Source organism: Pseudorhodoplanes sp. (genome assembly GCF_035565855.1).
Classification (GTDB): Bacteria; Pseudomonadota; Alphaproteobacteria; order Rhizobiales; family Xanthobacteraceae; genus Pseudorhodoplanes.
Genome location: NZ_DATMRX010000113.1, coordinates 1 through 54,963 on the forward strand (window position 1 = coordinate 1; position 54,963 = coordinate 54,963).

The following is a 54,963-nucleotide window of genomic DNA, read 5'->3' on the forward strand; positions in this document are numbered from 1 at the left end:
TGCGGAAGTCGGGGTTGCCATAGAGCGTCGTGGTCATGAACCGCGCAACGCTCGGCGTTAGGATCATCGCTCGCATCCACGGGCCTTCGAAGTGAGGCTCGGCGCCGGTGAGCCTGTGGCTTCCCGGCGAGGCGGATACCACGAGCGTCGGGGCGCTGGATCCGCCTTTGGCGGCGATGGTGGTGTTCGGAGCGATCGCCGCCGGCCGGGCGGCCTGCGTGGCCGGCTTGGCGCGTTGCGGGGCGGGTTCGGGCGCGATGTCCTTTGCGTAGGACAGGATGGTGTGACCCGGCTTGCCTTCGCCGAAGCCAGGGGGCGCGGCGAACGGTCCGATGCTGCCGGTCGATGTGTCGGCCGGATTATCCGGGCGGCCCGACCAATAGCCGCGTGACAGGATGATGTTGTTCGGGGTCGCGGCGAGCGCCAGTGTATTCGGGATCGCGGCCGGCGGGCGCGGCGGAGAGGTTTCGGCGGACGCGGTTTGTTGCGGGGTTTCTTCCGGCTGCAGGGCCGGACGCGCCTTGGGCAGCGGGGCCGGGGATACGAGCGAGGCCACCGGCGGCTTCGGTTGAGCTGCCGCGAGGATATTGTCGCGGGCGGCCGCGGCGATCGGTGTCGGGAAGCCGGCCGAGGCGACCTTAGTGGGCGCAGGCGCAGCGGTGGGCGCCGCTTCCGCCTCATCCTCGTCCGCTGCGGGCTTCGGCTTGATGCCGAACAACCGCGCGAGCGGATTGGCGGATGCCACGCGCGCGGTGTTGAAGCTGGACGACGACTCGCGTTTTGCGAGATCGGCTTGCGCGAGGGCGAAGCCCGCCAGCGGCTTGCCGTCGAGCGGCAAGTGCACTGTGCGGCCGTCCGGGAAAACCCGCGCGAGCTGTTCGCGGGTCATGCGCGGCCAATGCCGCACGTTGCCGACGTCCATGTGCACGAAAGGCGAGCCCGAGGTCGGATAGAAACCAACGCCCCCGCGTTGGAGCCTCAGGCCAGCTTCGCGCACCCTTTCGAGCGGCACCCCAGGGATAAAGAAGTCCATCGCCTTGCCCTGCATATGCAGCGAGTGGCGGGCGACGCCGCTCGAACGCTTGCGCAGCATTTCGTTGGTGCGCGGCGAGCGGTATGAGGAGATGATGTGAATCTTCTTGTCGAGGCCGAATTCGCGCTGCACCTCCCAGACCGCATCGAAGAGCTGCGGGTCCATGGTGGTGACGTCGTCGGTGCGCCAGTCGCGCAGGAAGTGATTGAGCTTCTTGAGGCCGTCTTCGTCATAGCGGCCGTTGCGCTTGAAGGTGACGGTAATGTCGTCGCCCCGATGCGTGTGGTACATCGAGATGGTGCGGGTGTCGCCGTTGGCGATGGCGGTGTGAAGCCCTTCGGACCCGAAAATTGTGATTGCGGCGGCCAGCGCGAGACGCTGTGTGATGCGCGTCCTGATCCCGATTCCGGCGTTGCGCGCTTTAGCGACTGGCACGTAGTGGTCCGTTGATCATTGGCACAAAGGGCGAGGTGCCGCGCCGCGCGCGGCATGGCTAACGCACTGTTACGAAGGCGGGTTAATGCGAGATTATCGTCCCCCGACGAGATGTCGTAATCGTGATAAGATTTGACTGTGGCGAAAAATGGCCACCTCCCCAAAAGGAACGCCGTCCGTCAACAGATATAGTTAACGGACGGCGCGATGTGGGGGCGGGGAACGTTAGCGGAACAGACGCCCGAAAAAGCCCTGGAACGGATCGTTGCGACCTTGGCCCTGCTGGACCATGCGGTTGCCACGCCTGTCACCGCCGGCCGCCTGGCGCGATGAGAACCAGTCCGCGAACGGGCCGGCTTCACGCTGCTGGAAGCGAAGCTGATCGGCCGGGATGCCGGTCCCGGTGGGACGGGTGGCTTGCGCCACGTCCGCCACGCGCCGCTCGTCGCCGCGCAGCACGGCGATATGGCGAGCATCGCGCCCGTATACGTCGTCGCGGAGCTGCAGCGTGCCGTTATCGTCGACCCATGCGGTCTGGTAGGTCAGGTGCACGGGCAGATGGGTTGGGAAGTTGATGTTGATCTCGGCCGGTCCATACATCGAGCGCAGCTTTTCCGCAGTGTAGCGCTCGTTCGGCATCACGACCGAAAGCAGCTTCTCGCCGTACAGCAGCGGGTTCTCGACGCGCATGCAGCCATGGCTGTAGGCGCGCTTCTCATGCGCGAACAGGTGCTTGTCCGGCGTGTCGTGCTGATAGACCAGGAACTTGTTGGGGAAGTTGAAGCGGATGCGGCCAAGCGCGTTGCGGTCGCCCGGTGGCTGATAGATGCGCACCGTGCCGTCGCGGTTCTGCTCCATGCGCAGGCCCATGCGCTCGAGCACGCCCGGGTCCTGGCGCAACGCCGGCAGATATTCGTTGGCGATGATCGACGGCGGCACGTTCCAGGTCGGATTGACGGTGATGAATTTCATCGCGCCGGACATGATCGGAGTCGCCTGGGATGGCTTGCCGACAACGACCTTGGTCTCCCAGTAAAGCGCGCGGTCCTTGTAGAGGCGCAGGCGAAATTCCGGGATGTTCAACATCACGTAGTTCTTGCCGAGATCGCGCGGCATCCAGCGCCAGCGGTCCATGTTGGCGATGATGATGTCGGTCGTCCGCTCGCGCTTCTGGGCGCCGGTCCCGTTCAGGGCCCGCAATGTCGCCGGTCCGATCACGCCATCGGCGGTGAGGCCGGCGCCTTGCTGGTACTTTTTCACCGCTTCCAGCACGTCCTGATCGTAACGGGTGGAGTCCATGTCCCCCGCAATCTTCAGGCGCTTGCGCAACAGCGGTACCCGCGGATCGTCGGCATTAAGCGTGAGCTTTCCGCCGGCTTCAGGAATGCGCACCACCTCCTCGGCGGGCTTCTCGCTGCGGCCGCGCGCTTTGGCGAGCTCGGCTTTCAGCTTTTTGTATTGCGGATGCTGCGGCTGATATGAGTCCAGCACCTGCGGGATATCGGTGGCGCCGGCGACCTTCGCGAGAATCTCCGCAGGCTCCGGTGCATCCAGTTCGAAGCCGATGTCGTTGCTGATCCGCGAGAAGTGGACGCGGCCGGTTGAAGCATGGCGCGCATATTCAAGGACTTCGCCGGCAAGGCGAAGTTCAGCCTCGACGAGCGCGTCAATGTCGCCGGCTTTGAAATTCGGAGCCGGATAATCGGCGGGATCGAGGCCGTCGGCATCGACACGCTGCAGATACGAGACGACAGCGGCGCCACGCGGCGATTGCTTGCGGTCGGCCACGAAAATCGGCTCGTAGTTGCGCTCCTTGTAGAACGCCTCGGCGGCCGTTTTCTCATTGCGTCGTGAGAAATAGCGATCGGCATTGCGGCCGGTGATGGCATCGCGCAGCCGGTCCGAGAAATCCTGGTCGGCCACGGTCGCTGCGGCAGGCGCGGCGGAAGGCTCAGCGGTTGTGGTGGGCGTTGCCGCGGCCGGGGTGGTGGCAGGGGCTGGCTGTGCCGTCGCCGGTGTCGCGTCAGCCGGAGCGGGCGCTGCCGCTGCCGGCGCAGGCTCGGACGGAGCAGGCGTTGCCGCGACAGGTGCCGGTTCGGACGGAGTTGGTGCCGCTGCGGCGGCTGCAGGTTGGGACGGAGCGACCGACTGGGGCGACGCTGGCTCGATGCCGGCGGTGGCCGACGCAGAGACCGGCTTCATCACGTCCGCGGCGGTTGGCGGGGGCGGCAGGGTTGTGTCGGGAACGGGGACGCGGCCTTCAATCCGGGCCATCTCCTCCGGGCTCACGGATTGCGCCTGCAGCGGCGTCGACAACCCAAGAACCAGCGCGATTGCCGAACTTGCCAGAATGCGGTCGAAGCGGTGGCCGCGCATCTCAATCTCCTCAGGCCAATTCCCAGTTCTGATGGGGTAACGTCTATAACAGGCATCTTAGCGGCGAGGTCCGCAAAAGACGCGAAATTTCGGCGTAACGCAATCGCACTGCGGCATTTGCACCGCAGAAGGGTACTTTATTGCGGCAAATGTTACTCCGCCGCCACGTGGTCGCCGGCGCCGGTGCGTTCGCGATCCGATAGCTGGAGCGCTTCCAGCTTGCGGTAGAGGGTGGAACGGCCGATTCGCAGCCGGCGCGCGACCTCGGACATCTGGCCCCGGTAATGGGCGATGGCGAATCGGATGATTTCCGCCTCGAGCTCGTCGAGCGGGCGCAGGTGCGATGCCTCGTCCAGCAAGGGCAGGCGGTCCGGAGAGAAGGGCGGTGCCGCCTCGATCACCAACGGCGGCTCGCCGCCCGGACCGGCGTCATCCCCGGGCACCAGGGTCGCGGGACTGGCCCGCTCGACCGCCGCATCGCGTATGGCAATCTGCGGGAATTCCTCGATGCCGATTTCGTCGCCCTCCGCCAGCACGACCGCGCGAAAGATCGCGTTTTCAAGCTGCCGGACGTTGCCCGGCCAGCGCGCATGCTTGAGGAGCGTCATGGCCTCGGACGAGACCGCCTTCACCGCCTTGCCCTCTTCGGCGCAGAAACGCACCAGGAAGTGCCGGACAAGGTCCGGGATGTCCTCGGGCCTATCGCGGAGCGGTGGGACCGACAGTGGGAAGACATGCAGGCGGTAGAACAGGTCCTCGCGGAAGCGACCGGATTTCACGTCGGCGATCAGGTTGCGGTTCGTGGCGGAAATCACCCGCACGTCGACTCGCACGCTCCTGCGGGCGCCGACCGGCTCGACCTCGCCCTCCTGCAGGGCGCGCAGCAGCTTCACCTGGGCCGGCAGCGGCAATTCGCCAACTTCGTCAAGGAAAAGCGTGCCGCCATCGGCCTCGGCGAACTTGCCGACATGGCGCTCGGTCGCGCCGGTGAACGCGCCGCGTTCGTGACCGAACAGGATCGATTCGACGAGATTGTCGGGGATCGCGCCGCAATTGACGGCGACGAAAGGCTTGCTGCGACGTTCGCCGCTGCCGTGAACGGCGCGCGCGATCAATTCCTTGCCGACGCCGGATTCGCCTTCGATCAGCACGGGAATCGTTGAGGCGGCAGCCTTCTCGGCCTGGCGCAGCACCCGTCCCATGACCGAACTGCGGGTGATGACGTCGCGGAACGTGAGCGTGCCGGCGCGGCTGCGCTTCATGCGTTGCAATTCGCCGGCCAGCGCGCTCTGCGTCAGCGCGTTCTTGATCGACACCTGCAGCCGCTCGGGGCTCGCGGGCTTGACCACGAAATCGGACGCACCGGCCCGCATCGCCGATATCACGTTGTCGATGCCGCCATGTGCGGTCTGCACGATGACCGGGATCGTGATGTCCTCGGCACGCATCCGGGACAAAACACCCATGCCATCGAGATCCGGCATCACCAGATCGAGGATGACGCAGTCGATTCGTGACGCGTCCTCGCCGGTGAGAATCCGCGCGGCCTGTTCGCCGCCCTCCGCGATGACCGGCTCGTAGCCGAACTTGCGGACCATGTTCTCGATCAGCCGGCGCTGCACCGGATCATCGTCGACGACGAGAATTCGCTCGGGCATTCCCACCCCTTAGGCCTGTGCCGTTTCGGGGCAGTGTCGTGTGCTTGGCTTAACAGCATCTTAAGTGCTGAGGCATTCGGCTCATGCCGGCCGGTGCACCCAGAAGACGTACATCGCTGCAAAGGTCTGCGGCTGCTCGGTCTCGAATTGGTGCCAGGCATTAAGATCCTTGCGCGCAGCCGGATCTGGGAAGCGGCTTGCAAAGGCATTGCGCACCGCCTCGCTCGTTTCGAAGCCGAGGAACGTCAATCCGCTGCCCGACAGGAATTCGCCAATCTCCGGCAACGTCAGGCTGCGCTCTCGCGGGGCGAGGACAAGATCGCGGCATGTGCCGGTCGAATAGAAGTCCGCGGTCTGCAGCACGTCTTTCGCTTTTGCATCGGCCGGCAGTCGCAGGATGGCCTGCCGGCACAGGCGCACGCCCTCCGCATCGGGCTGATAATTTCCGGCGGCTGCGAATTCGCGGGCGGCCCCGGTGAAGCTGCGGCCGATATCGCTGTGCAGCGCAAGGCGCATCACGCCGCCGGGACGCAACATTCTGGTGAGCGCCTGCAAGCCGGCGCGCGGATCGGGCAGGTCATGCAGCATGCCGCCGCTTTCGATCACGTCGAACCGCCAGTCGGCGGTCGGGAGACTTGCGATGTCGCTCTGCACGAATTCGACCGTGCCGCAGTTCAGGCGTGCAGCCTGGCGTCTGGCATAAGCGAGTTTGGCGAGGCTCGGATCGACGGCGACGATCTTTGCGTCGCCATAGCTTTGCGCGGCGATTATCGCCTGCAGCCCGGTGCCGCATCCGGCGATCAGCACATGAGGCGAAGCCGGCTGCTCGAGATCGGGGACGTCGCCTGCCGGCAGCCTTTCGCGGAGGATTTCGCGGATCGGCCGCGGCGTCAGGGTCGAAACTGTCTCGGTCCAGCGCGGATAGGCCGTGTCCTCGAACGGCTCTCGGTCATGGCCTGATGAGCCTTCGATTGCGACCAGCGTCCGCGTCGATTCCCGCAAGGCTGCTTCCTCGATCGGTTCCGAGACTTGCTGGCGCAGAATGCCGGCAACGGGTTCGGGCCAGTCACGATCGAGGAGCCGCGCGGCATTGCTCAGCGAATGCAAGGGCCGGTACATCGCGAGCGCTGCGAGCTGAAATGGCGAGAGCGGCGCCGCATCGCGAATGGCAGTGAGCGCCGCGGCAGACAGCTGTTCGACGCGAGACGTCTCCGAGGCAAATTCATTGAAGACATAGTCGTTGATGAAGCACTGGCGCGCCAGAGCTGCGCACACATTCAACAGGCCGGCCGTCGCCTCCTGACCGTTCGTTGAGCGCTCCAGGAGATTGCCGCGCAAGGCGGTCAGAAAAAATTCGATACCGATGTCGCAATTGGGCGTCATCTCCAGATAGGCCCGGAACAGCGGCTCCTCTGTGGCGGCGAATTCGATATCCGACAGGACCGGATGCTGCTGCCGCGGCGCGGCCTGCGGCCATTGTTCGGCGACCCGCGTGATGGCCGGTCCGAGAACCGGATGCGCCCGCAGCACCGAAGCGCACAGCGCTGCGATCTCGTTGGGCGACACCCATGCTTCGACGAGCGCTCGCCGCAATCGCTCGCGCAGCTCCGCGCTGGGATTGAACCGGCTCACCGCGGCAAGGCAGCGCACATAGGTCACCCGCGTGTCGTTGTTCTCCTGCGCCGACAGCGCCTGTTCGGCGAACGGGAAACCGTCATCGGCTCGGTTCTGCGAGAGGAGCACGGCGGCAAGTTGCACCTGCGCCACCGGGTCGCGGGGGTCGATCTCCAGCACGCGCCGGAAGCATCGCTCGGCTTCCTCGAGACGGTTCTGTTCGCGATGCACGAGCCCGATATTCAGGTGCGCGACGGCAAGGCTGGGCTGGATCGTCACCGCGCGCTGCCACAGCGCGAGCGCATCGTCGATGCGCGACATGCCGCGGAGCACGCGTCCGAGATTGTTCAGGATGGTGGCGTTATTCGGCTGCAAATCGTGCGCGCGCCGCAGGGCTTTTTCTGCGCTTTCGAATTCGCCGGCGCGACCGAGCGCATTGCCGAGCTCGAAATGCGCCTCGACATATTGCGGCTTCAGTTCGATTGCCTTGGAAAGCGAAGCGATTGCCTCGGTTCTGTGACCTGCGGCATTCAGCACCGATCCGAGATTGTAGTGGTAATCCGGATTGCGCGGTTCGATCGCGATCGCCTGACGCATCAGCGAGATCGCTTCGTCGCTCTTTCCGGCCTGATGCATCAGCGCGCCGAGAAGATGCAGCGCCGCCGCGTTGCGAGGCTCGACCGCCAGGACATCGCGATACATCCGCTCCGCCTCGGACCGGTGCCCGGCCTGATGGGCGCGGAACGCCGAAGCCAGGGTCGCCGCCGTCGGGCTGGCGCGAAAGCCCGCGTTTTTCTGTGCTGCGCGTCGTTCCCTGCGATTCATAAAGCGTTTTCCTTCAAGCATTCGCACAGGCGCGGGGTATGCCCCACCTGCATGGCGCGCGGAAACTACTGAAGTGCGCCGTCTATTTGAAGCGCCCGTTGATCAATCGGGGACGATCCCGCCGGTCCATGGTTGCGCAGGACGGGGGCAGTCGCGATATGATGCCAGTCCGACAACAGGTGAAATCGTCCTTTCATGGCTGAACAACATACTGCGGCGGCTGCCAAAACCCGCAAGACGGGTGCCAGGTCCTCCGGCAAATCGGAGACGTCTCCGGAACTCGGCGCGCTCCCGGAATGGAATCTGACCGATCTGTACCGTTCCATCGATGCGCCGGAATTCAAGCGCGACCTTGAGCGGGCGGAAACCGAATGCGTTGCATTCGAGAAGGCCTACAAGGGGCGTCTTGAGGAGCTTGCCGCCGGCAAACATCCCGGCCAGTCGCTGGTCGAGCCGGTGCGCCGCTATGAGGCGATCGAGGATTTGCTCGGCCGTCTCCTGTCCTATGCCATGCTGGTTTATACCGGCAACACCGCCGACCCGCACATCGCGAAATTCTACGGTGACACGCAGGAACGCATCACCGCGATCTCGCTGCATCTTCTGTTCTTCGGGCTCGAACTCAATCGGATCGACGACGCGCTCATCGAACAGGCGATGGCCGATCCAGCGCTCGGCCATTACCGGCCGTGGATCGAGGATCTTCGCAAGGAGAAGCAGTATCAGCTCGAGGACCGCATCGAGCAATTGTTCCACGAGAAGTCGGTCAGCGGCTCCGCGGCCTGGAACCGGTTGTTCGACGAAACCATCGCCGGGCTGCGCTTCGAGGTGAACGGCGAGGAGCTTGCGATCGAGCCGACCCTCAGCCTGCTGCAGGATCCTCACGAGGAGAAACGAAAAGCGGCCGCCGAAGCGCTCGCGGCGACGTTCAAGGACAACGTGCGCACCTTCGCGCTGATCACCAATACGCTCGCGAAGGACAAGGAGATTTCCGACCGCTGGCGCGGCTTTGTCGACGTTGCCGATGCGCGCCACCTTTCGAACCGCGTCGAGCGCGAGGTCGTTGATGCGCTGGTATCGTCGGTGCAGGCGGCCTATCCAAAATTGTCGCACCGCTATTATGCGCTGAAGGCCAAGTGGTTCGGCAAGGAACGGCTGCCGCATTGGGACCGCAATGCGCCGCTGCCGGAAGTGAAAATGCGCACCATCGCCTGGCCGGAGGCGCGTGCAACCGTACTTGAAGCATACGGCGCTTTCTCGCCGGTGATGGCCAAGATCGCAGAGCGCTTCTTCGACGATCGCTGGATCGATGCCCCGGTTCGGCCGGGCAAGGCGCCGGGCGCCTTCGCACATCCGACGGTGCCGTCTGCGCATCCTTACGTGCTGCTCAACTACCAGGGCAAACCGCGCGATGTGATGACGCTGGCGCACGAACTCGGTCACGGGGTGCATCAGGTGCTCGCCGCGCCGAACGGTCCGTTGATGGCGCCGACGCCTCTGACGCTCGCGGAGACTGCGAGCGTGTTCGGCGAGATGCTGACCTTCAAGAAGCTTCTTGCGGCGACCGACGATCCGGTTCAGCGCAAGGCCATGCTCGCCTCCAAGTGCGAGGACATGATCAACACCGTGGTGCGGCAGATCGCGTTCTATACCTTCGAGCGCCACGTTCATACCGAGCGAAAGAACGGCGAATTGACCGCGGAGAGGATCGGCGAAATCTGGATGCAGGTGCAGAGCGAAAGCCTCGGACCGGCGATCGAACTCAAGCCCGGATACGAAGTGTTCTGGAGCTACATCCCGCATTTCGTCCATTCGCCGTTCTACGTCTATGCCTATGCCTTCGGCGATTGCCTCGTGAATTCGCTCTATGCGGTCTACGAGAAGGCGGATGCGGGCTTTGCCGAGCGCTATCTCGCGATGCTCGCGGCCGGCGGCACGAAGCACCATTCCGAGCTGCTCAAGCCGTTCGGCCTCGACGCCCGCGACCCGCATTTCTGGCAGGGCGGGCTTGGGGTGATCGAGCGGCTGATCGCGGAGCTGGAGGAACTGGATCGGGCCGCCTGATGTGGTTGTATTTCGCGGGAAATAATGTTATACAAAATGTATAACAGCGGAGTTTGACCGTGAACAAGCCTGTTTCAAAGCCGGAGGAGGTGGACGTCCTTCAGGTTCGGCGTATCGGTAATTCTTTGGGCCTGATCCTGCCCAAGGAACTGCTTGCACGGCTCAACCTGCAGGAAGGCGACAAGCTGCACATCGTCGAGCAGCCGGAACGCGGCTTGAAGCTGACGCCGTATGATCCAAAGCATGCAGAGGCCATGGAGATCGCGCGGCGGTCCTTCCGCAAATATGCCGATACCTATAAGGCTCTTGCCAAGTGACTGAGCCGCGTTGGCTCGAACTGTCCATCCTCATTGATGTCCATTCCGAACAACTGGCCCTCTTCGGAGGGCCAGAAGGCGTGCGCGATGTCGCGATGCTGGAATCCGCGCTTGCGCGGCCGATTAACAAGTTTGCCTATGGCGAGACCGATCTCGCCCCGCTTGCGGCAGCTTACGCGTTTGGGATTGCGCGCAATCATCCGTTTGTCGACGGGAACAAGCGTGCCGCGTTCGCATCGCTCATCGTGTTTCTCGGCTTGAATGGGATCGAGTTCGACGTGCCACCCGAAGCAGCCACCGCGATGATCGTTTCGCTTGCAGCGGGCGAAGTGGGGGAGGAAGGCCTGACGCGCTGGATACGCGACAATTGGCCAAAATCCTGAAGCATGCGTGCCGCTTCCGGCACGCTGCTTGCCTAGCATTCTGTGCATTCTTTGGAGAACCTCATGCTCAAAGGCAAAGTCGCCATCGTCACAGGATCGACCTCCGGCATCGGGCTCGGCATTGCGCGAGCTCTTGCGGGCGCCGGCGCCGACATCGTCATGAATGGCTTTGGCGATGCAGGCGAAATCGAGAAGCTGCGCGCCGGTATCGAAAGCGAGTTCAAGGTGCGCGCGATCTATATCGGCGCCGACATGTCAAAGCCGGCCGAGATCGAAAAGCTGGCAAAGGAAGCCACGGCCAGGATGGGCCGCATCGACATCGTCGTGAACAATGCGGGGATCCAGCATGTCGCGCCGATCCAGCATTTCCCGCCGGAAAAATGGGATGCGGTGATCGCGATCAATCTCTCGTCGGCCTTTCATCTGGTCCGCCACACCCTGCCGCAGATGCTGGACCGCAACTGGGGCCGCATCATCAATATCGCGAGCGCGCATGGGCTGGTCGCGAGCGTCGACAAGGTGGCCTATGTCGCCGCCAAGCACGGGTTGGTCGGGCTGACCAAGGTGGTCGCGCTTGAAACCGCGCGGACCGGCGTCACCTGCAACGCGATCTGCCCCGGCTGGGTCCTGACGCCGCTGGTTCAGAAACAGATCGACGCGCGCGCCGAACGCGAAGGCATCCCGGTGGAGAAGGCGAAGCTCGACCTCCTTGGCGAGAAGCAACCCTCTCTCGAATTCGTCACGCCGGAACAGCTCGGCGGGCTGGCCGTATTTCTGTGTTCGCCGGCAGCCGACCAGATTCGCGGTCAAGCCATCGCGGCCGACGGCGGATGGACGGCCCAATAGCGCCGCCTGCTGCGGCGGCGCACTGGCGGGTGGCCGGGCGAATGCCTAGCTTGCGTTGATGTCGGATGCAGAAGCCAACCGTTTTGCCGCCCGTGCCCGCCGCTACGCGCGCGTGGGCACGGATGTTGGCGGAGTCGCTGCACGGATAGCGGGCGCCCGCTTCTTCGGGCTCGATCTCGATCGCGGCAAGAATGCTGCGCAGCTTGCAGCAGCGCTTGGCGGGCTGAAGGGCCCGATCATGAAGGTGGCGCAGCTTCTGTCCACCATTCCCGACGCATTGCCGGCGGAATACGCCGCCGAACTGGCGAAGCTGCAAAGCGAAGCGCCGCCGATGGGATGGGCCTTCGTGAAGCGGCGCATGACGGCCGAGCTCGGCGCCGATTGGCAGTCGAAATTCGCAGAATTTGAACATCACCCGGCGGCGGCCGCCTCGCTCGGTCAGGTACACAAGGCGCGTGCCCATGACGGCACTCAGCTGGCCTGCAAACTGCAATATCCCGACATGCAATCGGCCGTGGAGGCCGATCTGAAGCAGCTCAATCTCCTGTTCGCGCTGCACCGCCGGATGGAGCCTGCGATCGATACCAGCGAGATCAACCAGGAGATCGGCGCGCGCATCCGTGAAGAGCTGGATTATGAACGCGAAGCGCGGCACGTCGCCCTGTACCGCGAGATGCTTGGCGGCTCGGACCTGATCCGGGTGCCGCGGGTCTGGCCGGAGCTTTCGACGAAGCGCCTCCTGACCCTCGACTGGCTCGAAGGCCGCCGCATGCTCAGCTTCAAGGACGCGCCGCTCGAGCAGCGCAACCGGCTGGCGCAGGCGATGTTCACCGCGTGGTGGTTTCCGTTCAGCCGATTCGGCGTGATCCATGGCGACCCGCATCTCGGCAATTACACGGTGTTCGAGACGGATGGCGCGCCCGGCGGGATCAACCTGCTTGACTATGGCTGCATCCGGATTTTTCCGCCGCGCTTCGTCGGCGGGGTTGTCGACCTCTATCACGGGCTGCGCGATCGGGATGACGCGTTGGTGGTCCATGCCTACGAGACCTGGGGCTTCCGCAATCTCACGCGCGAACTGATCGACATCCTGAACATCTGGGCCCGGTTCATCTACGGGCCGCTGCTTGACGACCGGGTCCGCACCATCGCCGACGGCGTGAAGCCCTCCGAATATGGCCGCCGCGAAGCCTTCCGCGTCCATCAGGCGCTGAAGGAGAAGGGGCCGGTCACGGTGCCGCGCGAATTCGTGTTCATGGACCGGGCGGCGATCGGGCTGGGCGGGGTGTTTCTGCACCTCAATGCCGAGCTCAATTTCTACCGCCTGTTCAACGAGGCGATCGAGAATTTCTCGCTGCCCGAGGTCGCGGCGCGGCAGGCTGCCGCACTCGACGAGGCCGGCTTGCCGCACCCGGAGGCTTGAGCCGGGGAGGGGCTTCGCGGGCGTCCCAACCGTTGCCCCGCCCGCCCAATTGCGGTACCGAAAGGGCGAATTCTGGCTCTTACGGGGACTGCAATGGCTGACCACAGTGAGGTGGCCTACACCACCGCCGACGGCAACGATTACAAGGAGCACGAGCAGACCTATCTGCTGTTTCTTGCGCTGGCGAAATGGGGCGTCATCATCGTCGCGGCGATCTTGATCCTGATGGCCTATTTCCTGGTCCATTAGATCGCGGCCGGGGGGCTCATGAAAATCGCGGTCGCCGCGGAGTCTGACAAGGCAGAACCGCGTGTTGCGGGCACGCCGGAAACCGTCAAGAAGCTGATCGGGCTCGGGGCCGAGGTCTCGGTCGAGCCCGGCGCCGGCATTCATTCGGGGATTCCCGACAGCGAATATGCCGCAGCCGGTGCGACCGTCACCAAGGACGCGGTCAGGGGCGCGGACGTGGTCCTGCGCGTGCGCCGGCCGCGGGCCGACGAGCTGATCGACTATCCGCAGGGCGCGATACTCATCGCGCTGATGGACCCTTACGGCAACGAAACCGCCCTCAACGCGCTGGCGAATGCCAGGGTCACCGCTTTCGCCATGGAATTGATGCCGCGGATCACCCGCGCCCAATCGATGGACGTCCTGTCGAGCCAGGCCAATCTCGCCGGCTATCGCGCCGTGATCGATGCGGCGGCCGAATATGGCCGGGCGCTGCCGATGATGATGACGCCGGCCGGTACGGTGCCGGCGGCCAAGGCATTCATCATGGGCGTCGGCGTTGCCGGCTTGCAGGCGATCGCCACCGCGCGGCGGCTCGGCGCCGTGGTGACCGCGACGGACGTGCGTCCTGCGGTGAAGGAGCAGGTGCAGAGCCTTGGCGCGAAATTCATCGCCGTCGAGGACGAGGAATTCAAGCAGGCCGAGACCGCCGGCGGCTATGCCAAGGAAATGTCGAAGGAGTATCAGGCGAAGCAGGCCGCGCTCATCGCCGATCACATCAAGAAGCAGGACATCGTCATCACTACGGCGCTCATTCCCGGGCGGCCGGCGCCGAAGCTTGTCACCGAGGAGATGGTGGCGTCGATGCGGCCGGGGTCGGTCATCGTCGATCTTGCGGTCGAACGCGGTGGCAATGTCGAGGGGGCAAAGCCCGGTGCGGTGGTCGAGATCAATGGCGTGAAGATCGTCGGCCACCTCAACATGCCCGGCCGGCTCGCGGCGTCGGCTTCGGCGCTCTATGCCAAGAATCTCCTGACCTTCCTCGAAAGCCTGATCGACAAGAAGGAAAAGAAAATTGCGATCAACTGGGACGACGAGATCGTCAAGGGCACGCTGCTGACGCGCGACGGCAAGGTCGTGCATCCGAATTTCCAGCCGAAGGCCTGAGGGGCGTAACGCATGGACCACGTCGATCCCTTTGTCTTCCAGTTCTCGATTTTCGTGATGGCGGTGTTCGTCGGCTATTACGTGGTGTGGTCGGTGACCCCCGCCCTGCACACGCCGCTGATGTCGGTAACGAACGCGATCTCCTCGGTCATCGTCGTCGGCGCGCTGCTCGCGGTCGGCGTGCCGATCATGGAATCCGGTACGACCGTGGCGCGGATCCTCGGCTTCGTCGCGCTGGTCTTCGCCTCGATCAACATCTTCGGCGGCTTCCTGGTCACGCAGCGCATGCTGGCGATGTACCAGAAGAAGGAAAAGAAGTGACGACGTCATGCTGACCAACATGAAAAATGACGTCGTCATGGCCGGGCTTGACCCGGCCATCCACCCGGTATCGCACGACATCTTTTCGATGGATGCGCGGGTCGGGCCCGCGCATGACGGAGCTGGGCGATGACTCCGAACCTTGTCGCGCTCTGCTATCTGATCGCCGGCGTCCTGTTCATTCTGGCGCTGCGCGGGCTGTCGTCCCCGGAAACCAGCCGGCAGGGCAACCTGTTCGGCATGGTCGGCATGACGATCGCCATTCTGACCACGCTCGCCGCGCACCCGCCGGCGGGCGGCGTCGCCTGGCTCCTCGTGATCCTCGGTATTGCGATCGGCGGCGGCATTGGCGCGGTGATCGCGCGCCGCGTGCCGATGACGGCGATGCCGGAACTGGTGGCCGCGTTCCATTCGCTGGTCGGCATGGCCGCGGTCCTCGTCGCCGCGGGCGCGCTCTACGCGCCGGCCGCCTTCGGCATCGGCTCTGTCGGCGCCATCAAGGGCGCGAGCCTTGTCGAGATGTCGCTCGGCACCGCGATCGGCGCCATCACCTTCACCGGATCGGTGATCGCCTTCGCCAAGCTGTCGGGACGCATGAGCGGCGCGCCGATCATGCTGCCGGCGCGGCACGCCATCAATATCGCCCTCGCCATCGCGATCCTGATCCTGATCGTCTGGCTGGCGCGCAGCGAAAGCCATGCCGCGTTCTGGCTGCTGGTGATCGCGTCCTTCGCGTTCGGCGTGCTGATCATCATCCCGATCGGCGGCGCCGACATGCCGGTCGTGATCTCGATGCTCAATTCCTATTCGGGATGGGCCGCGGCCGGCATCGGCTTCACGCTCGGCAATTCCGCGCTCATCATCACCGGCGCACTGGTCGGCTCCTCGGGTGCGATCCTGTCCTACATCATGTGCAAGGGCATGAATCGCAGCTTCATCTCGGTGATCCTTGGCGGTTTCGGCGGCGAGGTGGCCGGACCGGGCGGCGGCGGCGAGCAGAAGCCGGTGAAGCTCGGGTCGGCCGAAGACGCCGCCTACATCATGAAGAATGCCAGCAAGGTCATCATCGTGCCGGGCTATGGCATGGCGGTGGCACAGGCGCAGCATGCGCTTCGCGAAATGGCCGATGCCCTGAAGAAGGAAGGCGTCGAGGTCAAATACGCGATCCATCCGGTCGCCGGCCGCATGCCGGGCCACATGAACGTGCTGCTGGCCGAAGCCAATGTTCCCTATGACGAAGTGTTCGAACTCGAGGACATCAATTCGGAATTCCCGCAGGCCGACGTCGTCTACGTGATCGGCGCCAACGACGTCACCAACCCGGCCGCGGAAGACGATCCATCCTCGCCGATTTACGGCATGCCGGTGCTGCAGGTGTGGAAAGCCGGCACCGTGATGTTCAACAAGCGCTCGCTCGCCTCCGGCTATGCCGGCATCGACAATCCGCTGTTCTACCGCGACAACACGATGATGCTGCTCGGCGACGCCAAGAAGATGACCGAGAGCATCGTCAAGGCGATGTAGCGCACGGCGCTGTCTCTTACTCTTCCAGCTTGCGAAGGTCTGTCCACTTAGCCCTCCCCCCGCGAAGCGGTGGGGAGGGTCGATCGACTGAGCCTTAAGCGCGTTCACGCACGTCTTCAACGCGCTGTGGCGAAGGAGATCGGGGTGGGGGGCTTTCTCGCGCCAAGCACGCTCTCCGTTACGGTCACAAAATTCCCCCCACCCGGCTCGCTATCGCTCGCCACCCTCCCCACCATTCGCTTCGCTCACGGGGGGAGGGAAAGAAGGCAAGCGCCGCCGGCCCTGTTGTTTGGTCCGGCGCGGGCACGCCGCAATTGCGGAAGGTGAGGGGAATGATGCGCCGAAAGACGCAGGGCATTCCTGGTGTGCCGCACGCCATCCCTGACGCGCGGCCGCCTTACGGCGCATCATTGCGGCGTTTCATCTGCATGGGGCCGCGCTTTGCACGACGCGCCTCCCGACATGCGGGAAGCGCCGGTCAGCCGGCTCCCGGCAGGGATCCCTAGTGACCCCGGGCGGTGCCCCCATGCAGCCCGGGAGCGCGGCCGACGAAACCGCGCGCGCAGGCGCCGCACCCCGCTCCATCAATCGGCGTCACCGGTTGACGCCCCTCGTTGAGCGAGGTGGACCCGTAATATGCTTTTATTCCTATCATGTCAAGCGTGAGGTTTGACCGTCGAATAGGTGGGACTTCAATCGATAGTCAGAAAACCTTCGCAAGCCCGCTTGCCACAGCGTTTCGCGCGGCTCAGTCGAACTTTCGCGACGACAATGCATCAAGAGTTCGAGGATGCGGTCGTCACCGCAAAAGCGGGAAACCCATATTGTTGAAGCGGTGGTTATGGGTCCCGCCTTCGTGGGGACGACGACAATATCTACCTCGCAACGATCGGCTGCGCTTCCAGCACCGGCTGTTTCACCGGCACGCCGGTGAACGGCGAGCCTTCCTCGAACCAGGATTGCGGCGCCGGGTGGCCCCACAGCGTCTGGCGCTGCTTGTCATGCAGCGTCCAGCGATAGGGCTCGAAATCCGGATCGACCGTCAGATAGTCCGACGTGAACAGCTCGACGCGGTGGCCATCCGGATCGCGGATATAGAGGAAGAACGCATTCGAGATGCCGTGCCGGCCCGGGCCGCGCTCCATGTTGTCGAGATAGCCCGACGAGGCCATCACGTCGCAGATATGCAGGATGTCGAGCGCACTCGCGGTCCACACGCCGATATGATGCAGGCGTGGACCGGCGCCGTTGGTGAAGGCGAGGTCATGGACGTTGCCCTTGCGATGCATCCACACCGCCCAGAGCTGCGGGTTTGGTCCCTCGGTCTCGGTATATTCGGTCAGACGGAAGCCGAGTTCGGTATAGAAATCGTAGGAGGCCTGCACGTCCGGGGTGAAGCAATTCAGATGGTCGATGCGCTGGATGCGCGCGCCCTTGTACTCGGCATATTTGCGCAGCATGCACTCGGCCTGATCCATCCGGAAATAGAAGTCGAGCGGCATGCCGTGGATGTCGCAGGTGCGCAGCGTGCGGCCCTGATGTTCGATCTCCGGAAACGAGGTCGGAAAGCCCTTATGCGCGAACCAGAAGGCGGCGCGGTCGAGATCCTCTTCGCTCGCCACCTTGTAGCCGAGCGCCGGAATCGTGGCGTCGTTCTGCTTGCGCAGCACGATGGAGTGGTGATTGCGCTCCTCGACTGCGCGCAGGAAGATCGCGTTCTTGTCTTCCGCGGTCACGAGATAGCCCAGGCAATCGACATAGAAGGCGCGTGATCGGGCGAGGTCGCGCACGCCGAATTCGACATGGCTGGCGCGGATGATGTTGAAGGGCGGCGTGAAATTCGGCTTGCGGATGGGCATTGTTCTTGCGTTCTCCCTCGCGTCCCGGATGCGACGCAGCGCGTTAGCGGTGCGCCGCTGAACCGGGACCCATTTGTTCTATCGCGTCGTGGTTCCCGGCTCTGCCGCGCATCACTTCGTGCTGCGCTGCGTCCGGGACACGGGACCTAAGCTCCAATCTTCGGAATCTTGTGGTTGTCGAGTGCGATCGCGATGTTCTTCGTCTCCATGTAGAAGTCGAAGGAATAGTCGCCGCCGTCCCGGCCGATGCCGGACGACTTCACCCCGCCGAACGGCGTCGGCAGGTGGCGCACATTCTCCGAATTCACCCAGATCATGCCGGCTTCCAGCGCCTGCGCCATGCGATGCGCGCGGCCGACATCCTTGGTCCAGAGATAGCCGGCAAGGCCGTAGCGGACGTCGTTGGCAAGGGCGACCGCTTCCTTCTCGTCGGCAAAGGGGATCATGGTGAGCACCGGGCCAAAAATCTCTTCCTGCGCGATCTTCATGTCGTTGCGGGCATGAAGATAAAGCGTCGGCTCGACGAAATTGCCTTGTCCGCCATTCGCCCGGCCGCCACCGACCGCAATCGTGGCGCCGGCCTCGCGCGCGGCATTGACATAGCTCAACACCTTGTCGACGTGGCGCGGATGGATCAGCGGGCCGATCTCGGTCGCGGGATCGAGCGGATGGCCGATCCTGATCTTCTTCACGCGCTCGGCGGCGCGCTTTGCGAATTCATCGTAGATCGACGCGTCGACCAGCGCGCGGCTGGACGACGTGCAGCGTTCGCCGTTCAGCGAGTAGATCATGAACAGGCAGGCATCGAGCGCGCGATCGATATCGGCATCGCCGAACACGATCACCGGATTCTTGCCGCCGAGTTCGAAATGCACCCGCTTCAGCGTCGCCGCGCCCTGCCGCATGATGGCGGAGCCGGTCGCGCTCTCGCCGACAAAGCCGATCGCCTTGATGTCGGGATGCTCGGTCAGCGCCTTGCCGGCTTCCTCGCCCATGCCGTGTACGACATTGAGCACGCCGGCGGGCAATCCCGCCTCGAGGCAGATCTCCGCGAGAAGCTGCGCGGTGAGCGGCGACCATTCCGCCGGCTTGTGGACGACGGTGCAGCCTGCCGCGAGCGCCGGCGCGATCTTCCAGGTCGACAGCATGAACGGTGTATTCCAGGGCGTGATGACGCCCACGGGCCCGATCGGCTGGCGGATGGTGTAGTTCAGATGCGTGTCGGTCGGCAGCGACAGCCCGTCATTCGCGGACGGTGCGCGATCCGCATAGAAGCGGAAATTCTCGGCGCCGCGCAACGCCGCCTTCGACATGTAACGGATCGGTTGTCCCGTATCCATGCACTCGACGTAGGCGATCTCGTCGGCGCGCGCGACGATGGCATCGGCGATCTTGTGCAGGATCGCGCGGCGTTTTTCGCCGGAGGTGTGGGCCCAGTTGGTGCGGAAGGCTTTCATCGCCGCCTTCGCCGCGCGATCGATCTCGGCGGCGCCGCCGCGCGCGACCTTTGCGATGGTCGCGTTGTCGACGGGCGAGGCGGTCTCGAAGGTCTCGCCGCTCCCGGTATCCGGCTTGCCGTCGATCAGATGCGGCACGGTCCCGCTGCGGAAGCGCGCGAGGTGCTTTTCGGCAAGGGCGATGGTGTCGGTCAATGTCGTCGTCATCGGGCGTATCCGTGCACAGTGTGACTTCCTCCCCCCTTACGGGGGAGGGTTGGGGAGGGGTCAATCGGATTGGAAAAGACCCCACCCGAATGCCCGCGCCAAAGACGCGCTTATGGCGCCGGCAATCGACCTCCCCCTTTCAGGGGGAGGTAAAGAAAGCGCGCTATGCTGCCTTTTCGCTCTTGCGCAGCGTGTCGCGTCGCAATGTGAGCTGGGTGATCTCGTGCATTTCGAGGGCGAGCTGCATCGGGTGCTTCTTCAGCGTCGCATCCAGCGATTTCTCGGCCGCGGCCATCAGCATGTCGGCGACTTTCTGGTAGGCCTCTTTCGGCCGGCCTTCGCGCATGCGCACGATGATATGGACGAAGGCGTTCTCCGGGTTGCGGTCGGCGACGCAATAATGTTCCCGGCGCATGGCGCGGGTGCGGATGCCTTCGAGCGGGGCGTGTCCGGAATCGATCATGGCCTGATGCAGCGCGTTCAGGAGGCCCTGCACATCCATCGAATTATCGAGATTGGCCGAATATTCCACCATCACGTGCGGCATGACATCCTCCTTGTCGCCGGCGCCCTTGATCTTGCCGGTCCTTCCGTGTCGTGTCAGGGCCGTTGACGGGCCCCGGCGGAGACAATTAACATGTTAATCATTTCGCCCGGCGTCGCGTCAAGCCGGTTGTCTCTGCAAACAAGAGCGTTTATCGCCGCTGAAAGTCCGATTTGGGAGGTCCTGCCATGCCGTTGCCGCTGGAGCGTATCAAAGGCTCGATCCCGCCGCTCCTTACCCCGTTCAGGAATGGCGAGGTCGATTACGACGCCTACGCGAAGCTCGTGGAGATGCAGATCCGCGACGGATCGCACGGCATTCTCGTCAACGGGACGACCTCGGAACCGGCGTCGCTGACCACCGAGGAGCGCAATCGCCTGGTCACGCTCGCGGTCGAGGTGGCGAAGGGGCGCGTGCCCATCGTCGCCGCCACCGGTTCGCAGGCGATCTGGGAGACGCGCATCCTCACCGAACATGCGGCGAAGGCCGGCGCCGACGCGCTGCTGATCGTCACGCCCTATTACACGCGGCCGCCGCAGCGCGGCATGGTCGCGTATTATCTCGAGGTGATGAAGGGCATCGACCTGCCGTGGATGATCTATCACATCCCCGGACGCGCCGCGATCGACATCAAGATCGACACCGTGAAGGAGCTGCGCGACAAGTCGCCGAATTTCGTCGGCATGAAGCACGCCTCGCTCGATCTCGACTTCGTCACCGAATGCCTCGCGGCGGCCGGCCATGATTTCAAGATCTTCGTCGGCCTCGAAGAGCTGTCGTTCCCGATGATGGCGATCGGCGCGTGCGGTCTGATGAACGCGGTCGGAAACCTGCGCCCGCGCGTCCTGTCGGATCTGTGCGAGGCGGTGTGGCGCGGCGATCTGAAAACCGCGCAGGATCTGCATCACCAGCTGCACGGTCTCAACAAGGCGATCTTCTACGACACCAATCCGATCCCGATCAAATACATGGCGAAGCGGCTCGGCATCATCGATCGCAACGAGCACCGCCTGCCGATGGCGCCGGCGACGCCCGAACTTGAAAAGCGGCTCGATGGTGTCTTGGCACGCGCCGGCCTGTTGCGAAGCGAGGCGGCGGAATAACGGAAGCCGTTCTGCGCGTGCGGGACGGACTTGAGAAAAACAGAGAGAGCGGGATCGGAATGAAACTCGTCAGCTACAAACTGGGGGGCACGCCGGGCTGGGGTGTCGTCGTCGATGACCGGGTCATCGATATGCGCCAGCGCCTGCCGCGCTACCACACGCTGCTCGACGTGCTGCGCGCCAGCGCCATGGACGAGGTGCGTGAGGCCATCGTGGATGTCAGGCCGGATTACCGGCTCGACGAACTCGAATTGCTGCCGCCGGTCGTCGCGCCCGAAAAAATCCTCTGCATCGGCGTGAATTACGCGAACCGAAATGATGAATACAAGGACAACTCGGACCTGCCGAAGAATCCGAGCATGTTCTTCCGCACGCCGGGCTCCTTCGTCGGTCACGGCGCGCCGCTGATCCGTCCGCCGGAATCTCCGCAGCTCGATTACGAGGGCGAGATCGTTCTCATCATCGGTACGGAATGCCACCGCATCGCGGCGGAGGACGCGCCCCGTTACATTGCCGGCTATACGCTCTGCAACGAGGGTACGATCCGCGACTGGGTGCGGCACGCGAAATTCAACGTTACCCAGGGCAAGAATTTCGATCGCTCCGGTTCGATCGGTCCATGGATGGTGACCGCCGACGAGATCGAATACGGCAAGCCGATGCATCTCGTGACCAAGGTCAATGGCGAGGTGCGCCAGGACGACACCACCGCCAACCTGATCTTCGATTTCGGCTATCTGCTCTCCTACATCACCATCTTCACCACGCTGAAGCCCGGCGACATGATCGTGACCGGCACGCCGACCGGCGCGGGCGCGCGGTTCGATCCGCCGAAATGGCTGAAGCCCGGCGATGTTGTGGAAGTCACGGTCCCCGAAATCGGCACCCTGGTGAATGGAGTCGAGGACGGCTTATGAATGCGCGCATGCGGCCGTTCCAGCGTTCGTTGCCGATGCAGCTAATGCTGGCGCGGGAAGCGGTGATGCAGCGCTTTCGTCCGCATCTGAACGCGCATGGTCTGACCGACCAGCAATGGCGCATCGTCCGCGCTCTGAACGAGGTGGAGACGATGGACATCGCAGCGCTTGGCCGCGCCTGCTGTCTTCACACCGCGTCGCTGTCGCGCAGTCTGCCCAATCTCGAAGCCGCCGGGCTGATCTCGCGCCGGGCCAACAAGCAGGATCAGCGGCGCGTCAGCGTCTCGTTGACGGCAAAGGGGCGCCACCTATTCGAAGCCGTCGCCCCGCAATCCGAGGCGATCTACGCGCAGCTGGCGCAGGATATTGGTCCGGCCCGGCTCGAACAGGTCTATGCGCTGCTCGATGAAGTGATCGGCCGCCTTGAAAAGCCGCGGCCGGCCGCGAAGTCGGCTGCCGCGCGGTCGCGCAACGCGGTGCGGCGCGCCAAGGCGAGTTAGGTCTCCTCCCCGCCGTTTCGCGCGCGAGAGGAAAAGGACATACTTTATTCACCAGAAGGGCGCGAGCATCGGACCATGGGTGAGTTCAGCAACAAGGTGGTCGTCGTCACCGGCGGCAGTCGCGGCATCGGGCGCGGTATCGCCGAGGCGTTCGCGCGCGAGGGCGCGCAAACTGTGATCGCGGCGACCTCGGAACGCAATCTCGCCGCGGCTGCCGAAGCGATCGCCGCGACGGGCGGGCCGAAGCCGGTCACCGCCGTGCTGGATCTGCGCAAGCTCGAGGATTGCCAGAAGCTGCATGCGCTGGTGAAGAAGGGTCTCGGTCGCTGCGACGTGCTGGTCAACAATGCAGGCGCAACGCGCGCCGGCAATTTCCTCGAATTGACCGACGAGCTTTGGCAGGACGGATTCGCGCTGAAATTCTTCGGCTGCGTGAGGCTGTCCCGGCTGTTCTGGCCGATGCTGAAGGAGGCGCGGGGCTCGGTGGTCAATATCGGCGGCGGCGCCGCCCGCACGCCGGGCGCCGAATTCACCATCGGCGCATCCTGCAACGCGGCGATGGCGAATTTCTCCAAGGCGCTGTCGCGGCTCGGGATGAAGGACGACGTGACGGTCAACATCATCCATCCGGGCCTGACCGAAACCGACCGCATCCAGGACCTGTTCGCCCAGCGGGCCAGCGCGGCCGGCAAGACCATCGACGAAATCCGCGTCGAGGCGGTTGCGCGTGACGGGATCAACCGGATGGCGACAGCGGCCGATGTCGCGGCGCTGGCGGTGTTCCTGTGCAGCGCCAAGGGGCGCCATATCCAGGGCGCGGCGATCCCGGTCGATGGCGGCGCGACCCCGGGATTTTATTAGGCGGATTCCCTTCTCCTGAACGGGGAGCGACAGGCGGAATAGCGCTGCGACCCAGGTGTTCCCCTTCCCAAGTGGCGCGCCGACGCGCTGCATAACGGGGGGACTGCCATGATCGCACGCATCGGGCTGACACGCTTCTCCGCCACAGCTCTCATTGCCATCTGCCTCGCGATGCCTGCTTTCGCGCAGGACAAGCCGGTCCGCGTCCGCGGCGAGATCGTTTCGCTCGACGGCTCGTTGATGACCGTGAAGGCGCTCGATGGCAGCGACCTGAAGATCAAGCTCGCCGACAATGTCGGCGTCTCCGGGATCGTCCCGTTCAGGATCGAACAGATCAAGCCGAACGATTATATCGGCGTGTCGTCGATCCCGCAGCCGGACGGCACGCAGCGTGCGATCCATGTTCATGTGTTTCCCGAAGCGTTGCGCGGCGTCGCCGAAGGGCATTTCCCCTGGGACAACCAGCCGCAAAGCATGATGACCAACGCGACGGTGCAGGAGACCGTGTCCGGTGTCGACGGACAGACCATCTCGGTCAAATACAAGGACGGCGAGAAGAAGATCGTGGTGCCGAAGGACGCGCCGATCGTGACCTATGTGCCGGGCAGCGTCGCCGACCTGAAACCCGGTACGAAAATCTTCATCGTCGCAGCCGTCCGACAGCCGGATGGCACATTCAGTGCGGCGCGGGTCAATGTCGGCAAGGACGGCCTGACGCCGCCGATGTGAGCGGGACTATCGGGGCGCAAGCAGCGCCAGCGCCTGCTGCAACGGCAGCGGCAGGGCGACCGGCTTGCCGCTCGCGCGATCGACATAGACATGGACGAAATGGCCCTGCGCGGAGGCACTCTCGTCGTCGCCGCGGAAGATGCCGATTTCATAGCGCACGCTCGATGTGCCGCGATGCGCGACCCGCAACCCCGCCGTCACCGTGTCGGGGAAGGCGAGCGGCTTGAAGTAATTGCATTGCGTCTCGACGACGAGACCGATCACCGCGCTCGATGCGATGTCGAGCGCGCCTTGCTCGATCAGATAGCCGTTCACCACGGTGTCAAAGTAGGAATAATAGGTCACGTTGTTGACGTGGCCATAGACGTCGTTGTCCATCCAGCGCGTTGGAATGGCACGCAGGTAGGGATAGGCGGAGCGGCGTTCGGGCGAAGGGCGGGTCATGGCGCAGATTGTGCCGAACGCACGCGCAAAGACAATGCGAACATCAGCGCGATGTTGAGAATGGCAAAGGCGGTCAGGATCGCGAGCGTCGGCGAGATGCCGAGGCGTTCGATGGCGAGCGCGCCGATCGCGGGCGCCACCGCCTGGACGACGAGGCTCGGCATGGCGATGCGGCCCATCAGTTGCGGGTAGCGGATCGCGCCGAAGATCGCGAGCGGCAGCGTGCCCCGCGCGATCCAGGAAATGCCGTAGCCGCCGGCATAAAGGATCACCGCGAGCGCGACCACCGGCCAGCCGGAGAGGAGCAGGAGGAGGCCGATTGCCATCAGCGTGACCGATCCCATCAGCGTCCAGGCCGGGTGATAGCGGGTGCCGAACAGGCTTTCGACCATGCGCGCGCCGACCTGGGCCGGGCCGAACAGCGTGCCGAGCGCAACGGCGGCGGCGAAGTCGAGGCCGCGGGCCTGCAGCACGATGAGCAGATGCACGACGATGATCGAGCCGATCCCGGCGACGATCGACAGGATCAGCGCCAGCAGGATCAGGATTGCGGTTTCGCGGCGATCAGCGGTAACAGGGGCTGCCGCTGCCCGTTCGCTGGCGTTTGCGGGTTCTTCTTCAGCGTTGGCTGGTTGACGCATCGCATAAAGCTGCAGCGGCAGCGCCAGCGACAGATGCAGGGCGGCATAGACGAAGCAGGTGCCGCGCCAGCCGATGCTCTCGACGAGGAATGCGCTCAGCGGCCAGCACACGGTCGACGCAAAGCCGCCGAACAGGGTGAGATGCGTGATCGGTCCGCGCGCGGCCTGTCCATACATCCGGCCGAGCGCGGCGAAGGCCGCGTCGTATAGCCCCGAGCCCATGCCGAGACCGACAATCAGCCAGGCGAACAGGTAGACCGGAAGGTTGGGCGAAAGCCCGATACCGGCAAGGCCGGCGGCGAACAAAAGGGAGCTAGCAGCGAGAACGGGTCGTCCCCCGTGTTGGGCGATCAGCGTGCCGACGCGCGGCGAGATCACGCCGCCAACGAGGAGCCCGAGCGAGACGCCGCCAACGACCGCCGGCAGCGGCCAGCCGGTGTCCTTGACGATCGGTTCGGCCAGCACCGCGGGAAAATAGAAGGACGAGCCCCAGGCGAGAATCTGGGCGATGCCGAGACAGATGACGGTGAGAAAAGGGCTGTGCGTCCCGGCCTTCATGACGCTCAAGCTTAGCGGCCGCGGCCGATTGACGAAAGCGCGCGGTGGAGCGCGCCCGGCGTCGTCCGAGCGCGCAATCTCGACCGGCGATGGCGACCTTGCTAGCTTTCGTCGCAGGTTCGACGAAACGAGACGCCTCGACAGAGAGATACGGACCATGGACGTGCACGAGCAGCACCGGCGTCCGGCGCCGCGGCGCAGTCCCGTTCGACGCATCGCCGCTGCGATCGTGCTGAGCGCCTTGTTGTTTGGGCTGCTTTGGCTGGCGGCGGTCGGCTTCGTCACCTCCCTGCTGATCGCGTCCGGCTGTTGCGTGGTTGTGATCGCGGCGAGCTCGGTTCTGGATGTTATCGAGATGATACTCGATGCCATCGCAGCCGTGATCTTCGGCATATTCGCGGCGATCGCCGCGCTGTTTGCCGCGCTGTTCGCGCTGTTCGGTTTCTGAGAGGAATCGTGGGCTGCTGCCCGCGATGCCCACGCGCGGGCGTATGTGCGCAATGTGCGCAGCCTGACTGCAATGTGCGCCGCTTGACGCCGCTCGCTTCTCTCCAAAAGATGCCGGTTGCGTGGCGCGTCGTCGCTTGAGGTCACGCCCATCATAATCAGGAGGAAACCCCGATGCGGATCGCGTGCCTTGTTGCGGCGGCGCTGCTTTGTTGTGCAAGCGTTGCGCACGCCCAGGACTATCCGAGCCGGCCGATCACCATCCTCGTCGGGGTCGCGCCGGGCGGCGTCACCGATCTTGCCACGCGCGCCTATGCCAATGCGGTGTCGAAGAACACCGGCTGGAAGGTCGTGGTCGAGAACCGCACCGGTGCCGGCGGCGCCGTTGCCGCGACGGCCGTGCAGAATGCGGCGCCGGATGGCTACACATTGCTGACGGTCGTGGGCGCGCAGCTCGCCTCCATTCCGGCGATGCAAAATCCGCCGCCCTTCGATCCGATCCGCGGCTTCAAGCCGGTCGCGCTGACCTTCCGTCTTGCGCAGCTTCTTGCGGTGCCGGCGGATTCACCGGCGAATACGCTTTCGGAATTGCTTGCGCTCGCGAAGAAGAAGGATGGCGGCTTGTCGTTCGGCACGCCGGGCGCGGGGAGCCCCGCGCATCTCCTCGGCGCCAAGATCGCACTCGCGACCGGCACGCCGATGCAATACGTGCATTATCGCGGCGGCCCGCCGATGATGGCCGATCTCATCACCGGGCGGATCGATTTCGGGCTGATGTCCTATATCGCCGCGAAGCCCCAGATCGACGACAAGAAGCTGAAGGGCCTCATCATCGATGCGGAAGCGCGTATCGCGCAAATCCCCGATGTACCGACCTTGATCGAGGCCGGGCTCGCCAAGGAGCGCGTCGCGAACTGGTTCGGCATTGCCGCACCCGCCGGGACGCCGGATGCCATCGTGAAGACGCTGCATGCGGAATTCGCGCGGGCCTCGCACGACCCCGATGTGATCAAGCAGCTCAGCGCATCGGGCGCGCAGGCCGCGACCAGCACGCCCGAGGAAATGGCGCAGCTCGTCTCCGACGAGGTCGCTTCGATGGGGCCGCTGATCAAGGCGCTTGGTTTGCGGAAAGACTAGCCCGCCGACGCATCATCCGCAGCAACGCCGGTGCGGATGGCGTAGAGCACATTCAACTCCTCGCCCGCGGGTGGCACGACATCCGCGGGCGCATTCGCGATCAGGCGGCAGCCCTCGCCGGCGTCGAGGCGCAGCTGAAGATCGGCAAAGGCCAGCTGCACCGGCTCTTCGCCGAAATTGATGAGCCCCCACATGTCCGCGGTCGCGACCTGCCCGGCGGCGTCCTGAACCAGAAGCTCGCAGACGGCGTCTGCGGGCGGCGCGAAATCCTTGAATGTCAGGAAAGCGGCGACGTCGTCGGAGAAGCTGATGAAATCGCCTTGGCCTTCCGCGGCTTCCTCATTCAGCATGGCCCAGAAGCGGCTGCGCAAATGCATCGGCACCGAAAACAGAAAGATGCAGCTGCCGTCGTCTGCGGGCGGCTGTGTCGTCAGCGCGGCCAGCTCCTCCCCGTTCGGGGCACGCCAGCCGTCACTGCCTTGGACAAGCAGCCGATCCGACCAGGAGCCCTTGCAGTGGAAATTCGGCGCGATCGCAAAAGTCGCCTTCACATCATCGCCTTCAGTCGTTCGAACTTGTCGAGCGCAATGTCGAAGGTCGCCTTCTTGTGCAGGCGGCAGGACAAGGTTTCGGTCGTCGCGAAATCGCCATTCTCGAAATACTTGTTGCCGGGCGGTCCGCCGCCGCAGAACGGATAATAGCGGCAGCTCTCCTTGCACGCCTCCACGCCGCGGCGGATTTCGTCGTCCAGCGCGATGAAACGCGGCATCGCCAGTATGGATTCAAGCGTGTCGGTCGCGACATTGCCGAGCGCGAAGCTGCCGAGGCGCGGGCTGCTGAGCCCCAGCAATTCCGGCGAATAGGTCGAGAAATTCCCCGCGCAATCGACGTTGAGAATGCCGAATGGCCGGCATTCCTGCGTCCGTTGGCTAAGCTCTTCGCGGTGAGCGATGGAATTGCGCGAAGCCTCGAATTCACGCACTCGCAGCGGCGGATCGGATTGGAACGCAAGATCCATGAAGCGCGAATAGAAGCGGCGGAAGCGCGCTTCCATGCCGACGCCAGCGAGGGAGGAGGTGACGTGCGGGCCTTCGATTTCCTCGACGTTGAAGGCGACGTCGGTGATGCCGTGCTCGATGTAGAAGTCGTACAATTCGTCCGGGTAATCGAGCGACGCCGACGTCAGCACCGTGATCACATCGAAGAAGATTTCATGCTCGCGCAGCTTCTGCATGCCGCGCAGCACGCGATCCAGGGTGCCGCCGCCGTTGCGGACGACCCGGTGGCGGTCGTTGAGAAACGCAGGACCGTCGACGCTGACGCCGAGCTGAATGTTGCGGCGACGGATGAAGTCGCACCAGGCGTCATTCACCAGCGTGGCGTTGGTCTGGAAGGACTGGGTGATCGGGAATCCGCTGGTGTTGCATTTTTCCAGCAGAACCGTCGCCTGCTCATAGAACGATGCCGGCAAAACCATCGGTTCGCCGGCATGCCACAGCAGGGTGAAGGGTTGGGTGACGAGGCCCGAGGAAAAGACCCAGTTGAAGGTCTTTTCCAGTGTTTCGAACGTGATCTTCCGCTTGTCGAGCCGGTCGGGAAGATAACAATAGGTGCAGTCGAGATTGCAGAACGGGGTCGGCTGGACAACAAGCAGTTCCAGTGGACCGACCTGATCGGCAGAAATCATCGGCTAGTGGTTGCGGAAACTGTTCCGGAACCCGTGACCGCCGCCGCCATTCCGGAAGCCGCCGTTGCGGAAGCCACCATTGCGGAAGCCGCCACCGTTGAAGAAGCCGCCGTTGCGGAAGCCACCATTGCCGAACGGCAGGTTGCGGAAGCGGCCGCCATTGCCGAAGCCGCCGACGCCGGGCAGATTGATGAATTGAGCGTGAGCCTGTCCGGCCTCGCCGAGCACTTCCGACGATTCCAGCTCCGCCGCGCGGGCCTGGACATCGAGATCGGAAAGCGGGGCGCCTGCGGGGGTCTCCGGTACGTTGGCGAGTGAGGTCCGGGCGAGTGTCACAATGCCTGCAGTGGAGAGCGCTCCACCGGCGAGAGTCCGCAACAGGTTACGGCGCGACAACTTATCCATCGGAATACCGCCTTTGTTCGCCAGCGTTCAGACTGAAGGACGCGCATAGTAGCCGCCAATTGTCGATACACAAGCATCCATGGCGGCCGGTCACGCAAAATTTTTTGCCACGCGGGGCAAACGGTGAAATCGTAAGCGGATCAACGCTGTTTCTATACGGATGTTCATCGGGCAACGCGAGGCGCCATGCAAGACGTCGCGCGCTGTGATAATCGCCGCCTGAGATGATTCGGGCTTCGGAGAACAACGCACGTGGCAGATTCGGAATTCAAGCCGGGCGATACGGTCAGCCTCAAATCCGGTGGACCGCGCATGACGATTGCAATGGTGGATCGGCACAACGCCTTTTGCGAATGGTTCACCGAGGGCCCGCAGCCGCGGAGCAGGGCCTTTCCGCTCACCAGCCTGAGACACGATAACGGAAGCGAGCCGGGTGCTGCGTAACGCACGCGGCCGCGTCGACGGGCGATGCCGCTAACGTCCCCCCGCCACCTTTCTTGTATCGGCCAGTTCGAGCACGTGCGTTTCTTCGGGGATGGTTTCGGTCGCGAGCGTCGAGCGGTTGATGTCGGCGATTTTCGTGACGCCGGTCAGCGCCATGGTGATGTCGAGCTCCTTGCGGATCACCTCGATCGCGGTTTTCACGCCTTCCTTGCCGAGGGCGCCGAGCCCGTAGATATACGCGCGACCGATCAGGCAGCTTCGTGCGCCGAGCGCCAGCGCGCGGAACAGATCCTGTCCGGAGCGGATGCCGCCATCGAACATCACCTCGATGTCGTTGCCGACCGCATCGGCGATCTTCGGCAGCATGGCGATCGATGACGGTGCGCCGTCGAGCTGACGGCCGCCATGGTTCGAGACCACGATGGCGTCGGCGCCGCATTTGGTCGCGAGCCGTGCATCCTCGACGTCCAGGATGCCCTTGATGATCAGCTTGCCCGGCCACAGCGAGCGGATCCAGTCGACGTCATGCCAGCTCAGCGTCGGATCAAACTGACTGTTGGTCCATTGCGCCAGCGAGTTGACGCCCTCCATGCCCTTCACGTGACCTTCGAGATTGCCGAAGGTCTTGCTCTTGGCGCCGAGGATGCTCTTCACCCAGCGCGGCTTCGACATGATGTCGAGCACGTTGGAGAGCTTGATCTGCGGCGGCACGGTCATGCCGTTCTTGATGTCGCGGTGGCGCTGGCCGAGCACCTGAAGGTCGACGGTCAGAACCAGCGCGGAGCAATTCGCGGCCTTTGCGCGCGCGATCAGATCGGCGATGAAGCCGCGGTCGCGGATCACATAGACCTGAAACCAGAACGGCTTTTTCGTCGCCTCCGCCACCTGCTCCATCGAGCAGATCGACATCGTCGACATGCAGAACGGGATGCCCGCTTCGTTGGCGGCTTCCGCGGCCAGGATCTCGCCGTTGCCGTGCTGCATGCCGCACAGCCCGATCGGAGCGAGCGCGATCGGCAGCGAAACCTTCTGGCCGACGATGGTCGTGGACAGATCCCGCTTGTCGACATTGACCAGGACGCGCTGCCTGAGCTTGACGCGCTCCATGTCGGTGCGATTGGCGCGGAAGGTCTCCTCGGCATAGGAGCCGGAATCGACATACTGGAAAAACGCCCGCGGCACCCGTTTTTCGGCAAGCTGGCGCAAGTCTTCGATGCAGGTGATTGGCGTCATCGGCGTGTCCATCCCATATGCTTTTTCGTAGCATAGCGCCCGGGCCTGGAAAAAGCGCGGCAAAGCCGGCAGCTTTCCTGCCCGGGAGTGAGGGAAAGGACGTCAGTCATGACCGAAGGCAGGAAGCACGGCGAGGAGTCCGGCAAGGATCACAAGGAACGGCTCGACAAGGCCCTGGAGGAGGGGCTTGAGGAAACCTTTCCGGGCTCGGACCCGGTCAACGTGACCCAGCCTCCGCACAGCTCGCAGGACAAGGACGAAATTTGAGATGACGCCTGTGATTTCAGGGTATTAACGGGGTGAATCGCCGCCACCGGGCGGCTGCAATCTTTGCTCATAACTTTTGAAGCCGAGTCCGCTAGGATGGTCTTAAACGGACCTGACGGTTAGCGGGGACTGGGGGGTTCCAGAGTGTCACGTCGTTATTTCGGAACCGATGGCATCCGCGGGCGCGCCAATGGCGTCATCACGCCCGAGCTCGCCCTGAAGGTCGGGCAGGCGGCGGGCCTCGTCTTCCAGCGTGGCGAGCATCGCCACCGGGTTGTCATCGGCAAGGATACCCGGCTGTCCGGCTACATGATTGAAACCGCACTGGTCGCGGGCTTCACCTCGGTCGGCATGGATGTTCTGCTGTTCGGTCCGATGCCGACGCCGGCCGTCGCCATGCTGACGCGCTCGATGCGGGCCGATCTCGGGTTGATGATCTCCGCCTCGCACAATCCTTACGACGATAACGGCATCAAGCTGTTCGGGCCGGACGGCTACAAGCTCTCGGACGCGGTCGAGACCGAGATCGAGACCGTGATGGAAGAAAACATCACGCGGCGACTCGCGAAATCCACCGACCTCGGACGCGCCAAGCGGATCGACGGCGTGCAGGACCGCTATATCGAATTCGCCAAGCGCACGCTGCCGCGCGACCTGTCGCTTGATGGCCTGCGTGTGGTGGTGGACTGCGCCAATGGCGCTGGCTATCGCGTGGCGCCCGAGGCGTTGTGGGAACTCGGCGCCGAGGTCATTGCGATCGGCATCGATCCGGACGGTTTCAACATCAACAAGGATTGCGGCTCGACCGAGCCCGCGGCGCTGGCAGCGAAGGTGCGCGAGGTCCGCGCCGATGTCGGCATCGCCCTCGATGGTGACGCCGACCGCGTGGTGATCGTCGACGAGAAGGGCCACGTCATCGACGGCGATCAGCTGATGGCCGTGATTGCGGGAAGCTGGAAGGAAGATGGCCGCCTGACCAAGCCCGGCGTGGTCGCGACCATCATGTCCAATCTCGGACTCGAACGATATCTGCAGGGACTTGGCCTGACGCTCGCGCGCACGCCGGTCGGCGACCGCTATGTGCTCGAGCATATGCGCGAGCAGGGATTCAATCTCGGCGGCGAACAGTCCGGGCACATCATCCTGTCGGACTATGCGACCACCGGCGACGGCCTCGTTGCCGCCTTGCAGGTGCTCGGCGTGGTGAAGCGCCAGGGCCGGCCGGTGTCGGAGGTCTGTCACGTCTTCGATCCGCTGCCGCAGATCCTGAAGAACGTGCGCTACAAGAAGGGCACGCCGCTGGAGGATGCTTCGGTGAAGCGCGCCATCGACGGCGCCACGGCGCGGCTGAACGGTAATGGCCGCCTCGTGATCCGGCCCTCGGGAACCGAGCCGGTGATCCGGGTGATGGGCGAGGGCGACGACCAGTATCTGGTCGAAGAGGTGGTCGACGAGATCGTCGAGGCCCTGACCCAGGCTGCGGCCTGATATCCCGCCGCGGGCCGGCCCGGCCCGGCCCGGCCTGCCGGGCGGGCGCCAGCCTCCTTTTGCGGTGCAGTAAGAAGGCAGCCATGCGGGCTTGATCGGGCTCAACCCGCTGCGCGCGAAGCAGTTTAGATTACATACAAAATCAGCATTTTCGCTTTGCGGGCGCGGGCGCCGCCCGCTAACGATTGTTGCAAGTTAAACTATCTAACGTGCCAGCCAGCTCCTGCGTTATGATCGTCTGCTCCTGCAACGTCCTGACCGATACCGCCATCCGCACCGCCTGCCACGTCGAACGGCCGCGGACGACGGGCGAGGTTTACGGCTGTCTCGGCTGCAGCCCGCAATGCGGACGGTGCGCCCGCACCATCAAGACGATCATGGACCAGGCCCTCGGCGGACGTTGCACCACAGGTTGTGCAATCTGCCCGGTCTCCGGCGATCTGGCCGAAAAGCCGGTTTCCGCCGAAGCCGCCTGAACCGTTTTCCCTCTACTGCGTTCGAAGTTCCGCGCCTTGACAGCGCGCGGGCGCTTGCGCGCCCGTCTCTAACAAATTAGAATTAGTCCAAACTATCGCGCGCGATCCAGCACGGGAATAATAAAGGAGCTTGCGGCCATGAAGGGCGACCCCAAGGTCATCGACTATCTGAACAAGGGGCTGCGCAGCGAACTGACTGCGATCAATCAATACTGGCTGCATTATCGCATTCTCGACAATTGGGGGCTCAAGGACCTCGCCAAGAAATGGCGGGCCGAGTCGATCGAGGAGATGCACCACGCCGACAAATTCGCCGAGCGCATCCTGTTCCTCGACGGTTTTCCGAACATGCAGGTGCTCGATCCGCTGCGCATCGGCCAGACCGTCAAGGAAGTGATGGAATGCGATCTCGCGGCCGAGGTGGATGCGCGCAGCCTGTACCAGGAGGCGGCGACCTATTGCCAGTCGGTGAAGGACTATGTGTCGCGCGACCTGTTCGAAGAGCTGATGAAGGACGAGGAAGATCACATCGACTTCCTCGAAACCCAACTGGAGCTGATCAAGAAGGTCGGGCTCGAGCTTTACTCGCAGCACCGCATCGGCAAGCTCGACGACGATTGATCTCGCTGCATCGCGGCGAATCGAAAAGCGCGGCCTTTGCGGGCCGCGCTTTTTTAATGTCCTGTTTGGAAAGCTTTACGTCCCGTAAACAAGCCTGCGCGAGGGCGGTATCAACTCACCGTTCGACGTCGCGAACGTTAAAAATCGCGGTTAAAAATCAAGGTTAAGTGACGCTTAAACAATTACTGCGATGGTCCGCGCACTCCATTCGCCGAGTGAGGACGGACCATGAAAATTCTCAAATCCAGTTTGATGGCAGGCGCTGCGGCCTTGACCATTGCGGCTCCAGCTGGCGCCGCCGATTTGCCGCCGCCGATGTACAAGAGCGCTCCGGTGGTCGTTCAGACCAGCGGCTGGTATCTGCGTGGCGATATCGGCATGACCAATCAGCAGGTGAAGTCGATCGACAACGCGCTGTTCGATTCCACCGTCGTCGTGCACAACAAGGACTTCGACACCGGCATTCTCGCAGGCCTCGGCGGCGGTTATCAGTTCAACGACTGGTTCCGCGTCGACGTCACTGGTGAATATCGCGGCCGCACCGCGTTCCGCGGCTTCGACACCTATCCCGGCGGCGCCGGCTTCGGACCGGGTGCCAACGATTATTACGGAACCAAGTCGGAGTGGCTGTTCCTGGCCAACGCCTACCTGGATCTCGGCACGTGGTGGTGCTTCACGCCGTTCGTCGGCGCCGGCATCGGTACCTCGCGCAACACCATCGACAATTTCCGCGACGTCAATGCGCCGAACGGCAGCGTCGCTTATGCCGACAAGCATTCGCAATGGGAAATGGCGTGGGCGCTGCACGCAGGTATCGCCTACAAGGTCACCAAGAACTTCACCGCGGAATTCGCGTATCGCTACGTGAATCTCGGGGACTTCCAATCGGGCGATCTGGTTCGCTTTGATGGCCTGAATGCCGTCAACAACCCGATGATCTTCCACGACGTCACCTCGCACGATTTCAAGCTGGCTCTGCGCTGGAATCTGTCGCCGAACGATGCCGTCATCCCGGTTGCCGCTCCCGCCTATGCGCCGCCGCCCGCGGTCTACAATCCGCCGGCTCCGGCCTATGCCCCGCCGCCCCCGCTGATGCGCAAGGGCTGACGAGCGAATTCGGCGAAATGGATGTGAAAGAGGCGGGTCTTGGCCCGCCTCTTTTCGTTTCGGAGAATTGGATGTCGCGACAGGTCAGTTGTTGCGCGAGCGTGTTTCGGGAGTGTCGTCACTCCGCCGGTTGCAGCGTCGGCTTCTTGTTGGTGTGAAGACGGAACCGCGCGGGACGTTCGAACAGGAACGCGAAGGCGGTGCCGCGCACGATGCGATGCAGAATGAGCGGCGTGACGACCGCGACGAGCGTGACCAGCGCCGCGACAAGGCCGGGATCGACGATCAATTCGGTCTTCGTCAGGGCCATGCGGGTCGCAATCATCGGCAGGAAGAAGGCCAGATAGATGACGATCGAATTCTGCCCGCAATAGCGGATGCCGCCGAGCATGCCCGCGCGCGCCATCAGCACTGAAATTGCGATCACGGCGGCGGCGCCGAGAAATCCGAGTGCGAGCGACACGCCAGGCCAGGTCGCGACGCCGGCACTCACGCATGCGGCGGTGATGATCCCCCATCCCGCAAGCATCGCTGTTGTCGTGGCGGGATTGGTGCGGAACCACTCGGCATGAGTGACGATCCACCGGCCGAACAGATAGCCCGCATAGAAATAGACGAAGCGTCCCGCGAATTCATCGATCAGGGTCCAGCCGGTTGCGATCGGCGCCGCTTCCAGCAAGGCCGCCGCGATCAGCACCAGAGCAGGCGGCAGACCGCGCGTCAGCCGCGTGACCACGAAGAAGACCGGCAGAAGATAGATGAACCACAACGTCCCGAACGGATCGATGAAAGCGAGCAGATATTGCCCCAACGTTTCCAGGGCGCCGTCCTCCACCGCATAGACCGGCCCGCGGAACAGGAACTGGATGGTCAGCCACAGGACGTAGAAATAGGCGAAGTGCAGAACCTTGCTGTCGATGAAGGTCCGCCAGGGCTTGGTCATGCCGCGCGCGGCAAACAGCCCCGCGATCAGGAAGAAGGCCGGAATCCGGAACGGCTTTGCAAATTCGACGACAGGATGCAGCCAGCCGCTCGCGCCAAGCGCGGCTTCCGTCGAAAGCGTCGCGTGCATCATGACCACGAGGATGATCGAGATGCCCTTCGCGTAGTCGACCCAGTCAATCCGTGGACTGTGTGTCATCACTTCTCCGGGGCGGGCGAGCCCGCCAGCCGCCAACCTATTGGCTGACGAACACGTTAGAAGTGAGTTCACTCAAACCGCGTCAATTTTCATCGCGTTCGAGCGATCACGGCAGCATTTATGGTTAGCAAAGCCTTAACCAACGGCACCTATGGTTTCCGAAACGTTGACGCCCGAACAGGGCAAGCGAAGGAAAGTGCCGATGCGTCAAGCGCTACCGATTGCCCTGATCTGCGCGGGAATGGCCGCGGTGTGCTGCGGGACGCCCGCTGCCCATGCCGCAGACATTCAAACCGGTGTTTATCCGCAATATCAGCCGGCCGGCGTCGTGACCGAATACACTTCCGGCTGGTATCTGCGCGGCGACATCGGCTGGCGCGCCGACACCAGCATCGGCGATGCCTATTCGGCATTTCCGGTGCCGAGCGGCCTGTCGATCGACAACATCGTCACGGGTGGTGGCGGTGGCGGCTACAAGTGGAACTGGTTTCGCGCGGATGTCACGGTCGATTTCTCCGGCCGCGCGCGCTTTGCAACCACGGCCACGCCGAACGGCGCCTATGATGCAAAGGTCAGCACGCTCGTGGCCCTCGCCAATGTGTATCTCGATCTCGGAACGTGGTCGGGCGTGACGCCTTATGTCGGCGTCGGCGCGGGCGTCGCGAATTACTGGATCTACGATTACATGCCGCCCGGACCGAACAATCCGGACGGGCAGAGCAAGGCAGACTTCGCATGGGCGTTCATGGCCGGCGTTGCCTGGTGCTTCGCGCCACGCTGGAGCGTGGATTTGAACTATCGCCGGCTCGAACTCGGCGAGACGACGTTCAACGCGCATCTCGCCAACGCGCTGACGCTGAAGGACATGACGGCCAACGAATTCCGCATCGGGCTGCGCTACAATCTCGATTGATCGGATCGCTCCGAGCCGCAGACATTTCGATTCGCCTGACGTAGCGCGATACTGACAAAGCCCCGGTCGATCCGGGGCTTTGTTGTTTCTCCCGTCAACTTTACGGCATCACGCGCGCGCAGCCCGAATTCGCCTAAATGCGAAGGCGCAATCGGCTTGCGAATTCCCGGACATTCCTATACATGCCGCGGCGGGCCACCCCTCCCCAACGAGCGGGCGTGCTATCTGGAAGGATAGACCATGACGACGACGACACCCGGCTTGCGGCCGGCAAACCCGCATTTTTCCTCCGGTCCCTGCGCCAAGCGCCCCGGCTGGAGCCTCCAAGCCCTCAAAGACGCACTGATCGGCCGCTCGCACCGCTCGAAAGAGGGCAAGACGAAGCTGAAGCGTGCGATCGAACTGACCCGCGAAATTCTTGAAGTCCCGGCCGATTACAAGATCGGTATCGTGCCTGCGTCGGACACCGGCGCGGTCGAAATGGCGCTGTGGTCGCTGCTTGGCGCGCGCCCCGTCACAATGCTCGCCTGGGAATCCTTCGGTGAAGGCTGGGTCACCGACGTCGAAAAGCAGCTCAAGCTGAAGGACGTCGTGACGCTGAAGGCGCCGTATGGCGAACTCCCCGATCTGTCCAAGGTCGACAGCGACACCGACATCGTCTTCACCTGGAACGGCACCACCTCCGGCGTGCGCGTTCCGAATGCCGACTGGATCAAGGCCGATCGCAAGGGCCTCGCGATCTGCGATGCAACTTCGGCCGCGTTCGCGCAGCCGCTCGATTTCGCAAAGCTCGATGTCGTGACCTTCTCCTGGCAGAAGGCGCTGGGCGGTGAGGCCGCGCACGGCATTCTCATTCTGTCGCCGCGTGCGGTGGAGAGACTCGAGACCTACAAGCCGGCCTGGCCCTTGCCGAAGATCTTCCGCATGACCAAGGGCGGCAAGCTGAACGAAGGCATCTTCGTCGGCGAGACCATCAACACGCCGTCGATGCTGTGCGTCGAGGATTATCTCGACACGCTCAGCTGGGCGAAATCGGTCGGCGGGCTGAATGGCCTGATCGCACGCGCGGACGCCAATGCGAAAGCGATCCACGACTGGGTCGCGAAGACGCCGTGGATCGACAATCTCGCGGTCGATCCTGCGACGCGCTCCAACACTTCGGTGTGTCTGAAGATCGTCGATCCGGCGGTCACGGCGCTGTCGACCGACGCGCAATGGGCCTTCGTGAAGGACATCGTCGCGCTGGTGGAAAAGGAAGGCGTCGCGTTCGACTTCGCCAACCACCGCGATGCGCTGCCGGGTCTGCGGATCTGGTGCGGCGCGACCGTCGAGACCGCCGACGTGCAGAAGCTGCTGCCGTGGCTCGACTGGGCCTACGCCAAGGCAAAGGACAAGCTGCCGAAGGCGGCGTGATCTCTTTCTTCCCTCTCCCCTTGGGGGAGAGGTGCCGAGCGGTGCAGCCGTGAGGCGGGTGAGGGGTCATATCCACGCTCGCAGCTTTACCCCTCACCCGGCTCAAACTCGCTTCGCTCGGTTTCGCCACCCTCTCCCCCCAAGGGGAGAGGGACACGCGCAGCCATTACTCTTGAGAAAAAGCCATGACCGCACCCAAAGTCCTCATCTCCGATGCCCTGTCTCCCGCCGCCGTGCAGATCTTCAAGGATCGCGGCATCGATGTCGATTTCCAGCCCAATCTCGGCAAGGACAAGGACAAGCTCGCCGAGATCATCGGCAATTACGATGGTCTTGCGATTCGCTCGGCGACCAAGGTGACGCCGAAAATCCTGCAGAACGCCAAGAAGCTGAAGGTGATCGGCCGCGCCGGCATCGGCGTCGACAATGTCGACATTCCAGCCGCGACCGCGAAGGGCATCATCGTGATGAATACGCCATTCGGCAATTCGATCACGACTGCCGAACACGCCATCACGCTGATGCTCGCGCTCGCGCGGCAGATCCCGCAGGCCGACGTGTCGACCCAGGCCGGGAAGTGGGAGAAGAACCGCTTCATGGGCGTCGAGATCACCGGCAAGACGCTCGGTGTGATCGGCGCCGGCAATATCGGTTCGATCGTCATCGACCGCGCGCTCGGCTTGCGCATGCGCGTCATCGCTTATGATCCGTTCCTGTCGCCAGAGCGCGCGATGGATCTCGGCGTTGAGAAGGTCGAGCTCGAGGACCTTTTCAAGCGCGCCGACTTCATCACGCTGCACACGCCGCTGACCGAGAAGACGCGGAACATCATCGACGCCAAGGCGATCGCCACGACGAAGAAGGGCGTTCGCATCATCAATTGCGCACGCGGTGGCCTCGTCGATGAGGTGGCGCTGCGCGCCGCGCTTGATTCCGGGCATGTTGCGGGTGCGGCCTTCGACGTGTTCTCGACCGAACCCGCCAACGAGAATCCGCTGTTCGGGCATCCGAACGTGATCTGCACGCCGCATCTTGGCGCCTCCACCACGGAAGCGCAGGAAAATGTCGCGCTGCAGGTCGCCGACCAGATGTCCGAGTACCTTTTGCGCGGCGCGATCTCGAATGCGGTCAACTTCCCCTCGATCACGGCGGAAGAAGCGCCGCGTCTGCGTCCGTTCATCGAGCTTGCCGAAAAGCTCGGCTCGTTCGCGGGACAATTGACGGAAACCGGCATCGAGAAGGTGACGATTACCTACGAGGGCGCCGTCGCGCAGATGAAGGTCAAGGCGTTGACCTCGGCGGCGCTCGCCGGGCTGCTGCGCCCGATGCTGCAGGACATCAACGTCGTCTCCGCGCCGGTGGTGGCGAAGGAGCGCGGCATGGTGATCGAGGAGATCACCCGCGAGGGTGAGTGCGACTATGAGAGCCTGATCACCGTGACGGTGACGACGCAGCGCCAGACCCGCTCGGTGTCCGGCACGGTGTTCGCCGACGGCCGGCCGCGCATCGTCAACATCAAGGGCATCCGGATGGACGCCGAGTTCGGTCCCTCGATGATCTACATCACCAACCTCGACAAGCCCGGCTTCATCGGCCGGTTTTCCTCGACGCTCGGCGAAGCCGGCATCAATATAGCGACCTTCCATGTCGGCCGCGAGGCGCCGGGCGGACAGGCGGTCGCGCTGATCGAGATCGATGGCGAATTGCCGGCCAAGGTGCTGGAACAGGTGCGGGCGTTGCCGCAGGTTCAGTCGGCGAAGCCGCTGCGGTTCTGAGTTAACCTGTCAGCGATCGTTGCACGTCAATCGGTTCAGGCAGCGGGCTTTGCGCCCGCCGCCATGCGCGTCGCAAGCAGGACGCCGCCGACGATGAACACGGTTCCGACGAAGTGGAACCATTGCGGCACTTCGCCGAGAAACAGCATCGCCTGGATCGAGCCGAACACGATGATGAGCGGATAGAGCGCGGCGACGGGGTTGGGCCCGAGCAGCTGCACACCGCGATTGTAGCAGATATAGGCGATCAGCGACGGGAAGATCGCCATGTACATCACCACGGCGATGCGATGCGCATCGAAGCTCGGTATGCCGAGATGCGAGACCTCCCACGCGACCAGCGGCAAAACCCAGAGCGTCCCGAGAATTGCTGTGATCGCGAGAAACGAAATCGGATGTATCGCCGGGCGCTTGCGCAACAGCGGCGAGTAGAGCGCAAAGATCAGCATCGCCAGGAGGAACCACAGGTCGCCGCGGTTGAACGATATCGAGTGCAGCACATCCGGGTCGCCGCGCGTCAGGATCACGACGACGCCGATGAACGACACCACGATGCCGACGACCTGCCAGCGGTTCAACCGGTCGCCGACCAGGAGATACGACATCAGCCCGATCACCATCGGCATGGTGCACTGGATCAGGAGGCCGTTGATCGCGAGCGTGTATTGCAGCCCCCAATAGGAGGGGATCGCGTATCCGGTGGTGCCGGTGACGCCGAGCAGGGACAGGATCGGGATATGCGATCGGATCGCCGGCCAGTCGCGCTTCAGATAAGGCCAGGCGAAGGGAAGCAGGATCACGGCGCCGATCGCCCAGCGGATGAAGCCCAGTGTCACCGGCGGGATGACGCCGGCGATATGCCGCCCGAGTACGATATTGAGCGACCACATCAAATAGGTGAGGCAGACAAGCAGATAGGCCTGCTGATTCAGCCAGCCGCCGAACCGGCCAAGCACACGCGCCATCGAACGCCCCACGGTTTGATGGATGAGGTCCGCCGGACGGCGGCCAGTCTTCCCCTACACAAGCCCGGCCGGAACCGGAAGGTGGTCCAGCGCATGCGCGCCGCGCGTTAACCTCGCCCGCGGCCAGAGGTCCAGCCAGCGCAGTGCCAACCTTCCCAAAATTTCATCTTTTTCAACCCCTTATCGGCCCGATTCCGACGTTTGCGCGGGCTCTTCGTCTTGCCTCAGAGCCGCGCTTGCCGTATCCGGGACGGGCCTCGCCAAGGCCGGGCACACGTTGAAGCATGGGCCCGCGGCCCGCGGGAGGAAACTGGACGGATGGCGAATGTAGTTGTCGTCGGAGCGCAATGGGGCGACGAAGGCAAAGGCAAGATCGTCGATTGGCTGTCCGAACAGGCCGATATTGTGGTCCGCTTTCAGGGCGGACATAACGCCGGACACACGCTGGTCATCGACGGCAAGACCTACAAGCTTTCTCTGCTGCCATCTGGTGTGGTGCGTTCCAACAAGCTGTCGGTGATCGGCAACGGCGTGGTCGTCGACCCGCATGCGCTCGCCACCGAGATCGACCGGCTGAAGGAGCAGGGCGTCGCGGTGACGCCGGACAATCTGCGCATCGCCGAAAACGCGACCCTGATCCTGTCGCTGCATCGCGAGCTCGAGGCCATCCGTGAATCGGGCAGCGCGCGCATCGGCACGACCAAGCGCGGCATCGGACCTGCCTATGAGGACAAGGTCGGCCGCCGCGCGATCCGGATGATGGATCTCGCCGATCTGCCGGCGTTGCGCGGCAAGATCGAGCGCCTGCTTGCGCATCACAACGCCTTGCGCCGCGGCAACGGTCTTCCCGAGATCACACCCGACAGTGTGTATGACGAGCTCGCTGCGGTGGCGCCGCGCGTCCTGCCTTATCTGGATTCGGTGTGGTCGCTGCTGGACGCAAAGCGCCGCGAAGGCCGCCGCATCCTGTTCGAGGGCGCTCAGGGTGCGCTGCTCGACATCGATCACGGGACCTACCCGTTCGTGACCTCGTCAAATACCGTTGCGGCGCAAGCCGCGACCGGGGCCGGCCTTGGTCCGGGTGCGATCGGTTATGTGCTCGGCATCTGCAAGGCCTACACGACCCGCGTCGGGGAGGGGCCGTTCCCGACCGAGCAGGACAACGAAATCGGCCGCCTGATCGGCGAGCGCGGGCGGGAATTCGGGACCGTGACCGGCCGGCCGCGGCGCTGCGGCTGGTTCGACGCGGTGCTGGTCCGGCAAACCGTCAGGACGAGCGGGATCAACGGCATCGCCTTGACCAAGCTCGATATTCTGGACGGCTTCGAGACCATCAATGTCTGTGTCGGATATCGTCTGGATGGCCGGATGATCGATCATCTGCCGGCAAGCGAGCATGCCCAGGCGCGTGTCGAGCCGGTCTACGAAACCATCGAAGGGTGGCAGGATGCCACCGCCGGCGCCCGCTCATGGGCGGATTTGCCCGCACAGGCCATCAAGTATGTAAGATGGATCGAGGAATTGATCGGGTGCCCGATCGCTCTCTTGTCCACCTCGCCCGAGCGCGAGGATACTATTCTGGTGCAGAATCCGTTCGAGGCATGACACGATGATACATCGGGGCTGCTTTGTGATCCGGGGCCGATCAGGGACGCATGGCTGATTATTACCCTCTGATCCAGCGCGCCATTGCCGGTCTCGACAAGAACACCGGCGAAGCTCGCCGTGCGCTTTATGAGCGGGCACGGACGGCCCTGGTTGCGCAGCTGCGCGGTGTCGATCCGCCCTTGCAGGAAGCGGAGATCACCCGCGAACGGCTCGCGCTCGAAGAGGCAATCCGCAAGGTCGAAGCCGAAGCCGCGCGTCGCACCCGCGCCGATGCTCCGGCTGCGCCAAGCTCCTCGCCAAGCCCCTCGCCAACCCCCTCGGCGCCGCGTTTCCCCAATGCTGCCGGGCCGACGCCGCAGCAGCCGCCACAATCGCCGCGCTCGCCGAATGGAGGCCCCGTGCCCGCAGCACAGGGGAATCGGCCAGCTCCGCCGCGTCCGCAGGGGCCGGCCGGCGCGCCTCCACCCAAGGCGCCACCGGCGGCTGGGCCGCAAAAGACTCCCTTAGGTGCCCCGCCGGCTGGGGCAAAGCCGTCCGGTCCGCCACCGAAATTCCCGCCCGCACCTCCGCGCGGGCCGACCCCGCCTGCCGGCAAGCCGAAGCCTCCCTTCGCAACCCCGCCGGCGACGCCGGGGGGGCCGCCATCGCCCGGCGCGGCACGGCCCTCGCGCGATCCCTTTGCCGAGATTGCGGCCGGTCACGAACTCGACCGCCTGATGGAGCCTCGCCTTGCGCAGGAGGACTTCAATCGCGCCGAGGGTCCGGCGGCCGATCCCTTCCGCGAATTGCCGCCATCGCGCAGCCGTCCGCCCCGCGACATGCAGGAGGAGGGTGAGGACGACGAGGAGGCCGAAGAGGGCGGCCGTCGCGGCATCGGCGGGCTGGTCAAGGCCGCCGTCGCGATCGTTCTGGTTCTTGCCATCGGCTGGGTCGCCTGGTCGCAGCGCGGGCTTGTGACCGACATGCTGACCTCCTTCCGCGGCAGTTCGACGCAGCAGGCGACGAAGGACAGCAAATCCGGTCAGCCCACCACCGGCCGGCCGAAAATCACCGATCGCCTTGGATCGCAGGACGCGCAGTCCGGCCCGGCCGTGGCGCAGCGCGTCGTGCTCTACGAGGAGGAGCCGAGCGACCCGCAAGGCAAGCGGTATGTCGGATCGGCGATCTGGCGCACCGAGACGGTGTCGCCGGGCCCGGGCCGTCCGCCTGAACTTGCGATCCGCGCCGATGTCGAAATCCCGGAACGGCATCTCAACATGTCATTCTCGATCCGGCGCAACACCGACCAGACGCTCCCCGCCAGTCACACGATGGAAGTGATGTTCAACCTGCCTGCCGATTTCGCGCCAGGCGGCATTTCCAACGTGCCGGGTGTGTTGATGAAGCAGGCCGAGCAGACGCGGGGCACGCCGCTCGCCGGGCTCGCGGTGAAGGTGACCAATAATTTCTTCCTGATCGGGTTGTCGGCCGTGGAATCCGACCAGGCCCGCAATATCCAGCTCCTGAAGGAGCGCGGCTGGTTCGATATTCCGATTGTCTATAACAACAATCGCCGCGCGATCCTCGCCATCGAAAAGGGAACGCCGGGCGAGCGCGCCTTCCAGGAAGCCTTCGCGGCCTGGAAACAGTAACGGCCGCCTGCACGCCGCGCGGCGGACCGTCATTGCAAGGACTGCACGGTGGAGCCGGCAGGACGAAGCAATCCATTGATCGTGTGTTGGAGCCGCGCAGTCAAAGGAAGCGCGATACGGATTGCGTCGCTTCGCTCGCAATGACGGGGAAGGGCGGCGCTGCTTGGTCCCTCCCCCTTTCAGGGGGAGGTGAAGCACTGGAAAACCTCAATGGACCCTGATCGACCCTTGGCCCGGCTCGATCAGCGCCTCGGTGAAGGGAAATTCCAGCACGATCTCGCCATCCTCGTCGGTGACCTCGATGGCGGCCCGCATCAGGCGGGGCTCGGCGTCCTCGTCATGCAGGATGTCGCGGATCATGGCGCGGGCCATGGTCCAGGCATGATCCGGATCGCGCAGCTCGGCGCCGTCTGGATCCCGGATCAGTTCCCCGTCGATGCGGGTGTTGAAATAATATCTCGGCATGACGCAGGCTCTCGCACGAAGCTGTGACAGGATCGCGGCGGAGCCTGCCAAAATCTCTCTTCAATTTATCCTTTATGCCACCGCTGTCAGGCTTGTGTAAGGCAGGAACCAGCTCATGGCGCAGCTCATGGCGGGACAGACGGCCGTCCAACGGATTGTTCTCGCGGTCCTGCTGGTGTGCGCCACCAGCCTTTCAGCCGCCGCGCAGAAATCTCAATCGGCGCCGCCGAGCCGCAAATCGGAGCTGCAATCCAAGCTCGCCAGACAGCCGCTGACCTTCTTCCTGGCGCGCGGTTCCGAAGACTCCTGCGGAGCCGGCTGTCGCGAATGGATCGCCGCCGATGGCCAGTTCGACGAGGGGTCGGCGGCCCGCTTCCGGGCCTTCCTGGCGCGGACCAAAGCCAAGAACATGCCGATCTTCTTCAATTCGAATGGCGGCCTGCAGGAGGAAGCGATAGCGATCGGCCGGATCATGCGCGAGCGCCGCATGCGCGCCGGCATCGCGCTGACGCGCCCGCATATCTGCACCAGCAGGCCCGATGACCGGATCGGTTGCGACACCGCCAAGAAGTCCGGCAAGCCGCTGCTCGCGGAGTGGACGAGCTTCGACGCCAATTGCAATTCGGCCTGCGGCATTGCGCTGATCGGGGCGGCGGAAAGATGGATTCCGCCGGGCAGCGCGATCGGCATCCATGCGCCCGCCTATTATTGCTTTCTGCGCAGCGGGCGCGTGGTCGGCCCGAAGGGCAACGACCGCCTTGCATCGCAATGCCGAAAATTCGCCGAGCAGGGCGCCACGCAACTGGCGGCCTATGCGCGGGAGATGGGCATCGGTCCCGGTTTCGTCGCGACGATGAACAAGGTGCCGCACAGCGAGGTGCGCTACCTCACGCGGGAAGAGCTTGTTCAATTCGGAATCGACCGCAGCGAGGTCGCCGAGACGCCGTGGATGGCCAAGCCCGGTACCGCTCAGGTGATGCTGAAGGTGTTGCTGGAAGCGAGCGATGCCGACGGCGGCAAGCGGATGGGATGGCTCGAACTGCAATGCAGGGACGACGGGTCGTCCTCCATTGTCTTCGTGCGACCGGCCATCGGCGGCGACAATGGCGCGGGCACTGAAGTCACTTTGACGGCCGGTGAGCGGAAGTTCGTGTTCGCGGCGAAGGATCTGTCGACGCATAAAAATCCCGCCGATCCCACGGTGCCCTATCTGCGCCGCCGATTGTCGGTGCCGACGCCGGATGTTGCGGCGCTGGTCGCGCAACCGGCGATGGCCTTGCGCATCACCCCGCATGCAGGCGGCGCCGATGCGACGACGCAGGTGACGCGGATTTCCAATGCCGGATTGCCGCAGCGCTGGAAGGCGATGGCGCAGACTTGCGGCGAGAGAAAAGACTGACGCTGTGTAATAACAGCGCCAAGCCATTCAGTTTTCACAGACAGTCGCTCTCCAGCTGTCATCGCCCGCGAAAGCGGGCGATCCAGTAACCACAACCGCTTCGAGAGTTTCCTGGATGCCCCGCTTCCGCGGGGCATGACAGGAAATGGGCGGTTGCAATTCCACCTCAACCCAAATGCTCTCTAATTCCACCTCAACCCAAATGCGCTCTAGCGCAAACTGACCTCGGCGACCTTGTCGCGGTAATCCTTCTTCGGATCGGCGCCGAGCAGCATCTTCACGCCGGCGATCAGGCTGTATTCGTCGAGCCAGATTTCGGCGCGTTCGGCTTCGAAGCGCAGCAGAGCGAGATTGGGATCGTCCTTGCCGCCCTTGAACCAGGCCGCGACGAACGGATTCCACAATCGTTCGATCGCCGCGCGATCCATGTCGAGCGCGATGTGCCCGTGAATGGTCGCGAACAGGTCGTGGCCTTTGGATGCGAAAGTCGCGTCCGCATGCGCGCCATTGCGGAGATTTTTTACGAGCTCGCTGTCGCGTGCGGTGAAGAACCAGATCGGGCCGTGGTCGCCTTCGATCTGCGCGGTCATCGGCCGGGCGTGGCGGTCTTCGACACCGTCGACGCCGAGCATCACCGTCATGTCGGACTTCAGTGCCTTCCAGAATTTCGCTTCAAGCTCTTTCGGCGTTGCCATCGAGTTCGCTCCTTGGGGCGGAAAAAGGAGCCGGGCTATGCACCCGGCTCCCTGCCGCGTTCGAATTCAGTTACTCAGCCGGCTTCTGCGGAGCAGGAGCGGGCATGTTGCCGGACGCTCCGGTGGTCTCGGGGGCTCCGCCAGAGCCCGTGGTCGACGGCTGCGTGATCGGCGGACGGATATCGTTCGTCACAACGCTCTGATCCGTCGGGGTCGAATAGAAGTAGATGAAGCCGCCGATGGCGGCGAGCAGCAGCGCACCGAGAAGGATGGCGGCGCCGGAGCCGCTGCTGCGATCGAGATCCCTCGGATGGCGATAGGGTTTCTGTCCGGACGGGTCGCGATAGGGGTCATAGGTCATGTCGAGTCCTCCAGCGTATTGCGGAGGAAACCCTGGTGACCTGATCCCGGTTCCAGACGGATTTTGCGACGCCGGCTGGAACCGGGACGCGACGCACGGGCTTCGGGGACCAAAAAAATGGGCGCCGCATTGCGGCGCCCACGTCCAATGATTTCCGAGCTGCCGGCTTAGTGCGCGGGCAGGGCCTCCGGCTGCTTCGGCGTTTCCATCGCCGCGACGCGATTCTTCACCGCCTTCTGCACCTTCTCGAACGCGCGCACCTCGATCTGGCGCACGCGCTCGCGCGATACGCCGAACTCGGCAGCGAGTTCTTCCAGCGTCACCGGATCGTCGGCGAGACGACGCGCTTCGAAGATGCGGCGCTCGCGATCGTTCAGCACGGTGAGCGCGTGATCGAGCGCGGAGCGGCGGTTATCCATCTCCTCGGATTCGGCGAGGACCTGCTCCTGACCGGCCGAGTCATCCGCCAGCCAGTCCTGCCACTCCCCGGAATCGCCGTCGTCGCGGATCGGAGCGTTGAGCGATGAGTCGCCGCCGAGGCGGCGGTTCATGTCGACAACGTCCTTCTCGGTGACGCCGAGGCGCTTCGCAATCTGCGCAACCTGCTCGGGCTTCAGATCGCCTTCGCCGAGCGCGGAGATCTTGCTCTTCGCCTTGCGCAGATTGAAGAACAGCTTCTTCTGGTTCGCGGTGGTGCCCATCTTCACGAGCGACCACGAACGCAGGATGTATTCCTGGATGGCGGCCTTGATCCACCACATCGCGTAGGTGGCGAGGCGGAAGCCCTTATCGGGCTCGAACCGCTTCACCGCCTGCATCAGGCCGACATTGCCTTCCGACACGATTTCGGAAATCGGCAGGCCATAGCCGCGGTATCCCATCGCGATCTTCGCGACGAGCCGCAAATGGCTGGTGACGAGCTTGTGCGCCGCATCGCGGTCGCCGTGCTCGCGCCAGGACTTGGCCAACATGTATTCCTCCTGCGGTTCCAGCATTGGAAACCGCCGGATTTCTTCAAGATACCGGGACAAACCGCCTTCGGCGGTTATCATTGGCATAGCCGCAGAACGGGCCATGTATATGCCCTCCATTCTTCATGCCCCCGAGATCGGCGGGCAAATGCCCCGCCACCGTCAACGGGCCGGCGGAACATGCTGCGGTGCAACATACCGCATTCGCAGCATAGGGGACCGGGATCGCGAAAGAAAGTTACATTCCCGTCACCTGCGCGTGAACGCAGGGTGACCAGAAGCCGCAGCCCAAGTCATTGAGTTAGATCATGTTTCTGGACTGCCGGATGCAACTCCTCCGGGATCAGCCGTCCGACAAACTACTACGCAAACGGGCAAGCGCGCGCGGCAGTTCCGACCGGAATTGCTGGATATTGCCCAAAACGGGGTGCTGGAAAACCAGCAGATAAGCATGCAGGGCCTGTCTGCCAAGGACCGCCAAGGCCTCCTGCGCGCCCTGGGGCAGCAATTTGGCTTTGGTCCGAAATCCGGTGCCGTAGGTGGCGTCGCCCAAGATCGGGTGGCCGATATGGGCGAGATGCACCCTGATCTGGTGGGTCCGCCCGGTCTCCAGCCGGCATTCGATCAGGCTGGCGACCGGCTTGCCATCGGCCCCGGCATACCGCTCCCGGACCTCCCAATGGGTGATGGCCTCGCGGCCACCCTTGCGCACGGCCATTTTGTCGCGGGCATGCGGATGCCGATCGATCGGCGCGTCGATGGTCCCGCGGGGACGGTCCGGCACCCCCCACACGAAGGCGAGGTAGCCGCGTTCGAGGTCGCCGGTGCGGCCATGGTCGGCGAATTGCGCTGACAGCGACTGGTGCGCCTTGTCGGTCTTGGCGACCACCATCACGCCCGAGGTGTCCTTGTCGAGCCGATGGACGATGCCCGGCCGCATGACCCCGCCGATGCCGGACAGCGAATCCCCGCAATGCGCGATCAGCGCATTGACGAGGGTGCCGGTCTGATGCCCCGCCGCGGGATGGACGACGAGGCCGGCCGGCTTGTCGATGACGATGACCTGGTCGTCCTCGTGGAGAATGGAGAGCGGGATGTGTTCGCCCTCGGGCTCGGCGGGCTCGGGAGGCGGCACCGCGACCGTCAGCACGTCCCCGGCCTTCACCTTGTAACCGGGGTCGTCCACCGGGCGGCCGTTGGCGGTCACCGCGCCATCCAGAATCAGGGCCTTCAGGCGCGTGCGCGACAATTCGCCAAGCCGCGCGGTCAGCACGCGGTCGAGGCGGGTGCCGGCGTCTTCCGGGGCCACGGTGAGGGTCTGGGTGGAGGCGATCATTGCGTCGCTGTGGATGTCTGATGCGAGGACTGCGCTTTTGCCGCTTGCGCGGCGCGCTCCCTCCCCCTTGCCGGGGAGGGTCGGGGAGGGGGGTATGTCGCACGGGAGCAAGTTGCAAGCGCCGCAATAGTGTCTTACCCCCCTCCCGCCCGCCATCGCTTTGCTTGGCGGCCGACCTCCCCCGCAAGGGGAGGTGACCGGAGATCGCGGAAACACGTTTGCGACCATCACCCATGTCCACCGAACCCCTGAAAGATCCCGACGGCAAGCCGCTCGATCCTGCCGCGCAGGCCGTGGTGGACAAGGTTCGCCGCATATCGACGTTGTCCGCGATCGCGACCGTGCTCGGCATTTCGGTGGTCATCGTGATGATCGGCTGGCGGCTTTATCGGGGCGCTGCGTCCGCGCCGCCTGCGCAATCGGATGTGGTGGCGACGCTGCCGAAGGGAGCAAAGATCACGTCGACCGGTACGGCCGGCGACCGCGTGGTGGTGACCGTGGATGTCGGCGGCACCGTCGAAATCCGCACGTTCGACGCCAACACATTGCAGCCGGTGGGGCGACTGCGCTTCGTCGAGGAGCGATGAGGTTTGGGGAACGCTAACTTTGTTTCGCGCTCGGCGTTATTTGGCTGAGCTGCGATTGTAATTCGCCGGATTTACCGCTATATGGGTGGTTCGAGCTTTCGGCCGAACGACTTGGCCTTGCGCATCACTCGCTGGTCGAGCGGCGCCTGACAACGACATTCATCCCAAAATCTCGAGAACGAACCAGCCGCGTTCGCGCGCGGCTCTATACACGCATATATAAGGATTGGCTCCCATGCAGACGGGAACCGTGAAGTGGTTTAACGCAACGAAGGGCTTCGGCTTCATTCAGCCGGACGACGGCAGCAAGGACGTGTTCGTCCACATCAGCGCCGTTGAACGCGCCGGCATGCACGGCCTGAACGAAGGCCAGAAGGTCTCGTTCGAACTCCGTGCCGATCGCAAGACCGGCAAGTCCTCGGCGGACAATCTGCGCGCCGCCTAATCGCGGATTGCGCTGCGCACGCGACAGCGTGCGCCAAAGGCGGATCTTGAGCCACGGATGAACTGGCGGGATCCGCTCCGATCGGGCGGCGACAAGTCTTGTGACTGCGCCGCTTGCAGGCTCTGCCCTTCGTACATTTCCCCGCGAAGGGCAGACTCGATTGATCTGATCGCATTGAGGGATCGCTCATGGCCGACAAGCAGACTGAAGCCGACAAGCTTGCGGCAATGAGGGAATACCGCGCTCAGCAGGATGCCGCTGTCGATCGGATCGCGGCGTTGAAGGCCGCACGCATCGCACGCGATGCAGCGGCTGCGCAAGCACAAGCGAACGCGACCGGGCAGAAGAAGCCGGCCGCAAGGAAAGCAACCGGCAAAAGCAAGCGCTGACCGGCGCGCTTTCGATTTCCACGCTCCTCATTTTTATAGCCCGAAGAACGGATCGCGTGCGTAGCGACCCTTAGGCTCGCCGTTCGCGCCCCATCCCGTAACGTCACGCGACGTTGTTCCCCTGCCTCACGCCGATTTTTAGCGAATGTGATCGGGCACCGAATTCGTCCGCTCGCGTTAATTCTGCACGTCCATTCGGACGGCTTTTCCGAACAGCGGAGACACCGGTCCTGCGCGCGAGCAGAAGGAGGCTTTTGCATGTCCGACATTATTGCCGGCGATTTGAATCCGTTGACGCCGCCGTGCCCGGTTTGCGGAAGCGCGACCGAGCTTGCACAGGACATTCACAAGGCGGTTGCCAAGGTCACCGACATCTTCCGGTGCAAGAGCTGCAAGGTCGAATATCCGGTGCCCCGCAAGCGGACGCTTTAACCGCTTCGATATAGGGCTCCGCTGTGTCAGCAATTTTTCTGTCTGAGCGCTCGTCCAGGGGACGATCCGGCGCAAGAGCAAAGTTCCACCATAATTCGTCAACCATGTGGGCTTAGCTCCAGAGCGACGAGCGATTTCCGGAAAAGGGGCGTGGCTTGAACCCTTTCCTCACGAGTGACGACGCATGCACGGGGGCGTGACCCCTGCGGGTGATTGCCCGCCTGAACGCACGCGGCCCGAGACGGGCCCCGATCAGGAGCGCGTGGCCGTCATGCACAAACCTTTTTCCGTTCCGCTGATCGCGCAAAGCCGAAGTGGCGAGCAGGGCGAGGACATCGCGCCGGTCGCGCAGGCCATCGCCTTTACCGGCGACCGGCCCGAATTTCGCAAGCTCGTCATTCGCGGCGCGCTGCTCGAACTCGTATCGCTCGGCTTCTATCGCTTCTGGCTTGCGACCGACATCCGGCGGCATCTGTGGTCGCATACCGAAGTGCATGGCGACGCCGCGGAATATACCGGCACAGCCAAAGAGCTTTTCATCGGCTTCCTGGTCGCGATGGCGATCCTGATGCCGGTCTATGTCGCCTATTTCTTCGTTGGCCTTGAAGCCGAGCGCGTGCAGGCCTTCGCCTCGATCCCGCTGGTTGCCTTCCTCTATGTCTTCACGCAATTCGCGCTGTATCGGGCGCGGCGTTATCGCGTGACGCGCACGGTGTGGCGCGGCGTGCGTTTCAATATGGGCGGCTCGGGATGGTCCTATGCCTGGCGCGCCTCGCTTTGGACGCTCTGGGTGTGGGCGACGCTGGGCCTTGCGCTGCCCTGGCGCGCGGCTGCGCTCGAGCGCTTCAAGATGCGATACACCTCATATGGCACGCTGCAGGGCTCGTTCGAGGGCACCGGCGGCCAGTTCTTCAAGCAGGCCTGGTGGCTGTGGCTGCTGATGTGGCCGGCCGCGATCTTCATCTTCCCGGTCCCGTTCCTCTGGGCGATGTTCAAGGCCGTCGAGTGGCGCTGGTGGGTGAACGGCATGCGCTTCGGCGCGGTGCGGTTCGAAAGCGATCTCGATATCGCCGACCTGATGGGCTTCTACTGGAAGGTCATCGGATGGCTGTGTCTCGCTTTCCTCGTGATGTCGCTCTGGTTCGGCGCGGTGTTTGCGATCGGCCATCAGACGATCGGCGGCGGCCTCGAGGATGCGGCCAAGGCCGCAGCGGTGATGGGCAACCCGTTCGTGCTGATCGCGATGGGGCTTGGTTATCTCGTTACCGCGCTCGCTTTCAACGTGATCTTCCGTGTCTATCTGGTGCGTGACCTGTGGGCGAAGATCGCCGAGACCAGCGTGGTGCACAACATCGCCGCGGCCGACAACATTGCCATGCTGGGCGATGCGGCGAGTGCGATCGGCGAAGGCTTCGCGGACTCGCTCGATATCGGCGGGTTCTGATCGGAACATCGACGGGTTCTGATCGGAACGCGCCGGAAGAACTAGCTCCGTTCGTCCCCGCGAAAGCGGGGACCCAGAATCAGGAAAACTGGATTCCCGCTTTCGCGGGAATGAGCGGAGGGTAGGGTGGACGCAAGCGATCACTCACCTGCCGTCCATGGATTGCTTCGCTTCGCGCGCAATGACGGATCGTATCGCAATGACGGATCGTAACGATGGCGATGGATCGATGACCGAAACGCCCGATACGCCTGCGACGCAAGACACGCCCGCCGTGTTCTTCGACGGCACCTCGAACCGCAAGCGCAGCGTGACGCTGCGCTTTGGCGACGCGCTCGAAATCCTGGAAGACGGCGCGGTGGTCGCCACCTGGCCTTATGCCGATGTGCGGCGCGCCGACGGCAAGCGGGCGCTGCGTCTGTCCTGCATGAGCGCGCTGCCGCTGGCGCGGCTTGAGATCGCCGATCCGCAAGCCGCAGAACAGGTCGCCGCGCGGTTGCCACAGCTCGATGCCGGCCGCGGCGGGACGCAGACCTGGCGTATCGTCGGCTGGTCGGTTGCCGCCGCATTGTCAATCATCCTGGTCACGATCTATGGCATTCCGCTGCTCGCGGATCGCCTCGCGCCGCTCGTGCCATATGCCGTGGAGAAGCGGGTCGGCGAAGCGGTCGACCGGCAGGCGCGCGCCATCTTCGGCGGGGAAAACTGCACGCAGCCGGAGGGCCAGGCGGCCTTCGACAAGATGATGGCCAAGCTCAAACAGGCCGGCGGCTTCGACGGCGCGCTGGAAGCGCACGTGCTGTCATCCCGCACCGTCAACGCCTATGCGCTGCCGGGCGGAAAGGTCTATCTGCTGGACGGACTTCTACAGCGCGCCAAAAACGTCGACGAGGTCGCAGGCGTGATGGCGCATGAACTTGGCCATGCCCAAAATCGCGACGGCCTGCGCAAGATCATCCAGACCGGCGGCTCATCCTTCCTGATCGGCCTGTTGTTCGGCGATGTCACCGGCGGCGGCGCGGTGCTGCTTGCAACGCGGATGATGGTGGACGCCTCCTATTCGCGCGAGGCCGAGACGAGGGCGGACGGCTTCACGGTGAAGGCGATGACCGGGCTCGGCCGTTCGCCGCAGCCGATGGGCGAATTTCTGGTCCGGGTGACGGGCGGCGGCCGCGTCGCCACCGTGATCGACAGCCATCCGCTCAGCGCCGATCGGCTCGAGCGCATGAAGGCCGCGGATCGCGGCGAAACCGGCGCACCGATCCTGAGCGAGCAGGAATGGCAGGCGCTGCGGGCGATCTGCGCCGGCGTGAAGAAGGACGCCGGCAAGACCTCCGGCCGCTTCCGCGACCAGATAAAATGATCGCGCCTTGCGCGGCGCCTTCCCCGGCCGCGCGCGCCGGGCTGACGCATTGGCTTGCGCGCGCCGGGGATCGCGGCTATCTGAGGGCGCACGCTCCCTTCGTCTAGCGGTTAGGACGCGGCCCTCTCAAGGCTGAAACAGGGGTTCGATTCCCCTAGGGAGCGCCAAGAAATATTAAGCACTTAGTTGGAGTGCATCTGGTTGGGTGTAAGTCCGGTATAAGCGGGGGCGGATTTGTTTAAATGCCGCTAATCTCGTGGCTATCGGCGGCCAATACAAACCTG

General features: G+C 63.9%; 55 protein-coding genes and 1 tRNA gene. 36 read left to right on the forward strand and 20 right to left on the reverse strand.

What is annotated here, in order from left to right:
* The 4 genes from VN004_RS06200 to VN004_RS06215 all read right to left on the reverse strand — a co-directional run.
* A partial coding sequence (locus VN004_RS06200; RefSeq protein WP_325608056.1) for a DUF882 domain-containing protein occupies positions 1 to 1,468 on the reverse strand: 1,468 nt, incomplete at its 3' end.
* A gap of 225 nt (positions 1,469 to 1,693) precedes the next feature.
* Positions 1,694 to 3,844 carry a L,D-transpeptidase family protein gene (locus VN004_RS06205; RefSeq protein ID WP_325608057.1) on the reverse strand — a complete coding sequence of 717 codons (2,151 nt, stop codon included), beginning with the start codon at positions 3,842 to 3,844 and terminating at the stop codon, positions 1,694 to 1,696.
* Positions 3,845 to 3,996: 152 nt separating this feature from the next.
* Entirely contained in the window at positions 3,997 to 5,502 is a 1,506-nt protein-coding gene (locus VN004_RS06210) for a sigma-54 dependent transcriptional regulator (protein ID WP_325608059.1), read from the reverse strand.
* 81 nt (positions 5,503 to 5,583) lie between these two features.
* The gene (locus tag VN004_RS06215) at positions 5,584 to 7,941 is read right to left on the reverse strand and encodes a tetratricopeptide repeat protein (protein ID WP_325608061.1); all 2,358 of its coding nucleotides are present in this window, start codon (positions 7,939 to 7,941) and stop codon (positions 5,584 to 5,586) included.
* Positions 7,942 to 8,136: 195 nt separating this feature from the next.
* On the opposite strand from VN004_RS06215, the gene VN004_RS06220 reads away from it, so the two are divergent.
* The 10 genes from VN004_RS06220 (at position 8,137) to VN004_RS06265 (ending at position 16,214) form a co-directional block, all read left to right on the forward strand.
* The gene (locus VN004_RS06220; RefSeq protein WP_325608063.1) at positions 8,137 to 10,005 is read left to right on the forward strand and encodes a M3 family oligoendopeptidase; all 1,869 of its coding nucleotides are present in this window, start codon (positions 8,137 to 8,139) and stop codon (positions 10,003 to 10,005) included.
* 59 nt (positions 10,006 to 10,064) lie between these two features.
* On the forward strand, positions 10,065 to 10,322 hold the full coding sequence (locus VN004_RS06225; RefSeq protein ID WP_325608065.1) for an AbrB/MazE/SpoVT family DNA-binding domain-containing protein: 258 nt from the start codon (positions 10,065 to 10,067) through the stop codon (positions 10,320 to 10,322).
* Positions 10,319 to 10,705, forward strand: a complete 387-nt coding sequence (locus VN004_RS06230; RefSeq protein WP_325608066.1) for a type II toxin-antitoxin system death-on-curing family toxin — start codon at positions 10,319 to 10,321, stop codon at positions 10,703 to 10,705. The genes VN004_RS06225 and VN004_RS06230 overlap by 4 nt, the downstream gene beginning before the upstream one ends.
* A gap of 63 nt (positions 10,706 to 10,768) precedes the next feature.
* Positions 10,769 to 11,551: a 3-hydroxybutyrate dehydrogenase gene (locus tag VN004_RS06235; RefSeq protein ID WP_325608067.1), complete on the forward strand. Its 783-nt coding sequence runs from the start codon at positions 10,769 to 10,771 to the stop codon at positions 11,549 to 11,551.
* Positions 11,552 to 11,609: 58 nt separating this feature from the next.
* Entirely contained in the window at positions 11,610 to 12,974 is a 1,365-nt protein-coding gene (locus VN004_RS06240; protein WP_325608068.1) for an AarF/ABC1/UbiB kinase family protein, read from the forward strand.
* 93 nt (positions 12,975 to 13,067) lie between these two features.
* Complete coding sequence (locus VN004_RS06245) at positions 13,068 to 13,223, forward strand: aa3-type cytochrome c oxidase subunit IV (protein ID WP_325608070.1); 156 nt, start codon at positions 13,068 to 13,070, stop codon at positions 13,221 to 13,223.
* Positions 13,224 to 13,241: 18 nt separating this feature from the next.
* Entirely contained in the window at positions 13,242 to 14,369 is a 1,128-nt protein-coding gene (locus VN004_RS06250) for a Re/Si-specific NAD(P)(+) transhydrogenase subunit alpha (protein WP_325608072.1), read from the forward strand.
* Positions 14,370 to 14,381: 12 nt separating this feature from the next.
* Positions 14,382 to 14,690: a proton-translocating transhydrogenase family protein gene (locus VN004_RS06255; RefSeq protein ID WP_325608073.1), complete on the forward strand. Its 309-nt coding sequence runs from the start codon at positions 14,382 to 14,384 to the stop codon at positions 14,688 to 14,690.
* Positions 14,691 to 14,697: 7 nt separating this feature from the next.
* Positions 14,698 to 14,823, forward strand: a complete 126-nt coding sequence (locus VN004_RS06260) for a hypothetical protein (protein WP_325608074.1) — start codon at positions 14,698 to 14,700, stop codon at positions 14,821 to 14,823.
* Entirely contained in the window at positions 14,820 to 16,214 is a 1,395-nt protein-coding gene (locus VN004_RS06265; RefSeq protein ID WP_325608076.1) for an NAD(P)(+) transhydrogenase (Re/Si-specific) subunit beta, read from the forward strand. The genes VN004_RS06260 and VN004_RS06265 overlap by 4 nt, the downstream gene beginning before the upstream one ends.
* Before the next feature lie 875 nt (positions 16,215 to 17,089).
* Here the strand turns inward: VN004_RS06265 and hpaD are convergent.
* From hpaD to VN004_RS06280, 3 genes are all read right to left on the reverse strand, one after another.
* The gene (hpaD, locus tag VN004_RS06270) at positions 17,090 to 18,073 is read right to left on the reverse strand and encodes a 3,4-dihydroxyphenylacetate 2,3-dioxygenase (protein WP_325608078.1); all 984 of its coding nucleotides are present in this window, start codon (positions 18,071 to 18,073) and stop codon (positions 17,090 to 17,092) included.
* 146 nt (positions 18,074 to 18,219) lie between these two features.
* Positions 18,220 to 19,737 (reverse strand): 5-carboxymethyl-2-hydroxymuconate semialdehyde dehydrogenase, encoded by a 1,518-nt coding sequence (gene hpaE, locus VN004_RS06275; protein ID WP_325608080.1) that lies wholly within the window; start codon positions 19,735 to 19,737, stop codon positions 18,220 to 18,222.
* Between the two features lie 163 nt (positions 19,738 to 19,900).
* The gene (locus VN004_RS06280; RefSeq protein WP_325608082.1) at positions 19,901 to 20,284 is read right to left on the reverse strand and encodes a 5-carboxymethyl-2-hydroxymuconate isomerase; all 384 of its coding nucleotides are present in this window, start codon (positions 20,282 to 20,284) and stop codon (positions 19,901 to 19,903) included.
* A 185-nt stretch (positions 20,285 to 20,469) separates the two neighbouring features.
* Between VN004_RS06280 and dapA the strand changes: the two genes are divergently transcribed.
* The 5 genes from dapA to VN004_RS06305 all read left to right on the forward strand — a co-directional run bounded on the left by dapA (position 20,470) and on the right by VN004_RS06305 (position 24,391).
* A complete protein-coding gene (dapA, locus tag VN004_RS06285) occupies positions 20,470 to 21,384 on the forward strand; it encodes a 4-hydroxy-tetrahydrodipicolinate synthase (protein WP_325608084.1) in 915 nt (304 codons plus the stop codon).
* Between the two features lie 59 nt (positions 21,385 to 21,443).
* Entirely contained in the window at positions 21,444 to 22,301 is an 858-nt protein-coding gene (locus VN004_RS06290) for a fumarylacetoacetate hydrolase family protein (RefSeq protein WP_325608086.1), read from the forward strand.
* The gene (gene hpaR, locus VN004_RS06295) at positions 22,298 to 22,801 is read left to right on the forward strand and encodes a homoprotocatechuate degradation operon regulator HpaR (protein ID WP_325608088.1); all 504 of its coding nucleotides are present in this window, start codon (positions 22,298 to 22,300) and stop codon (positions 22,799 to 22,801) included. Before VN004_RS06290 ends, hpaR begins: the two co-directional genes overlap by 4 nt.
* 75 nt (positions 22,802 to 22,876) lie before the next feature.
* Entirely contained in the window at positions 22,877 to 23,662 is a 786-nt protein-coding gene (locus tag VN004_RS06300; RefSeq protein ID WP_325608090.1) for an SDR family NAD(P)-dependent oxidoreductase, read from the forward strand.
* Between the two features lie 108 nt (positions 23,663 to 23,770).
* Positions 23,771 to 24,391, forward strand: coding sequence for a hypothetical protein (locus VN004_RS06305; RefSeq protein ID WP_325608092.1), 621 nt, complete (start codon positions 23,771 to 23,773; stop codon positions 24,389 to 24,391).
* Between the two features lie 6 nt (positions 24,392 to 24,397).
* Here the strand turns inward: VN004_RS06305 and VN004_RS06310 are convergent, their stop codons facing one another.
* Together VN004_RS06310 and VN004_RS06315 are read right to left on the reverse strand one after the other, a co-directional pair.
* A complete protein-coding gene (locus VN004_RS06310; RefSeq protein ID WP_325608094.1) occupies positions 24,398 to 24,835 on the reverse strand; it encodes an acyl-CoA thioesterase in 438 nt (145 codons plus the stop codon).
* The gene (locus tag VN004_RS06315; RefSeq protein WP_325608096.1) at positions 24,832 to 26,034 is read right to left on the reverse strand and encodes an MFS transporter; all 1,203 of its coding nucleotides are present in this window, start codon (positions 26,032 to 26,034) and stop codon (positions 24,832 to 24,834) included. Before VN004_RS06315 ends, VN004_RS06310 begins: the two co-directional genes overlap by 4 nt.
* Before the next feature lie 157 nt (positions 26,035 to 26,191).
* Between VN004_RS06315 and VN004_RS06320 the strand changes: the two genes are divergently transcribed.
* Complete coding sequence (locus VN004_RS06320) at positions 26,192 to 26,482, forward strand: hypothetical protein (RefSeq protein ID WP_325608098.1); 291 nt, start codon at positions 26,192 to 26,194, stop codon at positions 26,480 to 26,482.
* A 173-nt stretch (positions 26,483 to 26,655) separates the two neighbouring features.
* Positions 26,656 to 27,618 (forward strand): tripartite tricarboxylate transporter substrate binding protein, encoded by a 963-nt coding sequence (locus VN004_RS06325; protein ID WP_325608100.1) that lies wholly within the window; start codon positions 26,656 to 26,658, stop codon positions 27,616 to 27,618.
* Here the strand turns inward: VN004_RS06325 and VN004_RS06330 are convergent.
* From VN004_RS06330 to VN004_RS06340, 3 genes are read right to left on the reverse strand one after another with little or no spacing between them, the layout of a single operon-like run.
* A complete protein-coding gene (locus VN004_RS06330; protein WP_325608102.1) occupies positions 27,615 to 28,169 on the reverse strand; it encodes a hypothetical protein in 555 nt (184 codons plus the stop codon). The two genes, VN004_RS06325 and VN004_RS06330, sit on opposite strands and share 4 nt — an antisense overlap.
* The gene (grrM, locus tag VN004_RS06335) at positions 28,166 to 29,305 is read right to left on the reverse strand and encodes a cyclophane-forming radical SAM/SPASM peptide maturase GrrM/OscB (RefSeq protein ID WP_325608105.1); all 1,140 of its coding nucleotides are present in this window, start codon (positions 29,303 to 29,305) and stop codon (positions 28,166 to 28,168) included. Before grrM ends, VN004_RS06330 begins: the two co-directional genes overlap by 4 nt.
* 3 nt (positions 29,306 to 29,308) lie before the next feature.
* Complete coding sequence (locus VN004_RS06340; RefSeq protein ID WP_325608106.1) at positions 29,309 to 29,710, reverse strand: hypothetical protein; 402 nt, start codon at positions 29,708 to 29,710, stop codon at positions 29,309 to 29,311.
* Positions 29,711 to 29,962: 252 nt separating this feature from the next.
* On the opposite strand from VN004_RS06340, the gene VN004_RS22510 reads away from it, so the two are divergent.
* On the forward strand, positions 29,963 to 30,154 hold the full coding sequence (locus VN004_RS22510; RefSeq protein ID WP_414710237.1) for a YodC family protein: 192 nt from the start codon (positions 29,963 to 29,965) through the stop codon (positions 30,152 to 30,154).
* 30 nt (positions 30,155 to 30,184) lie between these two features.
* Here the strand turns inward: VN004_RS22510 and VN004_RS06345 are convergent, their stop codons facing one another.
* Complete coding sequence (locus VN004_RS06345) at positions 30,185 to 31,387, reverse strand: alpha-hydroxy acid oxidase (protein ID WP_325608108.1); 1,203 nt, start codon at positions 31,385 to 31,387, stop codon at positions 30,185 to 30,187.
* Positions 31,388 to 31,495: 108 nt separating this feature from the next.
* Between VN004_RS06345 and VN004_RS06350 the strand changes: the two genes are divergently transcribed.
* The 5 genes from VN004_RS06350 to VN004_RS06370 all read left to right on the forward strand — a co-directional run bounded on the left by VN004_RS06350 (position 31,496) and on the right by VN004_RS06370 (position 35,346).
* Positions 31,496 to 31,654 carry a hypothetical protein gene (locus VN004_RS06350; protein WP_325608110.1) on the forward strand — a complete coding sequence of 53 codons (159 nt, stop codon included), beginning with the start codon at positions 31,496 to 31,498 and terminating at the stop codon, positions 31,652 to 31,654.
* Positions 31,655 to 31,798: 144 nt separating this feature from the next.
* Positions 31,799 to 33,142 (forward strand): phosphoglucosamine mutase, encoded by a 1,344-nt coding sequence (gene glmM, locus VN004_RS06355; RefSeq protein WP_325608112.1) that lies wholly within the window; start codon positions 31,799 to 31,801, stop codon positions 33,140 to 33,142.
* 230 nt (positions 33,143 to 33,372) lie between these two features.
* Entirely contained in the window at positions 33,373 to 33,618 is a 246-nt protein-coding gene (locus tag VN004_RS06360) for a (2Fe-2S)-binding protein (protein WP_325608114.1), read from the forward strand.
* A 138-nt stretch (positions 33,619 to 33,756) separates the two neighbouring features.
* On the forward strand, positions 33,757 to 34,239 hold the full coding sequence (bfr, locus tag VN004_RS06365; protein WP_325608116.1) for a bacterioferritin: 483 nt from the start codon (positions 33,757 to 33,759) through the stop codon (positions 34,237 to 34,239).
* A 228-nt stretch (positions 34,240 to 34,467) separates the two neighbouring features.
* Entirely contained in the window at positions 34,468 to 35,346 is an 879-nt protein-coding gene (locus VN004_RS06370) for an outer membrane protein (RefSeq protein WP_325608118.1), read from the forward strand.
* A 118-nt stretch (positions 35,347 to 35,464) separates the two neighbouring features.
* Here VN004_RS06370 and VN004_RS06375 read toward each other — a convergent pair whose 3' ends face one another.
* Positions 35,465 to 36,487, reverse strand: a complete 1,023-nt coding sequence (locus VN004_RS06375) for an acyltransferase family protein (RefSeq protein WP_325608120.1) — start codon at positions 36,485 to 36,487, stop codon at positions 35,465 to 35,467.
* Positions 36,488 to 36,689: 202 nt separating this feature from the next.
* Here VN004_RS06375 and VN004_RS06380 point away from each other — a divergent pair, with 202 nt between their 5' ends.
* From VN004_RS06380 to serA, 3 genes are all read left to right on the forward strand, one after another.
* Positions 36,690 to 37,400 (forward strand): outer membrane protein, encoded by a 711-nt coding sequence (locus tag VN004_RS06380; RefSeq protein ID WP_325608122.1) that lies wholly within the window; start codon positions 36,690 to 36,692, stop codon positions 37,398 to 37,400.
* A gap of 240 nt (positions 37,401 to 37,640) precedes the next feature.
* Complete coding sequence (locus VN004_RS06385; protein ID WP_325608124.1) at positions 37,641 to 38,813, forward strand: phosphoserine transaminase; 1,173 nt, start codon at positions 37,641 to 37,643, stop codon at positions 38,811 to 38,813.
* A 185-nt stretch (positions 38,814 to 38,998) separates the two neighbouring features.
* Positions 38,999 to 40,588 (forward strand): phosphoglycerate dehydrogenase, encoded by a 1,590-nt coding sequence (serA, locus tag VN004_RS06390; RefSeq protein ID WP_325608126.1) that lies wholly within the window; start codon positions 38,999 to 39,001, stop codon positions 40,586 to 40,588.
* Between the two features lie 35 nt (positions 40,589 to 40,623).
* Here serA and VN004_RS06395 read toward each other — a convergent pair whose 3' ends face one another.
* The gene (locus VN004_RS06395) at positions 40,624 to 41,553 is read right to left on the reverse strand and encodes a DMT family transporter (RefSeq protein ID WP_325608127.1); all 930 of its coding nucleotides are present in this window, start codon (positions 41,551 to 41,553) and stop codon (positions 40,624 to 40,626) included.
* 318 nt (positions 41,554 to 41,871) lie between these two features.
* Between VN004_RS06395 and VN004_RS06400 the strand changes: the two genes are divergently transcribed.
* Both VN004_RS06400 and VN004_RS06405 read left to right on the forward strand, forming a co-directional pair.
* Complete coding sequence (locus VN004_RS06400; RefSeq protein WP_325608129.1) at positions 41,872 to 43,158, forward strand: adenylosuccinate synthase; 1,287 nt, start codon at positions 41,872 to 41,874, stop codon at positions 43,156 to 43,158.
* Positions 43,159 to 43,208: 50 nt separating this feature from the next.
* Complete coding sequence (locus VN004_RS06405; RefSeq protein WP_325608131.1) at positions 43,209 to 44,792, forward strand: hypothetical protein; 1,584 nt, start codon at positions 43,209 to 43,211, stop codon at positions 44,790 to 44,792.
* A 207-nt stretch (positions 44,793 to 44,999) separates the two neighbouring features.
* On the opposite strand, the gene VN004_RS06410 is transcribed toward VN004_RS06405, so the two are convergent.
* A complete protein-coding gene (locus tag VN004_RS06410; RefSeq protein WP_325608133.1) occupies positions 45,000 to 45,257 on the reverse strand; it encodes a DUF6894 family protein in 258 nt (85 codons plus the stop codon).
* A 115-nt stretch (positions 45,258 to 45,372) separates the two neighbouring features.
* Here VN004_RS06410 and VN004_RS06415 point away from each other — a divergent pair, with 115 nt between their 5' ends.
* A complete protein-coding gene (locus VN004_RS06415; RefSeq protein ID WP_325608135.1) occupies positions 45,373 to 46,656 on the forward strand; it encodes a hypothetical protein in 1,284 nt (427 codons plus the stop codon).
* A 209-nt stretch (positions 46,657 to 46,865) separates the two neighbouring features.
* On the opposite strand, the gene VN004_RS06420 is transcribed toward VN004_RS06415, so the two are convergent.
* The 4 genes from VN004_RS06420 to VN004_RS06435 all read right to left on the reverse strand — a co-directional run bounded on the left by VN004_RS06420 (position 46,866) and on the right by VN004_RS06435 (position 50,019).
* Positions 46,866 to 47,351, reverse strand: coding sequence for a pyridoxamine 5'-phosphate oxidase family protein (locus VN004_RS06420; protein ID WP_325608137.1), 486 nt, complete (start codon positions 47,349 to 47,351; stop codon positions 46,866 to 46,868).
* A 70-nt stretch (positions 47,352 to 47,421) separates the two neighbouring features.
* Entirely contained in the window at positions 47,422 to 47,712 is a 291-nt protein-coding gene (locus VN004_RS06425; protein WP_325608138.1) for a hypothetical protein, read from the reverse strand.
* A gap of 167 nt (positions 47,713 to 47,879) precedes the next feature.
* The gene (gene rpoH, locus VN004_RS06430; protein ID WP_325608139.1) at positions 47,880 to 48,788 is read right to left on the reverse strand and encodes an RNA polymerase sigma factor RpoH; all 909 of its coding nucleotides are present in this window, start codon (positions 48,786 to 48,788) and stop codon (positions 47,880 to 47,882) included.
* 238 nt (positions 48,789 to 49,026) lie between these two features.
* Positions 49,027 to 50,019 (reverse strand): RluA family pseudouridine synthase, encoded by a 993-nt coding sequence (locus VN004_RS06435; RefSeq protein ID WP_325608141.1) that lies wholly within the window; start codon positions 50,017 to 50,019, stop codon positions 49,027 to 49,029.
* 233 nt (positions 50,020 to 50,252) lie between these two features.
* Here VN004_RS06435 and VN004_RS06440 point away from each other — a divergent pair, with 233 nt between their 5' ends.
* The 7 genes from VN004_RS06440 (at position 50,253) to VN004_RS06470 (ending at position 54,846) form a co-directional block, all read left to right on the forward strand.
* Complete coding sequence (locus VN004_RS06440) at positions 50,253 to 50,606, forward strand: hypothetical protein (protein ID WP_325608143.1); 354 nt, start codon at positions 50,253 to 50,255, stop codon at positions 50,604 to 50,606.
* Positions 50,607 to 50,841: 235 nt separating this feature from the next.
* Positions 50,842 to 51,051, forward strand: a complete 210-nt coding sequence (locus tag VN004_RS06445; RefSeq protein ID WP_325608145.1) for a cold-shock protein — start codon at positions 50,842 to 50,844, stop codon at positions 51,049 to 51,051.
* Positions 51,052 to 51,239: 188 nt separating this feature from the next.
* On the forward strand, positions 51,240 to 51,440 hold the full coding sequence (locus VN004_RS06450; protein WP_325608147.1) for a hypothetical protein: 201 nt from the start codon (positions 51,240 to 51,242) through the stop codon (positions 51,438 to 51,440).
* A 258-nt stretch (positions 51,441 to 51,698) separates the two neighbouring features.
* Positions 51,699 to 51,872 carry a hypothetical protein gene (locus VN004_RS06455; protein WP_325608149.1) on the forward strand — a complete coding sequence of 58 codons (174 nt, stop codon included), beginning with the start codon at positions 51,699 to 51,701 and terminating at the stop codon, positions 51,870 to 51,872.
* A 271-nt stretch (positions 51,873 to 52,143) separates the two neighbouring features.
* The gene (locus VN004_RS06460; RefSeq protein ID WP_325608151.1) at positions 52,144 to 53,316 is read left to right on the forward strand and encodes a YjgN family protein; all 1,173 of its coding nucleotides are present in this window, start codon (positions 52,144 to 52,146) and stop codon (positions 53,314 to 53,316) included.
* A 199-nt stretch (positions 53,317 to 53,515) separates the two neighbouring features.
* Positions 53,516 to 54,679 carry a M48 family metallopeptidase gene (locus VN004_RS06465; RefSeq protein WP_325608152.1) on the forward strand — a complete coding sequence of 388 codons (1,164 nt, stop codon included), beginning with the start codon at positions 53,516 to 53,518 and terminating at the stop codon, positions 54,677 to 54,679.
* 92 nt (positions 54,680 to 54,771) lie between these two features.
* Positions 54,772 to 54,846: transfer RNA gene (locus VN004_RS06470), tRNA-Glu, on the forward strand.
* Positions 54,847 to 54,963: the final 117 nt, after the last annotated feature.

Bases quoted from the DNA above. Each gene is read 5' to 3' on its own strand.
- VN004_RS06205 (WP_325608057.1), bottom strand. From the start codon at position 3,844: ATGCGCGGCCACCGCTTCGACCGCATTCTGGCAAGTTCGGCAATCGCG.
- VN004_RS06210 (WP_325608059.1), bottom strand. From the start codon at position 5,502: ATGCCCGAGCGAATTCTCGTCGTCGACGATGATCCGGTGCAGCGCCGG.
- VN004_RS06215 (WP_325608061.1), bottom strand. From the start codon at position 7,941: ATGAATCGCAGGGAACGACGCGCAGCACAGAAAAACGCGGGCTTTCGC.
- VN004_RS06220 (WP_325608063.1), top strand. From the start codon at position 8,137: ATGGCTGAACAACATACTGCGGCGGCTGCCAAAACCCGCAAGACGGGT.
- VN004_RS06235 (WP_325608067.1), top strand. From the start codon at position 10,769: ATGCTCAAAGGCAAAGTCGCCATCGTCACAGGATCGACCTCCGGCATC.
- VN004_RS06240 (WP_325608068.1), top strand. From the start codon at position 11,610: ATGTCGGATGCAGAAGCCAACCGTTTTGCCGCCCGTGCCCGCCGCTAC.
- VN004_RS06245 (WP_325608070.1), top strand. From the start codon at position 13,068: ATGGCTGACCACAGTGAGGTGGCCTACACCACCGCCGACGGCAACGAT.
- VN004_RS06250 (WP_325608072.1), top strand. From the start codon at position 13,242: ATGAAAATCGCGGTCGCCGCGGAGTCTGACAAGGCAGAACCGCGTGTT.
- VN004_RS06255 (WP_325608073.1), top strand. From the start codon at position 14,382: ATGGACCACGTCGATCCCTTTGTCTTCCAGTTCTCGATTTTCGTGATG.
- VN004_RS06260 (WP_325608074.1), top strand. From the start codon at position 14,698: ATGCTGACCAACATGAAAAATGACGTCGTCATGGCCGGGCTTGACCCG.
- VN004_RS06265 (WP_325608076.1), top strand. From the start codon at position 14,820: ATGACTCCGAACCTTGTCGCGCTCTGCTATCTGATCGCCGGCGTCCTG.
- hpaD (WP_325608078.1), bottom strand. From the start codon at position 18,073: ATGCCCATCCGCAAGCCGAATTTCACGCCGCCCTTCAACATCATCCGC.
- hpaE (WP_325608080.1), bottom strand. From the start codon at position 19,737: ATGACGACGACATTGACCGACACCATCGCCCTTGCCGAAAAGCACCTC.
- VN004_RS06280 (WP_325608082.1), bottom strand. From the start codon at position 20,284: ATGCCGCACGTGATGGTGGAATATTCGGCCAATCTCGATAATTCGATG.
- dapA (WP_325608084.1), top strand. From the start codon at position 20,470: ATGCCGTTGCCGCTGGAGCGTATCAAAGGCTCGATCCCGCCGCTCCTT.
- VN004_RS06290 (WP_325608086.1), top strand. From the start codon at position 21,444: ATGAAACTCGTCAGCTACAAACTGGGGGGCACGCCGGGCTGGGGTGTC.
- hpaR (WP_325608088.1), top strand. From the start codon at position 22,298: ATGAATGCGCGCATGCGGCCGTTCCAGCGTTCGTTGCCGATGCAGCTA.
- VN004_RS06300 (WP_325608090.1), top strand. From the start codon at position 22,877: ATGGGTGAGTTCAGCAACAAGGTGGTCGTCGTCACCGGCGGCAGTCGC.
- VN004_RS06305 (WP_325608092.1), top strand. From the start codon at position 23,771: ATGATCGCACGCATCGGGCTGACACGCTTCTCCGCCACAGCTCTCATT.
- VN004_RS06310 (WP_325608094.1), bottom strand. From the start codon at position 24,835: ATGACCCGCCCTTCGCCCGAACGCCGCTCCGCCTATCCCTACCTGCGT.
- VN004_RS06315 (WP_325608096.1), bottom strand. From the start codon at position 26,034: ATGAAGGCCGGGACGCACAGCCCTTTTCTCACCGTCATCTGTCTCGGC.
- VN004_RS06320 (WP_325608098.1), top strand. From the start codon at position 26,192: ATGGACGTGCACGAGCAGCACCGGCGTCCGGCGCCGCGGCGCAGTCCC.
- VN004_RS06325 (WP_325608100.1), top strand. From the start codon at position 26,656: ATGCGGATCGCGTGCCTTGTTGCGGCGGCGCTGCTTTGTTGTGCAAGC.
- grrM (WP_325608105.1), bottom strand. From the start codon at position 29,305: ATGATTTCTGCCGATCAGGTCGGTCCACTGGAACTGCTTGTTGTCCAG.
- VN004_RS06340 (WP_325608106.1), bottom strand. From the start codon at position 29,710: ATGGATAAGTTGTCGCGCCGTAACCTGTTGCGGACTCTCGCCGGTGGA.
- VN004_RS06345 (WP_325608108.1), bottom strand. From the start codon at position 31,387: ATGACGCCAATCACCTGCATCGAAGACTTGCGCCAGCTTGCCGAAAAA.
- VN004_RS06350 (WP_325608110.1), top strand. From the start codon at position 31,496: ATGACCGAAGGCAGGAAGCACGGCGAGGAGTCCGGCAAGGATCACAAG.
- VN004_RS06360 (WP_325608114.1), top strand. From the start codon at position 33,373: ATGATCGTCTGCTCCTGCAACGTCCTGACCGATACCGCCATCCGCACC.
- bfr (WP_325608116.1), top strand. From the start codon at position 33,757: ATGAAGGGCGACCCCAAGGTCATCGACTATCTGAACAAGGGGCTGCGC.
- VN004_RS06370 (WP_325608118.1), top strand. From the start codon at position 34,468: ATGAAAATTCTCAAATCCAGTTTGATGGCAGGCGCTGCGGCCTTGACC.
- VN004_RS06375 (WP_325608120.1), bottom strand. From the start codon at position 36,487: ATGACACACAGTCCACGGATTGACTGGGTCGACTACGCGAAGGGCATC.
- VN004_RS06380 (WP_325608122.1), top strand. From the start codon at position 36,690: ATGCGTCAAGCGCTACCGATTGCCCTGATCTGCGCGGGAATGGCCGCG.
- VN004_RS06385 (WP_325608124.1), top strand. From the start codon at position 37,641: ATGACGACGACGACACCCGGCTTGCGGCCGGCAAACCCGCATTTTTCC.
- serA (WP_325608126.1), top strand. From the start codon at position 38,999: ATGACCGCACCCAAAGTCCTCATCTCCGATGCCCTGTCTCCCGCCGCC.
- VN004_RS06395 (WP_325608127.1), bottom strand. From the start codon at position 41,553: ATGGCGCGTGTGCTTGGCCGGTTCGGCGGCTGGCTGAATCAGCAGGCC.
- VN004_RS06400 (WP_325608129.1), top strand. From the start codon at position 41,872: ATGGCGAATGTAGTTGTCGTCGGAGCGCAATGGGGCGACGAAGGCAAA.
- VN004_RS06405 (WP_325608131.1), top strand. From the start codon at position 43,209: ATGGCTGATTATTACCCTCTGATCCAGCGCGCCATTGCCGGTCTCGAC.
- VN004_RS06410 (WP_325608133.1), bottom strand. From the start codon at position 45,257: ATGCCGAGATATTATTTCAACACCCGCATCGACGGGGAACTGATCCGG.
- VN004_RS06415 (WP_325608135.1), top strand. From the start codon at position 45,373: ATGGCGCAGCTCATGGCGGGACAGACGGCCGTCCAACGGATTGTTCTC.
- VN004_RS06420 (WP_325608137.1), bottom strand. From the start codon at position 47,351: ATGGCAACGCCGAAAGAGCTTGAAGCGAAATTCTGGAAGGCACTGAAG.
- VN004_RS06425 (WP_325608138.1), bottom strand. From the start codon at position 47,712: ATGACCTATGACCCCTATCGCGACCCGTCCGGACAGAAACCCTATCGC.
- rpoH (WP_325608139.1), bottom strand. From the start codon at position 48,788: ATGGCCCGTTCTGCGGCTATGCCAATGATAACCGCCGAAGGCGGTTTG.
- VN004_RS06435 (WP_325608141.1), bottom strand. From the start codon at position 50,019: ATGATCGCCTCCACCCAGACCCTCACCGTGGCCCCGGAAGACGCCGGC.
- VN004_RS06440 (WP_325608143.1), top strand. From the start codon at position 50,253: ATGTCCACCGAACCCCTGAAAGATCCCGACGGCAAGCCGCTCGATCCT.
- VN004_RS06445 (WP_325608145.1), top strand. From the start codon at position 50,842: ATGCAGACGGGAACCGTGAAGTGGTTTAACGCAACGAAGGGCTTCGGC.
- VN004_RS06450 (WP_325608147.1), top strand. From the start codon at position 51,240: ATGGCCGACAAGCAGACTGAAGCCGACAAGCTTGCGGCAATGAGGGAA.
- VN004_RS06455 (WP_325608149.1), top strand. From the start codon at position 51,699: ATGTCCGACATTATTGCCGGCGATTTGAATCCGTTGACGCCGCCGTGC.
- VN004_RS06460 (WP_325608151.1), top strand. From the start codon at position 52,144: ATGCACAAACCTTTTTCCGTTCCGCTGATCGCGCAAAGCCGAAGTGGC.
- VN004_RS06465 (WP_325608152.1), top strand. From the start codon at position 53,516: ATGACGGATCGTAACGATGGCGATGGATCGATGACCGAAACGCCCGAT.